The following is a 57671-nucleotide window of genomic DNA, read 5'->3' as shown; positions in this document are numbered from 1 at the left end:
CTGCCTGTCATGCATAACTGGCCGCGTTCATCGCGACGCGACATCTGGAGACATCCATGCCCTTGGCAACGACTCACGCCGCTCATCTATCGCGTTTTCCGTCCGCGTTCGCCGCCGCTGTGCACGACGGCCTGACGCATTCGCCACAGAAAGAATTGCCATCGATGTATCTGTACGACGAAGTCGGCTCCGCTCTCTTTGAAGTCATCACCGCCCTGCCCGAATATGGCGTGACGCGCGCGGAGGAGCGTGTCTTGAGCGCGCATTCAGCGGATATCGTGGCCGAGTTGCCGCGTAACGTAACGGTGGCCGAGTTGGGCAGCGGCAGCGGACGCAAGACGCGGCGCATTCTGGAAGCGTTGTCGAAGAAGCGTCCAAGCGGTGCGACCGAATACTGTCCGATTGAAATTTCGCCTGCCGCGTTGCAATTGTGCAAACGTGAACTCGGCGATATCGAACGCGTATCGATTGTCGGGTACGAGCGCGACTATCTGGCCGGTCTTGCCGAAGTCAGCGCGAACCGGCGCGAGGGCGAAGTATTGCTCGTGCTGTTTCTCGGCAGCACGATCGGCAACTTTTCGCGTCTTGCCGCGACGCGTTTTCTGAAGTCGATACGCGGCATGCTCAAGCCCGGCGACGCCTTGCTGCTTGGAATGGATTTGCTCAAGCCGCTGGATACGTTGATTGCCGCGTACGACGATCCAATCGGCGTGACAGCCGCGTTCAACCTGAATCTTCTCGCGCGAATCAATCGCGAACTGGATGCGGATATTCCGCTGGATGCGTTCCAACATCTGGCGCGATTCAATCCGGATGCAAGAAGTATCGAGATGCATCTGCGCGCGACGCGGCCAGTCACGGCGACGATTCGGGCTGCGAAGCTGACGGTGGAATTCCGTCAGGGCGAGACGATCTGGACAGAGAGCAGCCATAAATACAGCGCGGAAGAAGTCGGACCGCTGGCGTCCGACGCCGGCTTTCGATGCACCCGGCAGTGGACGGATAAGGAATGGGGGTTTGCGGAAAGTTTGCTGGTGGCCGGCTGATTTTTGATCGCGCCTGGGAAGTGAATCGAAGTGGATGGGTCGGGCCGCTGACCCAGGCGCAATCCTAGTGTTGCTCGAACCGTTCAAACCGTTTTTCGATATACCGCTCTTCGCTCGTCAAATCCGTCACGCGCGCGTGCGGCGGACCTCTTCTCAACCATTCGAGCATCAGGTCGACCTGGTTTGCAGGCCCTTGAATCATCGCCTCGACCGAGCCGTCGTCGAGATTGGCTACCCATCCTCTCACGCCGAGGGAATGTGCGCGCCGCAATGTAGCGTGACGAAACCCGACGCCTTGCACCACGCCCCGCACACGCACGTAATACGTTTCTATTCGAGTATCCAGATCCGGACCCGGCATGTTTGCTTCTCCTGACTAGTGCATAAGCTTTCGAGTGAGCCGCGCCGCATTGTTACGCTTGCCGGCACACACTCATCAGGCAGCATTCTAGACAAGACCGGCAAATTGGACATCGCCCATCCTTTTCGTTCAGGGTCATCCCAACCGGAAAGGCTGCGCGGTTTCGCCGGCAGTGCTGCTGGCGCGCCGCGCCACCGCTTCCCGCGGCACGGTGACCTCGAACAATGTGCCGCTTTCAGCGTCGGAGCGTACTTCCACGCGGCCGCCATGCATCTGCGCAATCTCGCGCGTGATATAGAGTCCGAGTCCCAGGCCGCCCGTTTCCTGCTGTGGCCGCCCTGATCGATACGGCGCGAAAATGGTCGGCAAGACATCCACGGGAATCTCGCCCGCGTTCTGCACCGTGATGGTTACTTCGTCGGCGGCCTCGCCGTTGAGGCGGATCTGGATCGGCGAACTCTCGCGGCCGTGCGTCAGCGCATTGCCAATCAGATTCGAAAACACCTGCGACAGCAGATCGCCATCGCCCTGAAGCAGCGTGTCACCATCGCGGAAAATAAAGATCCGGCCGCGGCCCACGCGCGCCTCATATTCCTCGACGATGTTCTTCGCAAGCGTCATCAATTCCACGGCCCGTGGCTGCAACGTGACACGTCCGCCGCGCAGCCGCGCGAGGTTGAGCAACTGGTCGACCATGCGCACCATGCGCATGCCGCTGCTCTTGATCCGCGTGCCGATGTTCGCGACGTTTTCGTCGGGGACGAACCGCGCGAGATATTCCGCCGACGCAATCACCGCCGACAACGGCGTGCGCAAGTCGTGTCCGAGGACGGCCATGAGCATTTCGTTCGCATCGAGAAGCTGCTGCACGGTCGCGAGTTGCGTGGCCAGTTGCTGCTTCTGCTTCTCGATCTGGATGAACACATCCACTTTCGAATTGAGAATGCGCGAGTCGTACGGCTTGTAGAGAAAGTCCACCGCGCCCGCTTCATAACCACGGAACGTGCGCCCGGTGTCCTGCGCGGTCGCGGTCAGGAAGATGATCGGCACGTGCGCGGTGCGCGGGCTGCCGCGCATCAGTTCGGCCAGCTCGAAGCCGTCCATGCCGGGCATGTTGACGTCGAGAATGGCGAGCGCGACCTCATGCTTGAGCAGCAATTCGAGCGCGGCCGGACCCGATCCGGCGGCGAGCACGGAAATATCCGGGCGCGCGAGCGACGCCTCGAGTGCGGTGATGTTGTTCTGCACGTCGTCAACGATCAGAACGTAAATCGGTTGCCTGTTGAGTTCCATTAGCGGAGTTCCATTAGCGTGTCAGCTCCAAGTCAACCTGGTTCACGTCGCAGATCCTTGTCCCATGCCGCGCAAACGCGCGAGCATCGCGTCAATTGTAAGAACGTCGCGGACCCCGCCACCCGCGATGGCGCCGAGCGGCATGGCGTCCGACATCGCGGTTCGCGGTTCCTGCACCCAGCAGCGCCCGCCGGCGCGTTCGATCGCCTCGAGCCCGCGCGCACCGTCGTCGTTGGCGCCGGAAAGCACGATGCCAAGCAGTGCATCGCCAAAACACAGCGCCGCCGATTCGAACAGCACATCCACCGATGGCCGCGAAAACCGCACGGGCGGATCGACGGAAAGCGAGATTGTGCAGTCGGGCTCCACCAGCATGTGATATCCCGGCGGCGCGAGATAAATCGTGCCGCCGGTGATTGCGGCTTTGTCGTCGGGTTCGACGACCGGCAACCGGCAGCGCGATGCAAACAGTTCCGGCAGCAGGCTGGGCGCGTCGCTCCTGACATGAACCACGATCAGCACCGCCGGACGAAAATCAGCGGGAAGCCCCGGCAGCAACTGGCTCAACGCCTCCACGCCGCCCGCGGATGCGCCAATTACGATGGCGTCGACGCCAGCCATCGGACTGAAAAATTCCTCCGATCCTCGCAGTGTCAAAGTCATCGTCAGACCTTCTGGTACAGGCGCTCACGCGCATCGAAATCGGAGAAACTGTCTGCATGTTTCGAAAAGCGGATGCTTTCCTTGCTGCCCAGGCCCAGAAAACCACGTCGCACCAGCGAATCGTTGAAAAGGCCCAGCGCGCGGTCCTGCAGCGCACGATCGAAATAGATCAGCACGTTACGGCATGACACAAGGTGTGCTTCCAGGAACACGCTGTCGGTCGCGAGACTGTGGTCGGCGAAGACCACGCGCGACTTGAGCGTCTGCGAAAATTTCGCCGCGCCGTAAGCCGCGTGATAATAGTCCGACAACGAACGCTTGCCGCCCGCCGCCAGGTAATTCTGGCTGAAACTCGCCAGCCGATCCAGCGGATAGATGCCGCTTTCGGCCTGGCGCAGCGCGCCGGCGTTGATGTCGGTGGCATATAAAACGGTACGGTCCGCGATATTTTCTTCCGCGAACAAAATGGCGAGCGACCAAAGTTCTTCGCCGGTGCTGCAGCCCGCAACCCAGACCTTGATGGACGGATACGTTTGCAGGATGGGCACGACCTGTTCGCGAATCGAGCGGAAATACGCCGGATCGCGAAACATCTCGCTCACCTGCACCGTGAGGTACTGGAACAAGCGCGAGAACAGCGTGGGATCGCGCAGAATGCGCTCCTGCAATTGCGACAGCGTCGGGTATCCGAGGTCGGTCAGCGCCTGTCCAAGGCGGCGGCGCAGCGAACTCACGGAGTAATGGCGGAAATCGTGCTGGTATTTCAGATAGACGGCTTCGAGCAGCAGTTTCAACTCGATGTCGAAAATGGCTTCGTCCGCGTTTCTCGGGTTCCGATGCGGCATGATCGCTCCGTCTACCGTTGCCGCAGCCAGACGCGACACAGCGACACCAGCTTGTCGACATCGATAGGCTTCGAAATGTAATCGTCCGCGCCCGCTTCAAGGCACTTCTGGCGGTCGCTCGCCATGGCTTTCGCGGTCAGCGCGATGATCGGCAGGCGCGCATGTTCCGGGTTCTTGCGGATCTCGATCATCGCGGTGAAACCGTCCATCTCCGGCATCATGATGTCCATCAACACCAGATCGACGTCCGGATGACGCGCCAGCGCCTCCAGCGCCTCACGGCCATTACGCGCGATTTCGAGCCTGGCGCCGAGCGGCTCGATCACGTGCGACAGCGCGAAAATATTGCGGACATCGTCTTCGGCAAGAAGAATGGTGCGGCCTTCGAACACGTCGTCGCGCTGGCGCGCCGCGCGCAGCATGCGCTGCTGTTCGGGCGGCAGCGCGCTTTCAACGCTGTGCAAAAACAGCGTGACTTCATCGACCAGACGTTCCGGCGACTTTGCGCCCTTGATGATGATCGACTTGGAATAGCGGCGCAGGCGCTGTTCTTCGTCGGGCGACAACACGCGCCCCGTGTACACGATCACCGGCGGCGACGCATGTTCCTTCGCCGTCGATACGCGTTCCAGCAGGTCATAGCCCGAGCCGTCGGGCAACGCCAGATCCATCACGATGCAATCGAAGGTGCCGCGATCGATTTGCTCCATGGCTTCCGCGATCGTTCCCGCTTCCACGATCTCCACGGTCGCGCTTTGCAGCAACGCGTGAATGCTCTGGCGCAAGGTGGGATCGTCCTCGACCACCAGCACGCGCCGCATACCTTGCGCCGAGCGCGCTTCGAGCTTGCGGATCGCGCCCGCGAGCGTCTCGCGCGCGCTGGGCTTGAGCGTATAGCCGATAGCGCCGAGATGCAGTGCGACGTCGGCATGGTCCGTCGACGAAACGATGTGGATGGGAATGTGACGCGTCAGCGGATCGTGCTTGAGCCATTCGAGCACGGTCAGGCCCGACTGGTCGGGCAGGCCGACATCGAGCAGGATGCCGTTCGGCTGCAGTTCCCGGGCAAGTTCCACGCCGTGCGTCGCGGTAGTTGCATGCACGAAGTCGAATTCGAGTTCGTGCGCGAGGTCGTGGAGGATATGCGCGAAACGCAAGTCGTCTTCAATCGCGAGAATCACGCGATTCGGGCGCTTGCGATTGGCGCGGTCATCGGCAATGGGCTGCGGCACGTGATGGCTCGCAACAGTCGCGCGCCACGACGCGGGGTCCGGTATGCTCGATGCAGCCTGCGCCACAAGATGTGCGGGCGCATGGCTTTGCACCGGCGCTTCGCGCGCTTCCCGCGCTTCTTGTGCACCTTGCGCTTCTTGCCCTTCAACCAGCGCCCCGGCTTCCACGAGTTCGCCCGCATGACCGGTTGCGTCCAGCTTGGCCGTCACCGTCCCTTCGCGAACGCTCAACGGCAGCGTGACCGAAAAGACGCTGCCCTTGCCAGGCTCGCTCGCAACGCTCACCGAACCGCCAAGCAGCCGCGAGAATTCCCGCGATATCGACAACCCCAGGCCGCTGCCGCCGTACTTGCGGCTGGTCGTGCCATCGGCTTGCTGGAATGCCTGGAAGATCAGGTCCTGCTTGTCGCGGGCAATGCCAATGCCCGTATCGCGCACATCGAAACGCACAGTGTTTTCAGCGTTATCGGCCATTTGCACCGATACCGTCACCTGCCCTTGCTCGGTAAACTTGAACGCATTCGAAAGCAGGTTGCGCAGCACTTGCTGCAGCCGTTGATTGTCCGTGACGAAGTACTCCGGCACGCCCTCGCCGCGCTCCGTCACGAGCTTGAGTCCCTTCGAGTCGGCAACGGGCGCAAAGGACTGACGCAAGGACTGCAGCATTCCGTCGATGGCGACCGGCGCGAATTGCACGTCCATTTGCCCCGCTTCCACCTTCGACAAATCCAGGATGTCGTTGATCAGCGACAGCAAGTCGCTATTCGATGAATGGATGGTCGCGGCGTAGCGCACTTGTTCGTCGGTGAGGTTGCCGTGCTTGTTGTCCTGCAGCAGCTTGGCGAGAATCAGCGAACTGTTGAGCGGCGTGCGCAATTCGTGCGACATGTTCGCGAGGAACTCGGACTTGTACTGGCTCGCGCGTTCCAGCGCCTGCGCGTTCGCCTCCAGCTCCTTTTGCGCCCGCAAGAGTTCCGCCTTCTGCCGCTCGAGACTGTGTGTGTACTCTTCCAGGCGCACGTTGGACTGCTCGAGATCGGCCTGCTGCGTTTCCAGGCGAGCCTGCGTTTCCATCAGCGCGCGGCCGCGCTCCTCGAGTTCCTCATTTGATACCCGCAACTCTTCTTGCTGAACCTGCAATTCCTCGCTCTGCCGCTGCGTCTCTTCGAGCAATTCGACCATGCGCCCCCGATATTGCGCCGAGCGCAACGCCATGCCCATCGCCTCCGATGCGTTTTCGAGCAGTTCGCGGGTATCGGAAAAGGCATTTTCATCGCCGATAAACCCCAGTTCCAGCACTCCGGTCACCTCGCCGTCCGCAATCATGGGCGCAACGACGCAATGGCTCGCCGCCGCCGAGCCGAGCGCCGAACCGACCTTCAGGAATTCCGACGACGCCCCCGCCACTTCGATGATCCGCTTTTCATCGAGCACTTGTCCGGTCAGTCCCTGTCCTCGCGTGATCCGCTGCGGCACATTGCTGTCTGCGGGCAGCGCCCACGCCGCGATGCGTTCCAGCGCGTCGCCCTTGCGCCCGTACAGCACGCCCACGCGCGCACCCACGTAAGGCACGAGCGAACGAAGGATGCCCTCGCCAATGGCAGCGGGGGTGAGATCGCCGCGCATCTGCAATCCGATCTCGACTTCGCCCTGCTTCAGCCACGCGCTGCGTTGCAGGTTCAGCCGGGTTTTGATATAGAGATGTCCCACGCCCGCGAGCACGAACATCACGATCACGCCAATGACCCGGTTGATCTGCAGCACGAATGTGCTTGCGATCGCGTCGCCGGTCGTGAGGTAAAAACCCAGCACGGTCAGCACCGACGCCGCGCCGGCAGTCAGAAACGGCACACTCGGCCGATCGACCCACATGCACAGCGCGACCGGCAGCATGTAGAAGACCCAGATGGCGATCCTGAGCGGCGTGAGCCAGTCGATTGCGAACACGACCATCAGGATCAGGATGATCGCGAAGTAGAGCCATGTGGATCGGTTTCGGCTGTCTATGAACATTGGCGAGTGAATGTTGTTGAAATTTTGTCAGGCGCCGAAAAGGCAGCACCGGACCATAGCACGACCCGCCAGCCCTTGTCACATATGGGTTCAGGGCTGATTGAGACGCTTCGAGAGACGCGCAACTGTTACCTTCGCAAGCCAGAAAGAGGAAAAAATGACTGACCCGATCGAACTTTCGCATGGTTGCAGTGGACGCGTGCTTGTCACTGGTGCATCCGGATTCGTGGGGTCAGCGGTCGCGCGCCTTGCCCGGGAACGCGGCCTGGACGTGCGCGTTGTCATACGCAAGACCAGTTCCCGGCAGAATCTCGAAGGGCTCGACGCCGAAGTCGTGATCGGCGACATGCGCGACGAAGCATCCATGCGTGCCGCCATGAAAGGCGTGCGCTATCTGCTGCACGTGGCCGCCGACTATCGGATCTGGGCACGCGACCCCGGCGAGATCGAGCGCGCGAACCTGGAGGGCACCGAAGCCACCATGCGCGCGGCGCTCGCCGAAGGCGTAGAGCGCGTCGTGTACACCAGCAGCGTCGCGACGCTCAAGGTGAATCCGTCAGGCGATATCGTCGATGAAACCAAGCCCGCACAAGCGCATCAGACCATTGGCGCGTACAAGCGCAGCAAGGTGCTCGCCGAGCGCGCGGTGGAACGCATGGTCGCGAACGACGGCTTACCGGCCGTGATCGTGAATCCGTCCACGCCAATCGGCCCGCGCGACGTCAAGCCGACGCCGACCGGACGGATCATCGTGGAGGCGGCGACGGGCAAGATCCCGGCTTTCGTCGATACCGGCCTGAACCTCGTGCATGTGGACGACGTGGCGAACGGCCATCTTCTCGCGCTTGAACGCGGCGTGATCGGCGAGCGCTACATTCTGGGCGGAGAAAATTTGACCCTGCAGCAAATGCTCGCCGATATAGCCGGACTGGCCGGGCGCAAGCCGCCGACCATCAAGTTGCCGCGCGGCCCGCTCTATCCGCTCGCGGCCGGCGCGGAACTATTTGCCAAGTTCAGCGGCAAGGAGCCGTTTGTCACTATCGACGGATTACGGATGTCCAGGAACAAGATGTATTTCACGTCGGCGAAAGCCGAGCGCGAACTTGGATACCGCGCGCGGCCCTACGGCGAAGGCTTGAGTCACGCACTCGACTGGTTCCGCGAAAACGGTTATCTGACGCGTTGACGGTATTGCATTGGCCCCATTCCTGGTGCGCCAACACGCATTTTGTTACAACACGTGGCGCGACGCGGGGGATGCAGCAGTTAAAATCGCGGGTTCGATGCAAGGCGAGAAAAGGCATACACCGCATGAACCTAACCGACCAGCTCGGCGCGCTGGAATCAAGTCTCGATGAACTGATTCTGGCTGCAGCTTCCGCTTCTGATCCTGTTACTGATTTTGTTCCCGATGATACCGTCGCTGATTCCACTGCCGCATCAGCCTCCGGTGACGGCGCGCATGACGTGCCCGCAGCCGACGAAAAGCCCACGCTGAACGTCTCGCGTCCCGAGCAGAACGTGATCGAGATGACCATCGGCGGGAAGACGGTGGCGCTGAGTCCAGAAGGCGTGTCGCAATTGATCGAGGAATTGTCGAACGCGCGCGCGTCAATGAGCGTCGATCAGCCGAATGGCCTGCCGCCCGGCTGGCGTTACGTCGCGACAAAAAACCCCGTGATGGCCACGCAGCGTTATCCGAACGGCGACCGCCTGCTGGTATTGCGGCACACCGGCCACGGCTGGGTGCCGTTCTCGTTCTCGCCGGATATGGTGATCGAGCTTTACGCAATGCTGACCCAGCGTTGATTCACGCGGGTCCGGATTGTATGCCGGGCCCGCGCGCCGCCGCACATTCACGGCGCCTGCACCCGCGCCTTCCATTGCCCGCCTTTCCCGCTCCAGAAACGCACCGCCGATCCCACTGTCGCGCTGACATAAAACAGCGCGACCAGCGGCAACAGCGGCGCCCATAGAATCGAGCGGCGGTAATAACGCAGCATTGGCGCATAGGCACAGCACATTGCGATCCACGCGAGCCACGCCGGCCAGCCCTTGGCTCCCATGGAAAGTGCGACGACAGGCGGCGCAAGATAGATCACACACATGCCGAGCAGCGTGCCCACCAGCAGTAGCGCCGAGTAGCGCAACTGGGTGAACGCCGTGCGCGCGATCATGTTCCAGACCTCACGCCAGTCGTCGTAGGGGCGCAACGACTCGCTCCTGGCGGCGAGATCAAGACGAATTGGACGCGCCGCGTTCACGCCATTGCGAAACTTGATGCGCGACGCCAGGCTGCAGTCGTCGATAAGCTCGCCGCGGATCGATTCAATGCCGCCAGCCTCCACGAGCGCCGCCCGCCGTACCATCATGCAACCACCCGCCGCACCTGCCGTACGGCTTTGCACGTTGTTCACCCACGCGAACGGATACAGCTTCGCGAAGAAAAACACGAACGCCGGGATCAACGCTTTTTCCCACATGGAATCACAGCGCAGACGCACCATCAGCGACACGAGATCGCGGTCCTCCAGAATCGCGCGCGCCACGAGCTGCGATGCGGCGTTGGGGGGATGCCGGATATCGGCGTCGGTGAGCAAAAGATAGTCGGCGGGCAAACCCAGCTTGTCGATAGCCGCAATCCCCTGCGACTGCGCCCAGACCTTGCCCGACCAGCCCGCCGGCAACGCCGCGGCGGTCAACACCGTCAAGCGGTCTTCGAGATCCGCTTCGCGCGCGGCGGCCTGCGCAGCGTCGGCCGTGCCGTCGGTACTGTGGTCGTCGACCACGATCAGATGAAACGAGCCCGCGTAGTCCTGCGCGAGCAAAGACGCCACCGCGCGGCCGATCACGTCGACCTCGTTGCGCGCCGGCACGACCGCGACCACAGCGGGCCACGCGCCACGACGTGCAATTTCCGCCTGTCCCACCGCGTGAACGGTGCTTTCGCTAAGCGGTTCGACGGCTTGCGCACGCCAGAAACCGCCACGGGCAAACAACAGGACAATCCAGACTAGAAGGGACAACCAGGCAATCAGGAGCATCGTCAGTTCGGTTCTACACGTTTATTACAGGTCTAAACAACGGCGCCGGCGCTTCCACGAAGCGCCTCGGCGGTGCGAACTTTACGCTCAAACGCTTGTTAAGGCTTGGGTGTAAGGCTCGATGCAAGCCTCAATGCAAAGCGGATGTCGAGCGACAAGCATGCATTGTCGCCGCGCTCGGTGTCGATATGCCGTTCGGCCAACGTCGATACACGAGTCAAAGTGAATGCGCGTGTTATTCACCCGAAAGAATGGCAACGCGCGGCCAGGCGCGTGCTCGACGTCATGTTCTGTTGGCTGTGCGCAACGACTGGCAGAAGTGTCCACTCGGTTCTCGCGATTCGAAAAACGCGACGAAAATCAATGACTGGCGGGCAAACGTTAATAGGAAATCCACCGCAAAGGTTTTTAAATAACCCGCGCAACCGGGCCTTCTCCACGTCTTTACACCGGCTGAGCCGCCGTATTCACGGTGCAATTCACGCGATCCGGCTTCGGAACGACATCGCGACATCCGGCGATCCCCATAGCGACCGCCAGTTTACCGGCTTCGCCGCGCACAAAATAATTCGCCCTGCCACGGGAAGTGGAACGACCCCATAACAAGCATGCAAAAAGCGAACGCGATAGAATACACGGTCAAGTTCGGCCCTAAAGTTGAAACGAATGGTCTATTTTTAGGCAATTGTTTCGTCAAGCTTTTCGGAGAAGCTTTAATTTTGCTTACAACAAATCGACCGGATTTGATCGAAGCATTTGCCGGTTCCATTCGAAACCCGCGCCAGTCGGAGTTCGCCCGAATATGCGTATTATCCTTGCTCAACCCCGCGGCTTTTGTGCGGGCGTGGTCCGCGCGATCGAGATTGTCGATCGTGCTCTGGAACGACATGGCGCGCCCGTCTACGTGCGCCATGAGATCGTTCATAATCGGCATGTTGTCGACAATCTTCGTAGCAAGGGCGCGCGTTTTGTCGAGGAACTCGACGAAGTCCCGCATGGCGCGGTCGCCATTTTCAGCGCGCACGGCGTAGCGCAAACGGTGGAAGCGGACGCACAGGCACGCGGCCTGGATGTACTCGACGCGACCTGTCCGCTCGTGACGAAGGTCCACGTGCAAGGCCGGCAATATGTCGCGCAAGGCCGCACGCTGATCCTGATCGGCCATGCAGGGCATCCGGAAGTGGAAGGCACGATCGGCCAGATTCCGGGCACCGTGGTATTGGTGCAGAGCGAGGCGGAAGTCGCCACGCTCTCGCTGCCCGCCGACGAACCCGTCGCCTATGTCACGCAAACCACGCTTTCCGTGGACGATACACGCGGCATTATCGACGCGTTGCACCGGCGCTTCAGCGATATTGTCGGTCCGGATACGCGCGATATTTGCTATGCCACGCAAAACCGTCAGGCCGCCGTGCGCGAACTCAGCACGCAAGTGGACGTGCTGCTCGTGGTCGGCGCCACGAATAGCTCGAACTCGAACCGCCTTTGTGAGATTGGCGCCGAAACGGGCGTGCCCAGTTATCTGGTTGCCGACGGTTCGGAAGTGAAGGCCGAGTGGTTTGCGGGTGCGCAGGCGGTCGGCATCACGGCGGGCGCGTCCGCCCCGGAAGAAATGGTCAAACACGTTATTGATGCACTGCGCGCGCTGGGCCCTGTCGAAGTGACGACAATGTCCGGCCGCGAAGAAAAAGTTGAATTCAAACTCCCCGCGAAGCTGACCAGGCCGCTTGCAGCGGCAACGGCTTCCGCCGGCGCCCTTCGCGAAGATTAAGGAGCACACGCAATTGTCTATTCCGATGCTGCAAAAAGTCCGGGTTGGCGCATATATCGCGCGCCAGCATTTCATGCGCAACAAACGTTATCCGCTCGCGCTGATGCTAGAGCCGCTGTTTCGCTGCAACCTCGCGTGTAATGGCTGCGGCAAGATCGATTATCCGGATCCCATCCTGAATCAGCGCATCTCCATGGAAGACTGCCTCGCGGCCGTCGACGAATGTGGCGCGCCGGTGGTCTCCATTGCTGGCGGCGAGCCGCTCTTGCACAAGGAAATGCCGCAGATCGTGAAGGGCATCATCGCGCGCAAGAAGTTCGTGTACCTGTGCACGAATGCGCTGCTGATGGAAAAGAAGATGGACGACTACGAGCCGAATCCTTATTTCGTCTGGTCGGTCCACCTCGACGGCGACAAACAGGCGCATGACCATTCCGTCTCGCAAGACGGCGTGTACGACAAGGCGGTCGCGGCGATCAAGGAAGCAAAACGCCGTGGTTTTCGCGTGAACATCAACTGCACGTTGTTCAACGACGCCGATCCGGAACGCGTCGCGAATTTCTTCGATACGCTCGGGCCCATGGGCGTTGACGGCATCACGGTGTCGCCTGGCTATGCGTATGAACGCGCGCCGGACCAGCAGCACTTCCTGAATCGCGAGAAAACGAAGACGTTGTTCCGAGACATTTTCAAGCGTGGCGACAACGGCAAGCGCTGGTCGTTCAGCCAGTCGAGCATGTTCCTCGACTTCCTGGCCGGCAACCAGACGTACGAATGCACACCCTGGGGCAACCCGGCGCGCACCGTGTTCGGCTGGCAGCGTCCGTGCTATCTGCTCGGCGAAGGTTATGTAAAGACCTTCAAGGAGCTGATGGAAACGACCGAGTGGGACAAGTACGGTACGGGCAAGTACGAGAAGTGCGCCGATTGCATGGTGCATTGCGGCTTCGAAGCCACTGCCGTGATGGACACTGTTGCGCATCCCTTGAAGGCGGCACGGGTTGCCTTGCGCGGTCCGCGTACCGAAGGCGCTTACGCGAAAGACCTTCCGGTGGACAATCAGCGCCCGGCGGAATACGTATTCTCGAAGCACGTTGAGATCAAGCTGGAAGAAATCGGCCGTGCAAAGACCAACAAGGGCGGCAAGCAGACAACGACGGCTGCGGCCTGAGTTTTTTTGGCACGCGGTGTTTTTGCGGCTGATGTGTTGAGCGGCAACCGAAGCAGCAGGGAAACAAGACGGGTGGATGGCGTTGCGTTGAGCAACGTTTTTCCGCCCGTTTTGTTTTCAAGACGCACTTCTGACGAGCCCGTGTAGCATCGCTTGTTTCACGTAAACCAGCAGGACGCTATGGCCGACTTCAACGTAATGATCAATCTCGGCAAAGCCGATCTGGACGATTATCTGCTTCTGGCAAAGACACTTCGCAAGTCAGGATTCAGCGAGACGAAGGCCGCACAAGTTGCGGCGGATTATCGGTTGCTTCCAGCTTCGTTCCGATATTCAAGCACGACCGAAGATATGACCGCAGTGAGAGAGAAGGCGCTGAAGTCGGCAAAGAACGTTTCGTCGGCAGCGATGGTGCTTGTGTCGGAATGCTGACCGGTGGGCGAAACTTGCTGCGCATAAAGTTTCAAGGGACACAGTGGACCAGGCGTACCCACCGTCCCACTACCCGATCTCACCAGATTGTTTTGACGTGCGCGTACGCTCTGATCCTGAGACCTTTTGTTATCAGAGGTGCCGCTAGATTTCCCGCGGTCGCCACGATCAACCGGTCCGCCGGGTTCTTGTGAAGTTCGCCCGGCAACTTGACCGACTTGATGGAAACATTCACGTCGATTGGCTCAAACCGGACTCCGGGAATCTGCTGCACATGTCCAAGCCATTGCTCGACATCCATGGAAAACGCAAGCGTTTCTCGCTCAACCAGCATCGCGATTTCCCATGCGGAAATTGCAGATACGACGATTTCCTCTCCTGCGTGCTCTCGTTCGATCACCAACTTGGCTTTTTTGCTCAGTGAGGCATCGCTGGTCACCCACCAAACCAGCGTGTGCGTATCCAGGCCAATCACTTAACGGCCTCCCAATCATCCTCACCGACCGGGTCCGTTGGATTCTCATAACGCAAATGCGAGCCACGAAGAATTTCGAGTGGACCTTGAGCATCATCGCGGTAGGGACGCACCTCAAGGGTTGGACGACCGTGGTTCGTCACAATCAGCCGATCTCCCGAGGATTCGACCTGGCGGAAAAGTTCGAGCGCTTTTGCCTTGAACTCCGATTTCGATACGTGCCGATTCGGCATTTTATGCCCCTGGTCATATGTCTATGGTCATCAGAGCGCTGAAGTGGCGATCTGACCAACAAAAAAACGCAGCCGGCTTCCGCCGGCTGCGTTTTTTTTACGTCCACTCGCAAGTTCTTATTCCGCTGTCCGGGCGTTGTGCGCGGTCAGGAACTTGATCAATCCATCCACGCCGCCCTTTTGCAACTGGCCGGCGAACTGCGTCTGATAGACCTGAATCAGCCACGCGCCCATCATGTCGATGTCGTAGATCTTCCAGCCATCCGCAGTCTTCTGCAGCCGATACCGCACCGGATTGTCCCCGCCCGTCGAATAAACATGCGACTGGACGACAGCATCCTTGCCGCCTGCATCAAGCGTGGGGGAATCAAACTTGAACTTCACATCTTCGTCGCGCAATTGCGAGAGCGACGATGTGTATGTGCGCACCAGCAACGTCTGAAATTGATCGTAAAGCTGCTGCTGTTGTTCCGGCGTCGCCGTGCTCCATGCCTTGCCGACGGCAATGCGCGTGGTGCGCTGGAAGTCCGTAGCAGGCACGAAACGGGTCTGGACCAGTTGCGTGATCTTGGCCATGTCGCCGCCGCGCGCTTGCGGATCGGCCTTCATCGCATTGACCGTTCCCTCCACGGCGCCTTTCACCACGGCGTCGGGACTTGTTTGCGCGAACGATGCGCTGGAAAAAAGCGTCGCCGAAAAAGCCAGGGCGACAAAGACAATACGGGCAGGCAAATAGCGTTTCATACGACCGAAAGTTCAAGTAATGGAAGACGGCTGCTAGCCGGCATCGAACGATGCTTGCACGCCGCTCGCGACGATTTCTGCACCTGCTCAGATCCACAGCGCTAAAAAGGGATCGAAGCATGCGTCGTCAGTATATCGACCGGAGTCTTGCACGACAGTTCATTGAGGATCCGGGGTTCGCCCTCGACACTTGCCGCAATCACGTTTCTTCCACATCTCTCCAGACAAAACTGCGCCCTTTTCAACAAGGGCGCTTTGTTCGTCTGGTGCTCGTTAAGTTCATTTTATTTAATTGAAAACTATTGTTACCTGTGTAATGATATCGATTCGCATTTACACAATCAGCAGTCCAGGTGAGATCGATCGCAAACGCGAGGTGACCGCCGGCCGCTGCTTGCACGCTCCGAATCCGTCATAAACGCGTCGCGGGTTTTTCGCGACCTTCCATTCACGGCTCGCGCCCCGAGCGCGGCCATTAACCATCTAGTACCGGGGATGCACATGTTGAGGAAGACACCGCTTGCTGCCGCGATCATGAGTTTCGTGGCTGTACCTGCTGCCGCGCCGCTTTACGCTTATGCGCAAACCGCGCCGACTACCCAGGTTCAAGCACCAGGGCAAGCGCAAACCGAAGCGGTGACACCCGCGGAAAACGCCACACTGCCTGCTGTTCGGGTGACCGGCCAAGCGGACACGTCGAACGATTTCCAGCCCGATAAATCGAGCGTCGGCGCAAAAGTGCCAACCGCTCTGCGCGATATTCCGCAGGCAGCCGTGGTCGTTCCCAAGTCCGTGCTGCAATCGCAGGCTGTCACTTCTTTCTCCGACGCCCTGCGCAACGTGCCCGGCGTGACGATCGGTGCGGCAGAGGGCGGTCAGATCGGCAACAACATCAACTTGCGCGGTTTCTCGGCGCGCACGGACATTTATCTCGATGGCTTTCGCGATCGCGGCCAATACTATCGGGACACGTTCGATCTTGAATCCATCGACGTGCTGTATGGCCCGTCATCGCTTTATTTTGGCCGCGGTTCAACGGGCGGCGTGATCAACCAGGTGAGCAAGCAGGCGGAACTGAAAGCGCACGCGTCCGTGTCCGCGATGGTCGGCACGAGCGACCGGTATCGCGGAAGCTTCGACATCAACCAGCCGCTTTCCAGCACGTCGGCGATACGCCTGAACGCGTTCGGCCAGGACCTCGGCTCGACGCGCGATGTGATGAAAAGCAAGGACTACGGCTTCGCGCCGACGGCGACTTTCGGTATCGGCACGCCAACGGAAGTCACGCTCTCCGCGTTGATCGAGCATAACCGCGACCAGCCCGACTACGGCATTCCGCCAGTGAACGGTGCGCCCGCGCCGGTGAGCAAGAGCCAGTTCTACGGCTTCGAGGGCGACCGCACGATTCAGGACGTGCAGACGGTTTCGGCACGGATCAAGCATCGTTTCAGCGATGACCTCACGCTGCGCAACCAGACGCAGTTCAGCCACTACAGCACCGACGCCATAGCCACAAACGCAGCCGCCGTGCTGACCGGTCCGGCTGGAAATTCACCGGCGCTCGCGAACGGCAATTTCACGTCGCTGCCGCTGTCGTCGCTGTTCGTGAGGCTGCAAGGCAAGGACCGCAACATCAACGATCATTCGATCTACAACACCACCGATATCGACTACAAGTTCAACACCGGATTCCTCAAGCACGAGGTGATTGCGGGCGTCGACCTGAGTCACGAGACCTATAGCAACCAGTCGTTCACCGCGACCACGCCGGGCTTGCCGTCGAACACCATCGCCATCGTGCCGCTGCTCAATCCGCAATACACCACGCGGCCGGCGAACACGCAGGAAGTCGCAACCAATCTGGTGGAATCGAGTGCGAACGGCATTGGCATTTTCGCCAACGACACGGTCTCGATCGGCCAGTACTGGAAGGTCGTGGGCGGCGTGCGCTGGGACCGTTATGAAGCGTCGATCAAGAACACGCTCAACGCGCCTTCGTATGCCACACAGACCAACTTCTTCACGAGCGTGCGCGGCGGGATCATTTTCCAGCCGACCGACTGGCAGTCGTACTACGTGTCGTATGGCACGTCGTTCAACCCGTCGCTGGAAGCGCTGACGCTCACAAACAACCAGCAGAACATTCCGCCGGAATCGAACCGCTCGTATGAGATCGGCACGAAATGGGATTTGCTCAACGGCGGTTTGTCGGTGACGCAATCGCTGTTCAATATCGATAAAACCAATGCCCGCACGCTTCAGACCGACGGCAGCTACACGCTCGACGGCGACGTGCGCGTGCGTGGTTATCAGCTTGGACTCGCCGGGCACATCACGAATAAATGGCAGGTGTTCGGCGGCTATACCTACATGGACGGCGAAGTCGTGAAGGCGCTGGACAACACAAACGGCAAGACGCTCGCCAACACGCCGCGCAACATGATCACGCTGTGGACCACCTACGACCTCACGCCGCAATGGACGTTCGGCGGCGGTCCGGTGTACACGTCGGCACGATACGCGGCCAGCAACGACTTCGTGCAGGTGCCCGCGTACACGCGCTGGGACGCAATGGCGGCCTACCACCAGAAGCACTACGACATCCAGTTGAACGTGCAGAACCTGACCAACAAGCATTATTACGATGCGCTGATTCCGTCGGACGGCGGGCGCGCGGTGCCAGGTTACGGGCGCACGTTCCTGGCAACGCTAAACTATCGGTTCTATTGACTTTACTGGCCGAGCGCAGCGGCGCTGCACATCAATCATGATCCTTTCAATACCCGATGTCCTCAGTCCCGAGGACGCCGCCGCGATGCGCCAGCGGCTCGATGCATCGGACGCCTGGGTGGACGGCCGCGCAACGGCCGGCTACCAGGGCGCGCCGGTCAAGCGCAACCAGCAGATCGCGCAGGAGTCGCCGATTGCGTTCGAACTCGGCGACGCGATTCTTGCGTCGCTCGAACGGCATCCGTTGTTTATCAGCGCAGTGCTGCCGAACAAGGTTTATCCGCCGCTTTTCAACCGCTATGAAGGCGGCATGCACTTCGGCAGTCATGTCGATGGCGCCATTCGCCTCGTGCCGGGACATGGCACGCGCGTGCGCACGGATGTATCGATCACGCTTTTCCTCACGCCGCCGGACGAATACGACGGCGGCGAGCTTGTGATCGAGGACACGTATGGCGTGCAGGAAGTGAAACTGCCGGCGGGAGCCGCGATTGTGTATCCGGCGACGAGCCTGCATCAGGTCCGGCCAGTGACGCGCGGGATGCGCGTGGGGAGCTTCTTCTGGGCGCAAAGCCTGGTTCGCGACGACACGCGTCGCAGCTTGCTGTTCGATATGGACACGGCAATTCAAAGGCTCAACGCCGAAAACGCCGATGATGCCGCGAGGCGCACGCTCGTTGGGTGTTATCACAATTTGTTGAGGCTTTGGAGCGATACCTGAACCCAGTCCGGAGCCTCACGCTCATTCAATCCGCCACTACTTTTTGTCATTAACTGTAGTCGTCGGAAAGACACGCAAATCACCCGCACGGGCCGCTTCCCTGCTGCCCGCTTATTGCGACCGGTATACTCACGCGTCGCCCAAAGCCGCCTGAACGCCGGCTTTCGCACTTTTCCCCCAAAAAACACCGAACAAGCCCTCCGAGGCACTCGTCTTCATGCTCACGCCTCTTATTGCGCGTCTCGTCACCTTGTCCATCCGCCGGCCCGCGTGGATTATCGTTTTATCGCTGCTGGCCGCCATTTTGAGCGGCTATTACGTGCTGCATCACTTCAAGATCAGCACCGACATCAGCCAGCTTATCGAGACAGAACCCGAGTGGGCGGCGCGCAGCCACGCCATTGACAGCGCGTTTCCGCAACGGGGTTCCACGGTGCTGGTGGTGGTCGAAGCGCAGGCGCCGGAATTCGCCGATGCCGCCGCCAGCGAACTCGCGGCGGCGCTCGCCCAGGACACGAAAAAATTCACGGCCGTCTCGCAACCGTCGGGCGGCGAGTTCTTCGAGCACAACGGCCTGCTCTATCTTTCTGCCGATAAAGTCGCCGACACCACCCAGCAACTGGTCAAGGCGCGCCCGCTGATCAACGCGCTGGCGCACGATCCCACGCTGACGGGCCTGGCCGGAACGCTCAATACCAGCCTCAATCTCCCGTTGCAGCTCGGCCAGGTGACGCTCGGGCAAATGTCGAAGCTGCTGGGACAAAGCGCCGGCGTGCTGGATAAAGTCGTCGCGAACCAGCCGGCCGTATTCTCGTGGCGCAATCTCGTCGATACCGCCGCAACCCAGCCCGCGCGCGCGTTCGTGACGGTGCAGCCGGTCGTGGACTACAACGCGCTGGAACCCGGCGCGAGCGGTTCGAACGCGATCCGTGCAACGGCAAACGCGCTGAAAATCCAGGAGAAATACGGCGCGGTCGTGCGTCTTACGGGCGAACAACCTCTCTCCGACGAAGAATTCGCATCGCTCAAAGATGGCGCGGTGCTGAACGGCATCCTGACGTTTATCGTCGTGCTGGTGATTCTCTGGCTCGCGCTGCGCTCGGGCAGGATGATCGTCGCCGTGTTCATCACGTTGTTTGTCGGGCTCGCGGTCACGGCCGCGCTCGGCCTCATCATGGTTCATGCGCTCAACCTGATTTCGGTCGCGTTCATGGTGCTGTTCGTCGGGCTCGGCGTGGATTTCGGGATTCAGTTCGGCGTGCGGTATCGCGAGGAACGCTTCAAGGACGACCGGCTCGACGTCGCGCTCGTCAGCACCGCGCGGCACGTCGGCGTGCCGCTGACGCTCGCCGCCGCCGCCACCGCCGCGAGCTTCTTCTCGTTCCTGCCGACCGCGTACCGTGGCGTGTCGGAACTCGGGCAGATCGCGGGCGTCGGCATGCTGGTCGCGTATTTCACCAACATGACGCTGCTGCCCGCGCTGATCAAGGTGTTCGCGCCGCCGGGCGAAGCAGGTTCGCCGGGCTTTCCGAAGCTCGCGCCGGTCGACGAATACCTTGCACGCAATCGCAAGCCGGTGTTGATCGGCACGTTGATCGTGGTGATTGGCGCGTTGCCGCTTCTGATGCATCTGCGCTTCGACTTCAATCCGCTGAACCTGAAGGACCCGAAAACCGAGTCCATGGCCACGCTGATCTCGCTGAAAGACGCGCCCGAAGCCGCCGTGAACGATGTAAAAGTGCTGGCGCCATCGCTTGCGGAAGCCGACAGGATCGCGGCGAAGCTCGCCCAATTGCCGGAAGTCGAGCGCGCCACCACGCTGTCCTCGCTGATTCCCGCCGACCAGCCGAAAAAACTCGAGTTGATTTCGGCCGCGGCGGCACAGCTTCTGCCGGCGTTGAACCAGCGCGTCGCGCAACCGGCCAGCGACGCGGTTCGCATCGCGACGCTCAAGCGCCTTGCGAACTCCCTCGAACTCGCCGCCGACGAACATCCCGGCGCGGGCGAAAACGAAGCACGCCATCTCGCCGCGACGCTGAAAAAGCTCGCCGCCGCCGATGCCGCCACGCGCGATCGCGCCGAACACGCGATGTCCGATCCGCTGCGCATCGCGCTCGGCCAGATGCGTTCGCTGCTGCAGCCGTCGCTTGTCACGCAGGCTTCGCTGCCCAAATCGATGACCGACGGCTGGCTCGCAGCCGACGGCCACGCGCTCGTGGAGGCATCGCCAAAAGCGCTGGAAGGCAAGAACCGCGACGACGACCAGATGCTCGCCCGCTTCGCCGACGCCGTGCAAAAAGCGGAACCGAACGCAATCGGCGGCCCGATTTCCGTGCTGCATTCGGCCAATACCATCATCAAGGCCTTCGAGCAGGCGGCGGTGCTGTCCCTGATCGCAATCACCATTTTGCTGTGGATCACGTTGCGTCGAGTGGGCGATGTTTTCAGAACTTTGATACCTTTGCTGGTCTCCGCCGTGGTCACGCTGGAGTTGTGCGTCGTGTTCAACATGCCGCTGAACTTCGCGAACATCATTGCGTTGCCGCTGATGCTGGGTATTGGCGTGGCGTTCAAGATCTACTTCGTGATGGCGTGGCGCTCCGGGCAGACCGGATTGCTGCATTCCAGCCTCACGCACGCCGTGATGTTCAGCGCCGCGACCACGGCAACGGCGTTCGGCAGTTTGTGGTTTTCGCATCATCCGGGCACGTCGAGCATGGGCCGGCTGCTGGTTCTGGCGTTGTTCACAACGCTGATTGGCGCAGTGGTATTTCAGCCGGTTCTAATGGGCAAACCCCGGGTGCAGCGCAAGACCGCCGACACTCATTAATTCGTACGATCACCAGCAAGATCCAAGGAAACGACTCATGACGATGGCAATCACGCCACGCGCCACCCGCAACCTGCGCGCCCTTTCGGGCGGTGCGGCGCTCGCTGCCGCATTGATGCTGGCAGGCTGCGCGACCGGTCCCGACCGAAAACCGGGCGATCCGCTCGAGCCGATGAACCGCCAGATTTTCAAGTTCAACGACGCCGCCGACAAATACGTCGCACGCCCCATCGCCACGGGTTACGTGAAGGTCACGCCGAGCCCGCTGCGCACGGCAATCAGCAATTTCTTCTCGAATATCGGGGATATTGGCAACTTCGCGAACAACCTGCTGCAGTTGCGGATCACGGACGCGACCGAGGACCTGATGCGCTTCGCGTTCAACTCAACGTTCGGTATTGGCGGCCTGATCGACTGGGCAACGCCGGCGGGGCTGCCGAAGCACAACCAGGATTTCGGTTTGACGCTTGGGCATTACGGCGTGCCGTCCGGGCCGTATCTTGTGTTGCCGCTGCTCGGACCGAGTTCAGTGCGGGACTCCACAAGCTGGATTGCGAGCTATCCGCTCAATCCGGGCACGTATATGAGCGCGGGCGCGAACGCCGCGCTGTTCGGCGTGCATTTCATGAGCGCGCGTGCCGATTTGCTGGGCGCAACGGACATCCTGTCGCAAGCGGCGCTGGATAAATACGCGTTCGTGCGCGACGCCTACACGCAGCGTCGCCAGTATTTGCTGACGGGCGCAGCTAATGCGGCGCTGCCCGATTACGGTGACGAAAGCGGCGCGACCGCCGTGCCGGCAGCAGGCGCGAGCGCGACGTCGGCCCCTGCGCAGCCGGGCGCGGGCGGCAGCAGCAAGTCGCAAGGCTTGCCGGATTATTCGGACCCGGCAGCGAAGTAGCGCTGCGCGGCTGGACTCGCGATACGGCCAACCTTAACGGTCATGCTGTATCGCGGGCAGGTTTGGACGCCGCGTGGACTACATCACGGCGGCCCAGGGATAGCGCGCGAAGTGGCGCTTTTCGAATGCTTCGATATCGGCGCGTTGCGCGAGCGTCAGGTCGATTGTGTCCATGCCCTCGATCACCATACGCTTATGCCGCGCGCCCAGCGGAAAGCTGAAAACCTTGCCGCTGGTTCCGGATGTCACGGTTTGCGCTTCAAGATCGATCCTGATGATCGATGCCGGATCGCCCACCGAATCACGCAGCAGGATATCCACCGCTTCCCGGTCCAGTTGCACGAGCAGCAGACGATTGTTCATCGCGTTCGAGTAGAAGATTTCGGCGAAACTCGGCGCAATGACGGCATCGAAACCATATTGCTGCAGGCCCCACACCGCGTGCTCGCGACTCGATCCACACCCGAAATTCGAGCCGCCAATCAGGATGCGCGCGGCTTTGTACTGCGCCTGATTCAGCACGCAAGCGTCGAGCGGCTCGCCGTGCTCATCGAAACGAAGATCGTATAGAAGGCCCTGGCTCAAACCCGCTTTATCGATAATCCGAAGAAATTGCTTCGGCATGATCTGATCGGTATCCAGATTTTCGATAGGCAACGGCGCCGCGCTCCCTTCAATGACGCTTAGCTTAGACATGGCGGTTCTCCAGCGTGCGGACATCGGTGATCTTGCCGGTCAATGCGGCTGCGGCGGCCATCGCGGGGCTCATCAAATGCGTGAGGCCGCCCCGCCCCTGACGCCCTTCGAAATTGCGATTCGTGGTCGACGCGCAGCGTTCGCCGGCTTGCAGGAAGTCGTCGTTCATCGCAAGGCACATGGAGCATCCCGGTTCGCGCCATTCGAAACCCGCGTTCTTCAACGTCTGCGCGATACCTTCTGCCTCCGCCTGCCGGCGCACCGATCCCGAACCCGGCACGACCATCGCGCGCACGCCTTGAGCGACCTTCCGGCCACGAACAATCCCGGCCACGATGCGCAAATCCTCGATCCGCCCATTCGTGCACGAGCCAATAAACACGCGGTCGATTGGCGTTCCGGCTATTGGCTGGTTCGATTCGAGGCCGGTATAGTCCAGCGCGCGGCGCAATGCGGCAGCGGCTTCGGGCGTGGCCTGCGACGCGGCGTCGGGAACGAGCGCGTCCACGCGCATTGCCTGATTCGGGCTCGTGCCCCACGTGACGAAGGGCGCGATGTCGCTCGCGTTGAAACGGTGTTCGGCATCGAAAGTTGCGTCCTCGTCCGACTTGAGTTGCGTCCAGTCCGCGAGCGCGGCGCACCACGCGGTGTCGTCGAGCGTCTTCGCGTGGGCGCGGACATAGTCGAACGTGGTCTGATCCGGCGCGATCAGCGCCGCCCGGGCGCCCGCTTCCACGATCATGTTGCACAGGGTCATGCGCGCTTCGGCCGAAAGCGACGTCACGGTCGATCCCGCGAATTCAACGGCGTAGCCGCGCGCGCCCTGAGCGCCGATCTGGCTGATGATCCAGATGATCAAGTCCTTCGATGAAGTACCGTAAGGCAAAGTGCCATCGACCGTAATACGCATGGTTCGCGCCACGTGATACACGAGCGTTTGCGTTGCAAGCACGTGCTCGACCTCGGACGTGCCGATACCAAACCCCAGCGCACCGAGCGCGCCGTAGGTCGTCGTGTGGCTATCGCCGCAAAGAACGGCCATGCCCGGGCGGATCAGGCCCAGTTCGGGCGCGACGATGTGTTCAATGCCCTGCAGCGGATCGTTCGCGGCGAACAGGCGTATGCCGGCTTGATTGCAATTGCGCGCGAGGTTGTTGGCTTGCAGCAGCGACGCGGCGTCGCGAATCACGCGCGGCGATTCGGCGTGCGTCGGAATGATGTGGCTCACAACGGCAAGCTGCTGATTCGGCCGGCGCACGGGACGGTTTTTATCGGCGAGACCGCTGAACGCTTGCGGACTCGTGTATTCGTTCATCAGATGCAGATCGACGTAGAGCAGGACGTTCTGTTCATCAATACGCAAAACCGTATGCGAGTCGACAAGCTTTTTATGGAAGGTCGTGGCGATCGGCATGATCTCAGGCCTCAAGAAACGGCAAGACGCATTCGATCAACGCCTCCGGCGCTTCTTCGGGAATGTAATGGCCGCACGGCAGCGCGTGGCCGGTGACGTTGCGGGAGTATTGCCGCCACTCGGCGATCGGATCGAAGCACTTTTCGATCACGCCTTCCGCGCCCCAGAGCGCCAGGAATTCGCAGGCGTTTTTCTCCCCGTTTGCGAGCGTCTCGCGGTCGTGTTCGAGGTCGATCGTCACGCTTGCGCGGTAATCCTCGCAGATGCCGTGCGCCGTGCCGGGACTCCGCAGGCAACGCAGGTAGTGTGCGTATGCCTCGGGCGCGAATGGCTTCAGGCCCGCGCTGCGTGCGCCGATGGTCTGCTTGAGATAAAGGTCGGCGTCGGCGTTGATCAGCGTTTCTGGAAACGGCGCGGGACGCACGAGAAAGAACCAGTGCCAGTAGGCGCGAGCAAATTCGAACGAGGTTTTTTCGTACATCGCCAATGTTGGCGCAACGTCCAGCGTGACCAGTTTCGTGACCACGCCGGGGTGATCGAGCGCCATGCGCACCGCGACGCGGCCGCCGCGATCGTGGCCCAGAACGGCGAACGAGTCGTGGCCCAGCGCCCGCATCAGGTCCACCTGGTCCCGCGCCATGCGGCGCTTCGAGTAATTGCTGTGATCCGGCAGCCCTTGCGGCTTGCCGCTCTCGCCGTAACCGCGAAGGTCCGCGGCGACCAGCGTGAAATGTTGGGCCAGAGCCGGCGCAACCTTATGCCAGATCGCGTGCGTTTGCGGATGGCCGTGCAGCAGGAGCAGCGCTGGACCGGCGCCACCGGTTATGGCCTTGATCCTGATTCCCTCGACCGTCGCAGATGCATCCTTGAAATCTTCGAACATCGTTGTCTCCAGCAGTTTTATGAAGTTTAATTGATGCGCTGAACGATACAGTTTCTATTCAGGCAATCCAGACTTAACTTCCAGGAATGAATCCGATGGACGGTTTTTCCGATCTCAACCTGTTCACGCTCGTGGCGCGGCATCGCAATCTGGCGGCGGCGGCGCGGGATCTGGGCGTGACGCCGCCATCCATCAGCAAGCGTCTGGCGCAACTGGAGCGGCGGCTGGGCGTGCGGCTTTTGAACCGGACGACGCGGCGCGTCAGCCTGACGCCCGAAGGCGAGCTGTATCTGGCGAACGGCTCGCGCATCCTCGATGAACTCGCCGAACTGGAGCAACTCGTCACGAAAAGCCGTGGAGAACCAGCGGGGTTGTTGCGCGTGAATGCATCGTTTGGATTTGGGCGCAGACGCGTGGCCCCGGCGGTATCGAAGTTCATCGCGCACTATCCGGCGATCAAGATTCAATTGCACTTGTCGGACAGGCCAGTGAACTTGCAGGAAGAAGGATTCGATCTGGGGATTCGTTTCGGCGATGTCCCCGATGCGCGAATCAACGCGCGAATGCTCCTGAAGAATCGGCGGGTGGTGTGTGCATCGCCGGAATACGTGGCGGCGTTCGGCGTGCCCGCGACGCCGAACGATCTGACGCGGCATGCATGTCTGGTGCTTCGGGAGAACGAATCGGCTTACGGGACGTGGCACTTCACGCGCGGGAAAAAAGCGGAGACGATCAAGGTCGACGGTCCGTTAAGCAGTAACGACGGCAGTACGGTGCTCGAATGGGCGCTCGATGGCCGAGGCATTGCCGTGCGCTCGCAATGGGAGACGGAAGCGCTGGTGCGGGATGGAAAACTCGTGGAATTGCTGAAGGACTGGGCGCTGCCTAATGCGGATATTCACGCCGTTTACTTGGAACGGCATCAGTTGTCCGCGAAGCTGAGAACGTTTGTGGAATTCCTGGGTGAAGAGTTGCGGAGAAATTAAGCCTTGGTTTTATTCATTGCGCCGCATTTATTCAAATAAATTAGCGGAACTCCACTTATGAAGTCCCGCTGGAATGCAGTTCGAACGCGCACCATTTATGCAGCCCGCTCGAAAGCGGGCTGAGCATGGGCATTCCATTCGTCGACTTTTGCCGGATCGGGATGCGCATGCCGCCGCGCGTCGATCTCGTTCATGCCATGGGCAAGCGCGAATTTTCGCGCGTCCAGCGCACATGCAAAGTGTCCCAGAATGCCGCTCGCGCGCTGAAGGCCGTCGGACTCCCTGACGATCAGCATAGCGGCGTACGTGCCGTCGTCGTAAGCAGCCAAGGGAATCAGGACAACATTCCTATAAGCGATCTCGCCGTCGCGCATGTCGGACTCCTCTCTCAGTTCACCATTCCACCCGCCCCAAGCGTCGGGACCGGTCCGGATATAAATTTGTGTTTAGGCATTATCGATAAACATAAAAAAACGGGTCATCAGGATTTGCCCTATTTCGAAATTTCTTAATAAGTTTGCATACGATTTGCAGCGCTTTCGCGGTCGTTTCGGTGCAATTTGGTGCATATTCAGGATGCGCTTCGTTAATCGCGGCGCGTTTGCTGTAGTTAAAGACGAATGAGCACCGGATTTATTGCAACGCGAGAAAACATAGCTCGGCTTTCTTTTGCGAGAAAGTACATGCAAGGGGGTTGAATCTCGTGCGGTGCTTTTTTATCTTGGCGTATGCTGGCTTTGACGTTTTGCGAAACTGGAACGGTGGCGTCCGCAACGGACACCTTATTCTGGATAACCGGACACGCAGGCATCAGGGTATCGATATCCGTCGCGATGTCCAAACGACTGATGGGGGACTTTGTGAAAATCGAATCGACCGAATGGTTTCCGTTGAGTGACTACGCACCCGTGCGCGACGGCTGGTATGAAGTGCAGCTTGCCAGCGGCGCAACGGCGTTTGCGAAGTTTGGCGCCGATGAGTGGACGGAGAAACCGCTGCTGGTTTTTACGCACTGGCGCGGGCTCGCGGCTGATCCGGGCGCCGCTGAAGAGACGGAAAACATCAGCGCGGAAGTGGTTGCTGCTGAAGGGGTGAGAGCGGTCTGGGACAAATTCTTCCCGGGATCCGGTAAAGAACAGCATAAGCCGCTGGAACCTCAGGGAAAGGAATGATGGGTCGCCCGCGTTGTTTGAAAGGCCTGCCTGATAACAACAACGCGAGCGTCGGCGACGAAGAAAGGCAATCCACGTTGGCGATTGATCGCATGAAATAAAAAAGGTCACGGCCATCGGTTCCAGAACGCCTCGGAATTACCGCATTCGGTCCGAATGAAATCGGTGAGCAACTTCACTCGGGCGATATCGCGCGTATCGGCATGCGAAACGAGCCAATAGGAACGGCTAAGTGCGATTTCGTCAGGCAATATGCGCACAAGCGCCGGTTCGTTGCGCGCAATAAAACATGGCAGCACGCCAATTCCCGCGCCACCGCTCACAGCCGCCGCCTGGCTGATCACATTCGAGATGCGCACCGTGGGCATCAGCGCCGTCGAGATCTGCGACAGGTAATCGAGCTCCGTGCTCCACATCAGGTCGTCTATATATCCGATCCAGCGGTGCTTGAAAATGTCCTGAAACGTATTGATGGGCGCATGTGAATCGACATATTGCCGCGATGCAAACACACCCAGCGCATAGTCGTTGAGCCGGTGCGCATAAACGCGGCCGCGAGTCGGACGCGTCATGGTCACCGCAATATCGGCTTCACGCTTGGACAGGCTGAACATGCGCGGATTTGCGACCAGTTCGATCTCGAGATCGGGATGCGCCGCCGTGAGTCTGGCGAGCCTTGGCGCCAAAAAATATGTGCCGAAACCTTCCGGCGTTCCCACTCGGACAGTGCCGGTCAAACCGCCGGATGGATCGTCAAGACGCGCGTTGATGCGCATTGCAAGGCTTTCCATGGCCTCGGCGTCGGTCATCAGGCGCTCGCCTTCTGGCGTCAGTAGAAAACCAACTGAACTGCGCTCGAACAACTGCACGCCAATGCTCGCTTCAAGCGATGCAACCCGTCTGCTGAGGGTGGAATGATCCACGCCCATTTGCTGCGCCGCGATAGTCAGGCGTCCTGCGCGGGCGATCGCGAGGAAGGCCTGGAGCGCATCCCAATCGAATTTTCGCATGGGGATTTTTGCACAGCGCGGTTGTGGAATTGCCCATTCTATTGCAAAAAGCATGCTGCTATCTTTGGTTCAAAGGACGTCTTGAATCCCTTTCGAACTACCGTACAGGAGACAGCATGTCGCTTATCGCGAAACTCGAAGCACGCGCTCAAGCAAGCCGCCCGGTTCGCGTCGGATTGATCGGCGCAGGAAAATTCGGCTCGATGTACCTCTCGCAGGCACCGCGCACGCCGGGTATTCATCTGGTTGGCATCGCGGATATTTCGCCCGAACGGGCTCGCAACGCGATGCATCGGGTGGGCTGGGAAGAAGCACGATATTCTGCTTCTTCGTGGTCCGAAGCATTGCGCAGCGGCACCACGTTCATTACCGACGACGCAGACGCGATGATCGCGAGCGACCACGTGGATATCGTGATCGATGCCACCGGCAGCCCCGCCGCGGGCATTCACCATGCGCTGCTGTGCTGCAAATACAAGAAGCACATTGTGATGGTGAACGTGGAAGCCGATGTGCTCGCTGGTCCCTTGCTTGCAAGACGGGCGGCCGAAGCCGGCATCATCTATTCAATGGCTTCCGGCGATCAACCCGCGTTGATCGCGGAACTCGTGGATTGGGCGCGCACCATCGGTTTCGACGTCATCTGCGCCGGCAAAGGCACGAAGTACCTGCCCATCTATCACCAGTCCACGCCCGATACCGTATGGAGCTACTACGGTTTCACCGAAGAGCAGATCGCATCCGGCGACTTCAACGCGCAAATGTTCAACTCGTTTCTCGATGGCACGAAGTCAGCGCTGGAAATGGCGGCGGTATCGAATGCGTGCGACTTGCGTCCGCCTTCTGATGGCCTCGCGTTTCCGGCATGCGGCGTCGACGATCTTCCGAATGTGTTGAAGCCTGCGTCCGATGGCGGCATTCTCCCGCATCGGGGAAGCGTGGAAGTGGTGTCGTCCCTGGAACGCGACGGGCGGCCCGTCTTTCGCGACTTGCGCTGGGGCGTGTACGCGGTCTTCGAAGCGCCTTCGGATTACGTGCGCGACTGCTTCGCGCAATACGGACTGAAGACCGACAGCAGCGGTCGTTTTACGGCCATGTACAAGCCATATCACTTGATTGGGCTGGAGTTGGGGGTATCGATTGCAAGCATCGCCGTGCGTGGCGAAGCAACGGGCGCGACGACCGGCTTTCATGGCGATGTCGCGGCCACCGCGAAGCGCGACCTGCGGGCGGGTGAACGTCTTGATGGCGAAGGCGGCCACACCGTCTACGGCAAGCTGATGCCCGCAGTGGACTCGCTGATGCAGGGCGCGTTGCCCATTGGCCTCGCGCACAACATGGTGCTGCAACGACCCGTTGCCGCCGGCCAACCGGTTTGCTGGACCGACGTAGCCTTCGACGCCACCCGGGAAGCGGTGAAAGTACGCCTCGAAATGGAAGCGCTGTTCAGGAAGGAACTTGGCGAGGAGGTAGCGGCGGCCAAGCTTGCATCGTAAGTATCCCTGATCATGCGGGACATATCCCGCACCGATCGTTCTCTATAACGCCCGCCAAAGGGCGACGGAGGAGACATGAGCCATATCAGCGACACCATTTTGGTCACGCCCTCGGCGCGCACCGACGTATACCGCAAGATAAGCTGGCGCATCATGCCGTTTATCGTGCTGTGCTATTTGTGCGGGTATCTGGACCGCGTGAATGTTGGCTTCGCGAAACTGCAGATGCTCAACGACCTGCACATGAGCGACGCCGTATACGGCCTTGGCGCGGGCATTTTCTTTATCGGCTATTTCATCTTCGAAGTACCGAGCAACCTGATCTTGCACAAGGTCGGCGCACGGCTATGGATTGCCCGGATCATGATCACCTGGGCCATCATTTCGGCGGCAACGTTGTTCGTCAAGACACCCGTGCAGTTCTATACCGCGCGCTTTTTCCTGGGCGTGGCCGAAGCCGGATTCTCGCCGGGCATCATGCTGTATCTGACGTACTGGTTTCCCGCGCGCAAACGCGGCTTTGCGCTCGGCGTGTACTACATTGCGATACCGCTTTCGGGTGTCGTGGGCGGTCCCATGTCCGGCTGGATTCTCACGAAATTCGCGCATTCCACGGTCATGGCGGGATGGCAATGGCTGTTTCTTATCGAAGCGTTGCCGGCGCTTCTGTGCGGCATCGCCGTGCTCGCTTTGATGGTCGATAAACCCCACCAGGCGAAGTGGCTCACCGATACCGAAAAGAACCTCGTCACCAGCGAGATTGGCCGCGAGGACGCTGAAAAGACGACGCATCACAACCTGCGCGCCATTCTCTCCGACAAACATATCTGGAAGCTTTGCGCGGTGTATTTTTGCCAGATCATCGGGCTGTATGGAATCAGTTTCTGGTTGCCGTCGATCATCAAGGATTCAGGGCTTGCCGATGTCTCGGTCATTGGATGGCTCTCGGCAATTCCTTATCTTGTCGCCATTCCTGCGATTGTGCTCACAGGCATGAGTTCGGACCGGTTTCGTTCGCGGCGGATGCATTTTTCGGTGCTTGCCGTGATCGGCGCGATTGGCTTCGCGGCGAGCGGGTACGTGGGGCATCACCCCGCGCTTGCCGTGATCTGGCTGAGCGTGGCGGCGGCGGGGATCTTGTCGGCGTTGTCGCTGTTCTGGAGCATTCCGTCGTCGTTTCTTGCGGGGACATCCGTTGCGGTGGGCATTGCGGGGATCAATTGCGTGGGAAATCTGGCGGGGTTTGTATCGCCTTATGTGGTGGGATGGCTCAACGTCGCCACGCACGATAACCGCATGGGCCTTTACTTCGTCGCCGTGTGCCTGGTGTTGGGAGCGGTGCTGGTCAGGACGATATCGGGGAAACTGGCGGACAGGTGAGTTTGATCTCGGCGTGACCGGCTTTTTTCACGAGCCGGTCCATTGTCCGTGGTTCACCACGGCACGACCCGTCCCAGATAGTCCAGGTAATGCAAGCCGGAGCGTCCTTCGTAAGCCTCCATCGTATTCACCAGATTCGGGATGCTTTCCTCGATAGTCAGACGCGCGCCCGAACCGCCCATGTCCGTCCTGACCCATCCGGGGGCCATCAACAGGAGCGTTTTAGCGTCGTCCTGATGACGCGCTGCAAAGCTGCGCATGAACATGTTGAGCGCCGCCTTGCTGCCTCGATATACCTCGTAGTTGCCATTGGTATTGTTCGTCAGGCTGCCTTGCCCGGACGACATGACGGCAATTGTTCCATTCGGCTGCACGAGGCCCTGAAATGCTTCGATGACCCTCATCGGACTCAATGAGTTCGTGACCATGATGCGCACGAATTCCTCGGTCGAGACATCGGCAATGGTTTCGCGGTCGTCGTTCTTCACGCCGGCGTTCACGAAAAGCATGTCCAGTCGCCGGTCTTCGAGACGAGCGCGTAATGCGGCGACCTGATCGGGAATCGTGATGTCCACTGATTCGACTTCAAGCGCGCCGCGGGCGGTTTCAGAGAGCCGGCGCAGTTTTTCTGTTGAGTCTGCGCGGCCGGTGGCGATCACTCGCCAGCCGCGTTCGAGAAATTCCTCGACCATGGCGAATCCGAGACCGCGCGATGCGCCAACGAGAAGGACGGTTTTCTGCGTGGATGTGTCTTGCATCAGTAGCTCCGTATGTGTCGATACAACCAATATATCGACGCCCGATACATGGCGGAAGGCGCAGCATTTGCATTGATAACCTGCATCAAACGCCATGCTAGGATCGGGGCATGGCAGAACCCGATCTGAATTTGCTCGTTGCGCTAGACGTACTGCTCGCCGACGGAAGCGTGGCCGGTGCTGCGCGCCGATTGGGTTTGAGTGCATCGGCAATGAGCCGAACGTTGGCGCGTCTGCGGGAGACGACCGGCGACCCGTTATTGGTTCGTGCAGGGCGCGGCATGGTGTTGACGCCTCACGCAGAAGCACTGCGCCAACGCACTCGGAATGCGGTTCACGAGGCGCGTGCGGTACTTCGTCCATCATCCGCGGAGCCCGACTTTTCGACATTGCAGCGAACCTTCACCATTCGCGCCAACGATGGTTTTGTCGAGGCCTTCGGTGCGTCACTGATTGCCGTGGTTAGCGCGGTTGCGCCTCTGGTGCGCTTGTGTTTTGCATCCAAGCCCGAGAAGACGGCGGCTTTCTTGCGGGACGGGTCGGCCGATCTGGAAATTGGCGTGCTGGGCGACATGGGGCCGGAAGTACGCGTGCAGGCGTTGTTCCGGGATCGCTTTGTGGGTGCTGTCAGGAAGGGCCATCCGTTAGCAGCGAAGGGTGAGGTGACGGCGAAACGGTACACCGCGTTCGGCCATGTCGTTGCTTCACGCCACGGCCGCGGGAATGGACCGGTCGATGAAGCGCTGGCGACCTTAGGCCTTAAACGGACGATTGTCGCTGTGGTTCCGAGTTTTCCCGCCGCGCTCGCTATTGCGCGGACTTCGGATTTGATTGCACTCGTGCCTGCTTCTCTGGTTCGCAGTGAGGCCGCGTCCGCCAGCATTGATGCGTTCGAGCTTCCCGTGAAAACGGAGCAGATTACGGTGTCGCAGATGTGGCATCCGCGTTTGGAGGTCGATCCTGTGCATCGATGGCTTCGGCAAATGACACTGAGCGTGTGCCGGAAATCGACCTGACCGATGCCTTCGCAGGAGCGAGCATGCGCACGGCGCATCTAGAACACCCCCGCCCTTCCCATCGCGTGCCGCGCCTGCACCAACGATCCCTTCGCCGCCCGCGCATCTCCCGCGATTTTCAACAGTGCGCCAAGCTGCGAAGGCTCTCTCAGCAACTCCCGCAGAATCGGCAGAATCGTCGTGGTTCCATCGTCGCGCAATCCGGCTGTCGCCGCTTTCGGCAAACTCCTCCACGCCGGATCCACGATCGCCCTGCACACGGCGAACGGCAGCCCTCTCGCCTTGGCAATCGCCCCGGCAACGTGCGATTCCATATCCACCGCCAGCGCCCCCGTCGATCGATAAAGCGAGCTTTTTTCCTGCTCCCCCGCCAATGGCGCCGCAACGCCAGCCATCTTCCCGCGCACCGCCTTTGCTCCGACCGGCGTTCCGGAAAAAGCCGAAAACATTCGCGCCGACCATTCCAAATCCGTATCGATAACCCCAAGCGGTCCCGACACGGCACTCGCAATGATCACTGTTCCCGGCTCCAGATCGGGCGCGAGGCCGCCCGCCGTTCCAAAGCTGACGATGCCGGAACACCCCCGCGCCAAGGCTTCGCTCAAAGCACGCTCCAGCAAATCCGCCCGGGCCGCAAAGACCGCCTCAACACCGGGCCCGCGCGCAATGCGCGCTTCGAACGCCATTCCCGTGACCGCGATGACGGGCAAGCTCACATCCCCGCCGTCACGCGCGTGGTGCCATCGCGCAGCATGTTCCTGTAGCGTGCCAGCGCCCAGAGCGGAAAAAACTTTCTATACCCGTGATATCGGAGATAGAAAACGCGCGGGAAGCCGGTCGCGGTGAACCGGGTTTCATCCCAAAGCCCGTGCTCGCGCTGGGTCGAATGCAAATACTGAATTCCCTTCGCCACCGCCGGATGTCCGACCAGCCCCGCCGCCATCAACCCGAGCAACGCCCAGGATGTCTGCGACGCCGTGCTCGGTGCCGCCTCATATCCGCGATAGTCCAGCTTGTAGCTCTCGCCGCCTTCGCCCCATCCGCCATCGGCGTTTTGAATGCTGACAAGCCACTGCGCGGCGCGCTGCACGCGTGAATCCGTCAGCGGCAATCCCGCCGCGTTCAGCGCGCACAACGCCGTCCACGTCCCATAGATATAGTTCAGCCCCCAGCGCCCGTACCAGCTTCCATCGCGTTCCTGATCGCGCAGGATGTAGTCCAGCGAGCGCTTTGCCGGCTCGCTCGTCGCGGGCAATTCGCCAAGCTGCGCGAGCATCGACAAACATCGTCCCGACACATCCACCGTCGGCGGATCGAGCAGCGCGCCGTGATCCGAGAACGGAATGTTGTTGAGGTAATACTGCGTGTTTTCGGGCTCGAACGCGCCCCATCCGCCGTCGCTGCTTTGCATGCCGACGACCCATTCCCGCCCGCGAGAAATCGCCTCGCCATACAACGCGGTGCCGTTTTCGCGATCGGCGCGTTCCATCGCCATGGCGACAACGGCGGTATCGTCCACATCCGGATAATGCGGATTCGCAAACTGGAACGCCCAGCCGCCCGGCCGGATGTTTGGTCGGCGCGAGATCCAGTCGCCGCGCACATCGAGAATCTGCAGCGGCACGAGCCAGTCAAGACCACGCGATACCGCCGCGCGCGCGCGGGGTGTATCGGCTTCGAGCAACGCGTGCGCGGCCAGCGACGTATCCCAGACAGGCGACAAGCACGGCTGGCAATACGCCTCGCCATCGGGCACTTCGTCAATGATCAACAGCTTCTCGATCGACTTGCGCGCGATCGCCCGGTTCGGATGATCCTCCGCGTAGCCGAGCATGTCGTACATCATCACGGAATTGGCCATGGCGGGAAAAATCGCGCCGAGACCATCCTCGCCGTTCAGGCGTTCGTCGACAAACCGCACGGCCGCCTCGATTGCACGCTGGCGCGTATGGCGCGGAAACAGCGGATCGGCGGCGCGCAGCACGGCGTCGACTGCCCGAAACAACACGAACCAGCCCTGATGCTGATGCGGCGCGCGCGCGGCCATGCCGGCGTTGACAGGGGCGTCGAAGAAAAGCTCGTCAATGCGCACGCCCTTCGGATTGCGCGCCTTCGGCCGTTTGGCGTTGAGCACCAGCAAGGGCACGATAACGGTGCGCGCCCAGTAAGACACCTTCGACAAATGAAACGGAAACCATTCGGGCAGAAGCATGATTTCTACGGGCATCATGGGCACCGCGCGCCATGAGATCACGCCGAACAGCGCGAGCAGAATGCGCGTGAAAACGTTCGATTTTTCCGCGCCGCCAGCCGCAATGACCGCGCGGCGCGCGCGCTGCATATGTTCCGCTTCGGGCGAATCGCCGATCATCTTCAGCGCGAAATACGCCTTGACGGTGGCGCTCACGTCCATGGCGCCATCGGTGAACAAAGGCCAGCCGCCGTCTTCGCGCTGGATGCGGCGCAAGTAGCGGCCAATCTTCGCTTCGAGTGCGGGCTTGGGCGTCTCGCCGAGGTAATGCACGAGCAGCACATACTCGGCGGGAATGGTAGCGTCGGCTTCGAGTTCGTAGAGCCAGTAGCCTTCGGGATGCTGATCGGCGAGCAGCGCGTCGGCCGCGCGGGATACCGATGCCTCCAGGGCCGCCGCGCTGATGGGCGCGGTCGAGGCGTTGGAAGGCTGGACAATGTCGTTCATCTGAATTCCATCGGGGGATTCATGAGGAGGTCCGCGGCCTTCTGGCCTGAGCGGATCGAACCTTCTATGGTTGCAGGCAGGCCGGTGGCCGTCCAGTCGCCCGCCAGCATGAGATTGGGCCAGCGGGTGCGGGTCGCCGGCCGGAGATTCGCCTGGCTTGGCAGCGCGGCGAACGTCGCGCGTTTTTCGGTCACGATCTGCCAGGCAGGCATGCGCTCGACGGGTAACCGCGCGGCTTTCGCCACCTCCTGCCACAGCGTTTGTGCAAGCGTTTCGCGCGGGATATCGATAAAACGATCCGCATTATGAATGGTCACGGACAAGCGGTCGTCGTAGGCCAGGAGCCAGTCGGCCGTGCCATTGAGCAAACCGGTCACAGGCTCGAATGCGAGCGGCGGTCCAACCGCGAAATGCGCATTGATGATCGCGCGAAACGCTGTTGGCGCGATCAGCCCCGGCACGAGTTCCCGCGCGGCGTAAGGAGGCACGGCAAGCACCACGCCGTCGGCCGCGCCAATCTCCACGCGGGTTTCATCAAAATCAAGCGAGCGCACGCGGGTTTTCGAATCAGTGCCGGCAAAACCGATTGCCGTAAGACGCGATCCCAGCCGGATTTCCGCGCCACCATATTGCAGAAGCCGCAGCGCAGGTTCAATAAACGCGTGCCCCAAGCCATTGCGCGCGGTCAGCGGCCGGCACGCCTGGCCGCCCGGCAACACGGTTTCCTTCATCACATTGGCGGCCAGCACGGCGCTCCCTTCGCGGGGATCGACGTTGAGCAACGCGAGCAGAAACGGATCGAGCATGGCGTCCCAGAGACGGCCGCTCGCGCGCATGGTCTGCTCGACGGTTCGCCCCGGATTGGCGAGCAGCAAGCGCAATAGCGAGAGATAGTCCGCGGGCAGCGTGCCGGGAACGCGCGTCGCCGTGTCGAAGATCCAGGCGGGAAAGCGTCCGGGCGATATCTTCAGGGTCCAGCGCGAACCGCTGCGCAAATCCATGAAGGGGTAATCGGCTTGAGTCGGGCCGATAAGTTCGTCGGCGGCGCCAATGGCCTTGGCAAATCCCAGCGCGGCGTGGTTGCCGGACAGGATCAGGTGATTGCCGTTGTCGATCGTGGCGTTGAGCTTGATGTCGAAATACGAACGGCATCGGCCGCCCGCATGCGGCGCGGCTTCGTGCAGAACGACCCGCGCGCCGCGGCGTTGCAACTGGACTGCGGCGGCAAGCCCGGATAAGCCAGCGCCAATGACATGAACTGTCCGCGACATCAGAACACGTTGCGCGCCACGATCCACAACAGCCGTGACCGTGGCGTACGGACGTGATTGCGCGGGAGATCGAAGCCACGCTTCAGGTTCGCCTCGAGTACGCAGCGGTACGCGCCCGACATGATGCGCGGCGCCTTCACCTGTGCTCGCGGCGTGTTGGCCATGATGGCGTCGGATTGCGCGTAATGGCTGCGGGCCCGCTCGGCGAGGGTCAGGCACACGCGCGGGAGGCGCGCGTCGCCGACTATGGACGCAATGTCGGTGGTGGAAATGCCCTCGCGCGACAACAGTTCGCGCGGCAGATACACCCGGCCGATAGCCGCGTCTTCATCGATATCGCGAAGAATATTCGTCAACTGCAGCGCGCGGCCAAGGTGATGCGCGAGACGCCGGCCGGCATCTTCCTGCATCCCGAATATCCTCACCGACAAACGCCCCACCGCGCTCGCCACGCGATCGCAATAGAGGTCGAGCGTGGCTTCGTCGGGCGCGACGATATCTTCGGAATCCATTGCCATGCCGTCGATCACGGCAATGAAGTCATCGCGCGAAAGATGGAATGCGTGGATGTGCTGCGTCAGCGCGGCGAGCGACTTGCGCGGCTTGCCGGCGTAGCAGTCGTCTATGTCGGCGCGCCATTGCTCGAGCGCGGCGGCGCGTTCGTGACGCGGCATGGTGCCGTCGTCGGCTATGTCGTCCACCGCGCGGCAAAACGCGTAGACCTGGTACATCGCGTCGCGCTGCGCAGCCGGCAGGATGCGCATGGCAAGATAAAACGAACTGCCCGAGGACGCCTTGGCGGCGTCGGGCACTGGTTCATCGGCGATAAGATTGGAAACGGCCAAGACGGACTCCGCTGTGGCGCCCCCAAGGGCAGTAATGTTGGATCGGGCGCCGTGCGCGAGCGGGCAAGCCGTGGTAACGGCGAAGCACAACTCGTGCGAAACAGCGCAAACCGGCTTCCTGCGGCGCCGAAACGCTCATGGAACGCGCATGGAACGGACCATAAGCCACGTCCAAACGCCGCTGGAAGCGGCGAAAAGTATATCAATGTTTGTGACCTGTTGCCCTTGAGCCACCTTGGCGATCCGGAAACTCGCCTCAACCTTCGTACGAAACGTCCGCCGTCAGCATATATCCCTCGTTGCGGACCGTGCGGATCAGCGCGGCGTCGCGCGCCGTGTCCTTCAAATGTTGCCGCAGGCGGCTGATGCAGACATCGATAGCCCGATCCAGCGGCGTAAGGTTCTTGCCGAATACTTCATCGAGCAGATATTCGCGCGAAAGCGGCCGGTTCGGATGGTCGAGCAGCGTGCGCAAGGTCCGGTAATCGGAGCCGCCGAGCGTGATGATCACGCCCTCGGGCGAAAGCATTTGTTTCATGCGCGTATCGAGATGCCATCCGGCAAAACTGATGCTCGCGATGGCGTCCGCCGACCGCGCGTTCGGCATGCTGCGCGCGCGCCGCAGGATCACCTTGATCTTGGCGACGAGTTCGCGCGGATCGAACGGTTTGGGAAGGTAGTCGTCGGCGCCCATTTCGAGGCCAAGCACGCGGTCGAGCAAACCGCCGCGGGCGCTCAGCATGACAATGGGAACCGTATTGTTGCGGCGCAGTTCGCGCGTGAGGTCGAGGCCGTCTTCGCCGTCGAGCATCAGGTCGAGCACGACCAGATCGACGCGCGACGAGTTGATGATCTGCTTCATCTGCGCGCCGCCTTTCGCGGCCTGCACGCCGTATCCCATGCTGCTCAGGTAGTCGAGCAAAAGCTGACGGATGTTCGGATCGTCATCGACAACGAGTATCTGGTCCATGTATCTGCCGGATGGCTGCCTTCAAAGCTGGCGAGCGTAGCCCAGCCGCCGGCTGAATGGCTGAGCCAACACATTCCATTACAAAACAGCGCCGCTTCGATATATCCGCATTACATCGGCCCGATAAAGTCTGCGTTGCAAATCGCAATCATTCTTATTCAACAGGCTTTCAGGCAAGGTATCACATGTCGATGTTCCGGATTTTCACGCCGCGACGCTTGAGGTTCGCGGCTTTGGCCTTGGCAACGTGCATGGCGGGCGCGTTGTCTTTCAACGCGGCCCGCGCGGAAAATGCGCCGGGCCTGGCCACGCTCGACGCGGCCCAGACCGTCACCGATGTCGCTGGCCGCACGGTCAGGGTCCCGCAGAATCCGAGGCGGATCCTGCTGGGCGAAAGCCGTCTGCTGATGGCGGTGGCCTTGCTCGAAGGCGATCATCCGCTCGCGAATATCGTCGGCTGGCAGGGCGACCTGAAAAACCGCGATCCGCAAACTTTCGACGTCTACGCAAAGAAATTCCCGCAAATCAACGATATCCCGCTGATCGGCAAGGCGACGGAAAGCAGCGTCAGCGATGAAAAAGCGCTGAGCCTCAAACCCGATCTCGCGATCTTCACGTTTGGCGGCGAAGGCCCCGGCCAGTACAACGCGCTGGTCAAGCAGCTCGAAGCCACGGGCACGGTGGTGGTGTTCGTCGACTTCCGCATTCATCCGATGCAAAACACGCTGGCAAGCATGAAATTGCTGGGTGAAGTCCTGCATCGGAACGAACAGGCCGATGCCTATATCAAGTTCTACCAGGAGCACGTCGCGCGCGTTCAAAGCGTGGTCGCCTCGGTGCCTGACGCGCAGCGCCCGAAGGTTTTCATCGACATGCTCGCGGGTTCGTGGGGTGTCTGCTGCCATACGGCGGGTAATGGCAGCTTTGGCGAATTCATCAAGGTTGCGGGCGGCCGCAATATTGCGGCGGATCTGCTGCCCGGCGTGCTGGGCGATATCAGCATGGAACAGTTGATCGTCGCGAAGCCCGACATTTACGTGGCCGACGGCACATGGACGCGTCCGGGCGTGACCGCGTTGCGGGTCGGCGCGCTGACGTCCGAGCAGGACGCGGAACAAAGCTTGTCTGCGCTCGTGGCGCGTCCGGGCTACGACGCCATCAAGGCCATTCACGATGGCCGCGTCTTCGGCATCTGGCATAACTACTATGACTCGCCCTACAACATCATCGCCATTGAAGCGTTCGCGAAGTGGTTCTATCCGGCGCAGTTCAAGGATTTGAGCGTGAAGGCGACGCATGACGAGATGTATCGGCGATTCCTGGCGGTGCCCTCCGACGGCACCTATTGGGTCGATCATCCCGCACCTGCGAAAGGCTGATCCGCATGGCGACCGCTCTTCTCATTGCGAATGACAATGTGCGTTCGTATCAGCGCCTGACGCGCCGCCGTATTGGCGGGTTGATGCTGGTGTGCATGCTGATCGCAGCCGCGCTCCTGTTCGATTGCAGGACCGGACCGTCCGGCCTGACCGTGCCGGCGATCCTGCATGCGGTGTTTTATCCGCGCGCGGTGGCGCCGGATATCGCCGTGATCGTCTGGCAAATCCGCCTGCCCTACGCCGTGATGGCGCTCCTGGTGGGCGCGGCGCTCGGGCTGTCGGGCGCGGAAGTGCAGACCATCCTCAACAATCCGCTTGCGAGTCCTTATACGCTGGGGGTATCGGCGGCGGCGGCGTTTGGCGCGTCGCTTGCCATCGTGGCGAACATCACGATTCCCGGCGTTACCCAGACCTGGGTGATCTCGGCCAATGCGTTCGCGTTCGCGCTGCTTTCGGCACTGCTGCTCGATACCGTCGCGCGCTGGCGCGGCATGAGCACGGCGGGCGTGGTGCTGATGGGCATCTCGCTCGTGTTCTCGTTTCACGCGCTGGTTGCGCTGATGCAGTTCATCGCGTCCGCCGATGCCCTGCAAGGCCTGGTCTTCTGGACGCTCGGTTCGCTCGCACGCTCCGACTGGACGAAGATCGGCGTACTGGCCGCGGCGCTTGCCGTCGCGTTGCCGATGTCCTTTGCAAACGCGTCGCGGCTTACCGCGCTGCGCCTGGGCGAGGATCGTGCGGCAAGCTTTGGTATCGATGTCCGGCGCCTGCGCCTCGGCACGCTCTTGCGCGTAGCCGTGCTGACGGCGCTTGCGGTGTCGTTCGTCGGGACGATTGGCTTTGTCGGCCTGATCGCGCCGCACGTGGCGCGGGCGTTGTTTGGCGAGGATCACCGCTTTTATCTGCCCGGCAGCGCGCTGACCGGCGCTTTGATGATGTCGCTAGCGTCGATTGCGTCCAAGCTGATCATTCCCGGCGTGCTGATTCCGGTGGGTATCGTGACGGCGCTTGTCGGGATTCCGCTGTTCCTCGGCATTGTGATTTCGTCGCATGGAGAACTCGGATGAGCGGGCTTTCCATCGATAACCTCTCGCTCAACTACGGCCGCCGCCGCATTCTCGACTCGCTCGCCGCCGGGCCGCTTCCACGTGGCGAAATCACCGCGTTGCTCGGACCGAACGGCAGCGGCAAGTCGACCTTGCTGCGCGCGCTGTCCGGCCTCACGCGCGCCCAGTCGGGCAAGCTCGAGCTCGACGGCGAAACGCTCGCGCTCAGTGCGTCGGGCGCGCGCTCGCATAGCGTCGTGTATCTGCCGCAGGCGTTGCCGGCCGGCGTGCGGCTGCAGGTGCTGGAATCCGTGCTGGTCGCATATCGCGCGACGCGTAGTCAGGGTTATGGCACGCCGCGAAACACGGCGGACGATCTCGCCCACGTGCATGGCGTGTTGCAGCGTCTTGGCATTGAATCGCTTGCAACGCGCTCGCTCGATGAACTCTCGGGCGGCCAGCGGCAACTCGTTGGAATCGCGCAGGCGCTGGTTCGCGATCCACAGGTGCTGCTGCTCGATGAGCCGCTTTCCGCGCTCGACCTGAATCACCAGTTCCACGTAATGCGTACGCTGCGCTCGGAGACGCGCCATAGAAACATGGTCACGGTCGTGGTCCTCCACGACATCAACACGGCGCTGCGTTCCTGTGACAAAGCCATGCTCCTGCACGGCGGCCGCATCCACGGTTTTGGCACGCCCGCGGAGGTCGTGACGCCTGATCGGCTTGACCAGGTGTTTGGGGTGATAGCGCGTATCGAGCCGTGTTCGCAAGGCCAACTGCAAGTTTCGATCGACGGTCTCGCCGATCGCTCGCGCGTCGCCAGCCGGTAACAGCAGCACAAGCACGGCAAGCCAGCGCTTCAACCAGCCGTTTATCCGCGCGTTTTTTCGATGCCTTCTCGAGGCATCGCGTCGACGCGCGCGAACGGCTTATCAAAAGCCAGGGGAAAATGAAAAAGACTTTAGCAATAGCCGCATGCGCGGCGGGGTACGCGTGCGCGGCGCATGCACAGAGCAGCGTCGCGTTGTATGGCGTGATCAACGCCGGCTTTTCCTACGCCAGCAATCAACACGGGAATTCGGGCGTGTCGGCGACGAGCGGCGATCTGCAAGGCAGCCACTGGGGGTTTATCGGCGCTGAAGATCTCGGCGGCGGCGCGAAAGCCATATTCCGGCTTGAAAACGGCTTTAACCTGATGAACGGCACGGCGACGCAGAACGGCCGCGAGTTTGGCTATCAGGCCTACGTGGGACTTGACGACCAGCGCCTTGGGCGCGTGACGCTGGGACGGCAGTACGACTCCGTGGTGGAGTTCCTCGCGCCGCTGCATAAACCCGTGAGTAATAACCTCGCCGCACATCCCTACGACAACGACAACCTGAACCATGGATTTCGCGTCAACAATTCGGTGAAATACAGCAACGAATGGTTCGGCGGTTTACGCGTCAGCGGCTTATACGGCTTCTCCAACGACGCAGGCGAATTCGCCAACAACCGCGCCTGGAGCGCGGGGACGTCGTACGCAACGGGCAATCTCAAGATCGCGGCGGCGTACCTGCAGGTGAACAACACGGCGGGCAGCAATACCGACGGCGCCGTGACGCTCTCGGACCGAACCTTCATTGCAGCGCTTCAGCGGACCTTTGGCGCGGGCGCCACCTATCAGGCAGGGACCGCCAGAATTGATTTCCTCTGGACGCGTTCCCAATTCGATGGCTTGAAGACAATCAACGGAATCGGCAGTCTGGGAATTACGCAGACCAACGCCAACGCCCGTTTCGATAACTTCGAGATCAACACGATGTATCGCTTTACACCGGCCTGGACGTTGACTGGCGCATACACCTACACGGCAGGCAAACTCGATAATCGTCAGGGTAATTTCTATCCCAAATGGAACGAGGTTTCGCTGTTGCTCGACTATGCGTGTTCAAAGCGAACCGACGTGTATGCAGAAGCGCTTTATCAGCATTTGGCAAGCAATGGCTCGGGCCTGACCGCCGATATCAATCGCCAATCGCCCGCTTCCGGCGACGCACAAACCGTTCTGGCGCTGGGGCTCCGGCATCGGTTTTAAAAGGCGCTTGCTCCGTTGCGAACAGAAAGAAAAAATCCGATCGATTATTTCGCACCCCGCTCTGCGATTTAATCGATCGATATCCTCGTCCTTGTTCCGCACCAGATTTTGAATTTCAGCTGGAACTCATCATTCAATTCGACCGTCTCATTCCCTGTCCTGCGAACCTGTTCGACTAAAATAAAATCGTCTTTATCGATCACGACAAGCAAATCATCGCATGTTGTCGTCAGATTGAAGGCATGATTTATGCGCGAGTATCCAGCGCAGCCATATTCCGACCAGACCGAAAACAAATCCATGACGCCGCATCGCGAGGAAACGGGCGCTGACCACTGGCAAGACGAGCCGCCGTTCCCGGTGGTGCCCGAGCGCAACTTTGCCGCTCAGCGCGCCACGTTACGCGTATTGCTGATCGCCGCGATTGTCCTGCCCTGTCTTTACGTGACGGCCATGTCATGGAGCGACCTGAAGGCGCGCGAAGCCGATGCCGCCGAAATCGCCGAACGCAACGCGCACGTCGCGGAAGAACATGCGCTGAAAGTTTTCGACATGAACCAGACGCTCAACGCGCGGGTCATCGATCTGATCGACGGACTGGACGACGCGACACTGCGCAGCAACGAAGCTTCCATTCACCAAAAACTCAAGTCGATGGGCGGCGGTTATCCGCAAGTGGCGGCGGTCAGCATCATTGGCGCGGACGGACGGTTGATCGCGACCAGCCGCGTGTTCCCGACACCAGACGTTTCAATAGAAACGCGCGAGGATTTCATTGCCGTGCGCGATCATCCGGCCATCGAGAATGTCTCGAGCGTCATGCAGGGCAAGGTCGTGGGCGAAAGCGTGTTCAATACCGCCGTGCCGCGCAAGACGCCGGACGGCAAATTTGCGGGGATTGTGTCCATCGCGCTGCGCCCGAGCTATTTCGCGGGGTTTTATCGGGAACTGCTGGGCGACAACACCAGCGTGTCGCTTGGCCTGACTCGGGCCGACGGCGCCGTGCTGGCCTGGTATCCGGTGCGTCCGCCAAACCGCATGGCGCTCGCCGCCAGTTCGCCATTGCGCGAAGCGTATTCGTCGGCGCGCCATGCGGGTGTCGTGCGCATGCGTTCCGGGCTCGATAACCAGTTGAAAGTGGTCGCGTTCCGGCGCGTCGGAAATTACCCGGTGTATGTGTCGAGCGGCTATCCGGTCGCGACCATCTGGGCGGCCTGGTATCAACACGTCAGCGTGCTGATGCTGTCGCTGTTCGCGCCCTGCGTGGTCCTTTGGGGCGTGATCTGGCTTTCGCTGCGGCGTCTCGCCAACGAAGAAGATGCGTGGGAACGCTGGCAGGCGGAAGCGTCGATGCGACGTTCCATTGAATCGGCCTACCGGCAGGCGCGCAAGATGGAAGCGCTGGGCAATCTGGTCGGCAGCGTCGCGCACGATTTCAACAATCTGCTGATGATCCTTTCCACCAATGTGCAGATTGCCCGCCGGCGCGGTGCGGTGGGACTCGACCGCGAATTGTCCGCCATGGAACGCGCGCTCAAAAGCGGCCAGTCGCTCACGCGCCAGTTGCTCGGCGTTGCGCGCAAGCAGCCGCTGCGCAATGAAACCATCGCAATCGGCAAATGGCTGCCGGCGTGCCGCGAATTGCTGAAGGCGTCGCTTGGGGCCAAGGTTGCGCTGAATCTGGAAACGGATACGGATGTCTGGCCAATTCGCGTCGATGCCGCCGAGCTTGAACTCGCGCTCATCAATGTTGCTGTAAATGCCCGCGATGCCATGCCCAACGGCGGCACGTTCTCGGTTCGTGCGGACAACGTCCAGTTTCGTCATGAGGATGGCTTTCCGCTTGTCGGCGAATTCGTCCAGTTGACGCTCGAGGACACCGGAGACGGCATGGGTCCCGAAATCCTTGGCCGCGCATTCGAACCGCTGTTCACCACCAAGTCGAAGGGCATGGGAACCGGGCTTGGACTGCCGCAGGTGTTCGCCTTCTGCGAGCGCGCGGGCGGCGTGGCGACCATAGACAGCGCCGTGGGCGCGGGCACGTCGGTACGGCTTTATTTGCCCCGAGCGGGCGCATCGGCGGAGCAGACAGCCGACGTGCCGCACGACGCCACCACGGCCAGCGACTCGAAAGGCTTGCGTGTACTGCTGGTGGAAGACAACGAGGAAGTGGCCGCGGGCACGGAAGCGTTGTTATCGATGATGAATCATAAGGTCACGCATATCTTCAACGCGGACGGCGCAATCGCAATGCTCGACGCCGCCCGCGGCAATCCCGCGACGGTCGACTCACCGCCATTCGATGTCGTCCTCTCCGATATCCATATGCCCGGCAAGCTGAACGGCATCGATCTGGCGGAGATCCTGCAAACGCGCACGCCGCGCGTGCCGGTGATCCTTGTCACCGGCTACGCGGAAGAACTCGACCGGGCGCGGCATGTGGATGCGCGCGTGTTGTCGAAACCATTCGATATCGGCCTGCTCGATACGCTTCTTCAGACCATCCGGGAAGACCTAAGCGCACGCGCCGACCGGGAACACGGCGAAGCGCCGCACTGAGTTTTCTCACGGTTTGTAAAAACGTCGGCGATTTCCGGGGGGATCAGCGGGAACCGGCACGCCGGGGTGGCTCGCCTGCGCCAGTCGCACGACCCGGCACGGGAGTTGCGATCCTCAGCGAGACTTGCGGCGAATGCGTATGAACGCGTCGCAACTTACTCCAAGGCCACCCAGGGAGGCAGCCATGCGACACACAGTTATCGGTATCTTCGACACCTACGATCAGGCCGAAGTCGCGCGCAGTGCGCTCGTGGCTTCGGGTTTTGCCCGTGGCGACATCGAACTCCAGGCCGCGCCGGAACCTTCGTCACCGGCGGACCCGGCGCTTGAACCTGCCGGCGCTGTACAACCGCCGGAAACAGGCGGCGTGCTGGCGAATATAGAACGGTTCTTCTCGATGCTGTTCGGTGGCCGCGATCAGCCGCCCGAGGTCGCGCATTATTCGGAAGCGGTGCGGCGTGGCGGGATACTGGTGGCTGTGAATACGCCGTCGGAAGAACGCGCCAACGCGGCCCGGCAAACGCTCGCTGAGCAAGGTGCAATCGATATCGATGAACGCGCTGCAAGCTGGGGCGCCCTGAATAATCCGGGCACGATCAACACCACCGCCGACGACCGCGATCATTCGCTGCTCGATGAGCTTGGGCTGGGCTCGGGAAGCGCCGTGCCGGGACGCGGACCGGTCAATCCGGCCGCCGATCCGCTTGCCACGGCGCGTAATGACTCGCGTGCGCGTGCTTATCCTCGCGCGGATCAAGGCGACCCTGCCGCGCTGGAACCGGTCGACCCGCTTGACCCGATCAGCCCCGTTGCACGCGATCCGTTCGCGGGCGGCAGCGATTCGACCTATCGTGCGACCGGTGGCGATCCAATGACCAGCGGTTCCGTGTGGCCGGCAAAAGATGAAACCACGCAAGGCTGGCGCCCCGTCACCCCAGTTGACCCGCTCGATGAAACCGAGGCATCGGCGCAACGCAGTGAAGCGGGCACGCCCGTGGCTGGATCGCTGAGCCAGTCTGCAACCGATCCGCTCAGGCCCGATCTGCCGCTGTCCCGAAACTCCATGCCCGATGAATATATGGAGTATGAAGACGATTTCCGCACCGACTACGAATCACGCTACGCAGCTACGGGCGCGCGCTACGAAGAATACGAAGATGCCTACCGGTATGGCGCCACACTTGGCAACGACGAGCGTTATCGTGGCCGGACCTGGGACGATTCGATGGAAACCGAGTTGCAACGCGACTGGCAAGGCCGCAATCCGCATGGCGAAGACACGTGGGAGCGTTTCAAGCTCGCGGTGCGTCACGGCTGGGATCGCGTGACGGGGCATCACCATACGTAACTCAGGGCGATTTGATTGATCCACCAACTCGCTTAAAAAGTAGCAGCCCGCTCTGGCGGGCTGCTACTTTTTTGCTGTGCCTTTATGCCGCTGAGATCCGTTTGACCCACGCTACGTATTTATCGACGAAAGCCTGCAGGAACTTGCGGGTATCCTCGTTCACGATCTTGCCGCTTGCATCGATACGGCTCTCATCGTGCTTGATGAACATTTCCGGCTGACCCATCAGCGGCACATCGAGATACGCCAGCACATTACGCAGATGCGCCTGCGCGAGCGCCGTGCCGATCGCGCCCACGGATGTCCCGATCAACGCACCCGGCTTGTTCGCCCACGCGCTTTGTCCCCACGGCCGCGAACCCCAGTCGAGCGCATTTTTCAGCACGCCGGGAATTGAACGGTTGTACTCGGGCGTGACGAACAGCAACCCGTCCGCCTCCGATATCTTTTGCTTGAGCGTTCGCGCCGCCTCTGGAAAATCGGCATCGTAGTCCTGGCTATAAAGCGGCAGGCTGGCGATATCGAGAAACTCGAACGAGAAATCCTGCGGCGCGAGCGAGATCAATGCGTGCGCCAGCTGCTTGTTGAACGAATCACGCCGGATGCTGCCAACGACAACCGCGATCTTGTAGGCCATAGATATTCCCTCTGACTGAGTTGAACAGGTGATGGGGCACCACGAATATCATAGGCGCGCAAGTAGCGGGCAGCTATTGCGACTGCGATGTTGAACAACGCGAAGCACGCAGCAGGAGCGCGATTAGCGGGCGCTTTGGCCTCGCATTGAGCAATTCAAGCGGAACCCGCCTGACGTGCCGCTTTCACGCTCTTTTTGAGATGATTTCCACAAAGTTGTCCACAGAAATTGTGGACAACTTTGAAGATGTTTAATAATTCGCACTAAACCGCCACGAGTTTGGCGGAAGAAGGCTAGGAGCGCTGCGGCGAAACCGTTGGAACTCAATGGCCGAAAAATACATTGCACTGCGACGCCGGGCCTTGACACGTGGCCGGTTGCGAATTTGAAGTTTCAACGGCGTTCACCGCACTGGCGGCGGCAAGAAGAACGACAGCAGCAAAGACGGAAAAAACGCGTTTCATGGCAATACCTCGGTTGACTGATGAAGTCCGGCTGACTTGCTGCTGGATCGCAGAACCGAGCATACGGACGAAGCCGCCGCAGAAAAACGCCAGGTACCGGAAATATCCTTTACAAAATGCGCAAGGGTGTACGTCAAGACACGCACGCCGTTGGCAAACAAAATTCACATTCATGCGCCTGCGGCAACAATATGTTTTCTTAATCGACATTGGTCTTCGATAGTCATGTGAATAGACTGATTCATATCGATGGCGCAAGGCGCGCCTTCTTGAAAATCAGAGGCTCACATGAAACGCGTGCTTATTGGCAGTTTGCTTGTCGCTGTACTGGCTTCATCGGCCAGCGCCTTCGCTCAATCTTCGAACACTGCGCCGAAAACGCGAGCTGAGGTCAAGGCCGAGCTCATTGCGGCGCGAAACAGGGGCGAACTCGATGCGATTCATTCGGAAAGCTATCCGGAGTTGCTGCCTTACCAAGCAGCAAGGTCGCCAGACGCTGGACGTGCAGTCGGGACGTCCGTCACCGAGGCGAACAGCGCGCGTATCAGTACGCAATAGTCAAGACCACGGCCTTCGCGTCATAACAGCTTTTCTCACACCTCGCTCCGATGAGGTTTGCCCGGTACTCAAGCACCGGGCTTTTTTATGCGCGTCAGTGTGTGATGGCGGCAAGGCATAACGTGACGGTCACGAGCGAAATCAGCGTGGAGAACAGAATGGTGCTCGACGTCACACCCGCTTCCCGCCGATAAAACTCCGCCAGCATGAACGGCCCCGTTCCGGTTGGCAGCGCGCTAAGCATGACCGCGGTCTTTGCCCATAAGAGCGGCAGCGCGAACACGTGAAACGCCAGCCACCAAGTGAGCAGCGGCTGCGCGATCAACTTGGCGATGACCAGCATAGAAGTCTTTCCGGCCGCGCCGCCTTTCGACTTTTCGCCAAGAAACAAGCCAAGTGCGACCAGCGCGCATGGACTTGCCGCCGCACCCAATAACTTGAGGAATGTATCCGCGCCGCCCGGGATGGCGAGGCCCGCGCCGCTGCATAGCCATCCGGCGAACGGCGCGAACAGCAACGGGTTGGTTACGAGCGATCTGACCACCTTGCCTAACGTCGCGGCAAAGTGCTTCTCGGTCTGCAAGCCAAGTTCAATCAACACGATAGCCACGGCAAACAACACGCATACCGTGAGGATCAATGCGATCACCGCAGGCGCGAGGCTCGCGTGGCCAAACGCAAGCGCACACAAAGGCAAGCCGATAAATCCGGCGTTCGGATAAGCAGCGTTGAGCGCGTCGAGGCTGGCATCGGCGAGATGGCTCGATCTCTTCAAGCTCGCCAGCAAGGTCAGCAAGAAGATCGCGGCAGCCGCGATTCCGAACGCAGCGATAAACGCAGGCTGGTCCAGCGAACGCCAGGGCGTGGTGGCCATGATGTCGAAGAGCAGCGCGGGCAACGCAAGATACACGACAAAGCGATTCAGTTCCGACGAGGCATTCGGCCCTAACCGATTCGTCTTGCGGCAGGCATAGCCCGCGAAGATGAGTGCGAACACAGGAAGGATGATGGTGAGAAGCGGCTTGAACAGCGACGAGACCAGCAACGGCATGAGTAAGAGCGCGACTTGATTGGGCAAGGCGCAAAGCATAGCGGCAGATGCAAGTCACCGCTGGGCGAGTTTCCAAAGGTGAGCGATTTCGGGAGCCGCGCGAGGTGAGCTTCGCACCGATGCAAAAGCTCACGCCAAAGCCGATTGCAAGTATCGCTAACTAGATGCGCGATCGCGCCGAAGTTCATCGAATAGGTTATGTATCGGCTTGAAATCCTTTACCCATAAGGCTTTCAAGCTTATGGGCTTGCTGGCGGCAAGCCCGTGACCTTGCTCCTGTGCGCCGCGCGCGCGTTGCGTTCAGCACGACACGTAAGGCAAGCCGGTGAGGCTTTACATCTTCAGGTGAGGGAATACGGGACCCCATTGCGCAGTCTTTAGAAGACACTTGAAGAGCGATGCGTCCGATCCGGTCCAGCTCGAAGTCCGGGCATTAAAGTGTTCGGGATCAATAGCTTGCGACCTGTTGTTAAAACAGTTGATACACATCGACACCTTTGCTAACAGGCTTCTCGGATACCCTTCATCCATCAGTTCAAACGCTAGAGGTGAGCTTATGCGGGACCTTGTCTTATCGAACAAATAACGGAACAAAGCTTGCTCACAGCTCAACGCCACTGCATACACACAATGAGGACACAGATGAAATTCAAACGATCCGTCGCCATCGGCGCTGCGGCTTTGCTGGTGATCGGCGGACTGGGCGCGCTGGCCGCTTGCGCGATGGCGGGGAGCAGCAAGAGCGGCAACGAGCAGGTGCCCGAGCCCGCCAAGGATGTTGATCTCGATCGATATCTCGGGCAATGGTACGAATTCGCGCGCTATGAAAACCGCTTCGAACGCGGCTGCGAAGCAGTTACCGCAAACTATGCAAAGCGGGAAGACGGATTGATATCGGTGATCAACTCCTGCCGTCATGGGGGCGTGAACGGGACGCCGAAGTCATCGGAAGGCAAGGCCAAGGTCGTCGCGGACTCGCATAACGCCAAGCTCAAAGTCTCGTTTTTCGGGCCGTTCTATGTGGGCGATTACTGGGTGCTCGATCACGCGGATGACTATACGTGGTCCATCGTCGGTGAACCGAGCGGACGTTATCTATGGATTCTTACGCGTGAAGCGAAGCCGTCGGCGGCGATACGAACGGCGTTGATCGACCGTGCGCGCAAGCTCGGCTACGACGTGACGCTCTTGCGCGAGACGCTGCATTGAACATCAGTCATCGATAGCGCGTCGTGGAGATGGCGCTCGAGTACGAAAACCGATAGCCAGTTCGATGCTTCGAGCCGAGAAGTATTTATTGATTGAATCAGCTGCGCAATTGAATTCAGGTTGATTGGACCTGAACTAGTCAGCGAATTTATCCACAGACGCAGGTTCATTTCGCCCGACACGCAATAAGCAATCCGTTCTGGCCGTTTTCGCTGCTTTGATCGAGAACGTCGTAGCTGCCCGCACACATGGCGCGCGCGTTTTCCTGGCAGTTGCTCCATCCGCCGCTGCTCGGGCACTGGATCATGGAAGTCGGACGTCCGTCGGATGAAAAAAGCGGCGGCGCGCTGCTGCATGCGGACAACGCGGAAAGCACCGCCAAAAGCGGCACTAGCGCCGCGGAACGCGCGGCAAAAACGCTGAAAAGCTTCATCCGATACCCCCTTTTGTCGCTGTTTTTCTGATGCCGCAAGTATGCCATGCGGCGCTTTCAGCTTGCCTTTGGAGGTCGCGGTTTATCTTGCCGTATCGACCTCGGCTTCGGGCCAGAGGCGCGGAAAGAGATAGCGGAACAGCTTGAGCGGCAAGGCCAGCTCGATCGGCCCTTTCGGCGTTTTTGAACTGACAATGCCGAGCTTGAATAGATCGGCCAGTGCGCGATCCGCAGTTCGGCTCGCGAGTCCCATCATGGCCTTGAAGCGGGTTCTGTCGATAGACGCGACGCTGCCTAGATAAGCAAGCGGCTGCGCAGCTTCGACGCGCAGAAAGCGGGTATCGGCCTTGGTTGCTTCAGCGGCCAGCATCTGGGCGAGTCTTGCTTCGAACGCCTGCATTTGCAACATGCCGTCCATGAAACCGATCTGGTCCAGATAGAGGTTCATGCAAAAGTCTATAAATTCAACCAGCCCGCTTTCGCTCAGCACGCCCCTGCCGTCATAGTCGCCTTTGCGACGCTGATCGGCTGCGATCAGATATTGGTAGTAAGCCGCTTGTTCGCGTGCGAAGCCGCGCATGGGCGACCAGAGGCCTTGTGTCAGCCCTAACGCCGACAAACCGATATGCGTATGCAATCGCGCGGTACGGCCGTTGCCGTCTAGAAAAGGGTGAATCCACGCAAGCCGGTGATGCGCCGCCGTCAACGCGATGACGGCCGTTTCCCCGGCCCGGGCGTAGCGATACCCGCTTGTCCACTCTTCCATGAACCGAGGCACTGTTGCCGGATCCGGAGGAATATGCGCGCCAACCTTGACGCCTTTGTCGCGCCAGGCGCCCGGCGTGATTTTTTCCTCTTTGCCGTCATCGCCTGTCTGGAGCAGGTCTTGCGCCGACAATTGATTGTGCAGATGCCGATGAATCGACTGGACGACCGAGCCCTCGAAGAACGATGCGGAATCGAATGCAGGAAAGGTGTCCTCGCCCCAGCGCTCGGTGCCAATATGCGCAACCGCGATGCGCTGTTTATGCGCCTCCCCCGGCTTGGCGGAAAAATCCTCGTGCAGCGCCCGCTCGATCAGGAGCGGCTCCGTATGCTGTCCCTCGATCTTGTTTGTATAGTAGGAATTCATGGGCCGCAGCGCTTCGCGCAAAAGCGCCCGCAAATGCGGCATGCCATGCGCAGCCAGATCCTTCGCCTGTCCAATGACATCGGCCGCCAACGGACGCAATGCATCCATCTTCAGCGCGGAAGGCAGCATTGGATGCATCTGATGGACCGCGTAATACGGATATTTCGAATCGGCAGGTGTCATGGCCTTGTTGGCGAATATCATGGCGAATCTTTGGGACAGTAAATTTTCCTGAAAACCATTATATTACAAATAGATAGCTGTACCGTGGCGAATCTCTTGGCGAATCATTCGAGTGTGAAAATCAACGCTAGACCGCGATTCCCAGCGCCACGATTTTTTTATACATCGTTGCCCGCCCAATGCCGATTCGCTGCGCCGCTTCGGCAACCCGGCCGCCGCTTGCATGCAAGGCATCGGTAAGAAACTGCTTTTCAAACGACGCCATGGCCTGTGCATACGGCACGGTCTCCTCCTCCGTGGACGCCCGTGGCGGTTCAGGCTCTGGCGTCACCGTTTCCTCGCCCATAAACGAACCCAATGCGCGGGCATCGATATGCTCGCTGTCCGACAACATCACCGCGCGCTCCAGCGCATTGCGCAATTCGCGCACGTTTCCCGGCCACGAATAGGCGCACAGCAGGCGCAATGCATCGTCGTGAAGGACGAACTGGCCGGCGTGGCGCGGACGGGCATCGGCGGAAAGCTCTTCGAGCATGGCGTACACAAGCGCCTCGATATCCCCCACGCGCTGACGCAGCGGCGGCGCATGGATCGCCAGCACATTCAGCCGATAAAACAAGTCCGCCCGAAACCGGCCGCTCGCCACGAGAGCGGGCAAATCCGCCGATGTGGCCGCAATGATCCGCACATCGGTGCGCACGATCCGGTTCGATCCGAGCGGCTCGAACTCCTTCTCCTGCAACACGCGCAGCAATTTGCCCTGAAGGGCGAGCGGCATGTCGCCGATTTCATCGAGGAACAAGGTGCCCCCGTCGGCGAGTTCGAACTTGCCCACGCGCCCTTTGCGATCCGCGCCGGTATAAGCGCCCGCCGACGCACCGAAAAACTCGACTTCGAGCAAGGTATCGGGGATGGCCGCGACGTTCACCGAGACAAGCGGACGCGCCGAGCGCGCCGACGCGCCGTGGATTGCGTGTGCGAGCAGTTCCTTGCCCGTACCCGTCTCGCCCGACAGCAATACCGGCGAATCGACTTGCGCCGCCCGCCGCGCCTGGCGTTTTACATCCAGGCTCGCCGTGCTCGTACCGACAAAACTCGCGAATGTGTATTTAGCACGCCGCGCCTGGGCAAGCGATTGCCGCGTGGCGATAAGCTCTTGCTGCACGCGCGAGTAATGCGAAAACAAGGGCGTGAGCGCCTTCATTTCATCGAAGAGCGCAAAGCCAATCGCGCCGACCGTTTTGCCGAAATCGTCCTTCAGCGGTAGCCGGGTGACGACCAGCGGTTCGCGGTCGGTTTCCAGCAGGTCGAGCAGGATCGGCTTGCCGGTGGTCACGACCTCGCGCATCAGGCTGTTTGGAATTACGGCTTCGCAATCGCGGCCGATGGCGTCTTCGGGGTCCCCAAAGCCAAAACGCGCCGCATAGCGCTTGTTGATCCAGACCACGCGCGCGTCTTTATCGACGATAAACGTGCCTTCACTGAAATTTTCGAAAGTCTTGAAAAGCGAATCCATCGCGCGGCGCAAAACGTCGCTGTAATCGACGGGGACATGCGTCCAGTCGTTGAGCATCGGTGTCTCCGAGAGGTTTCTCGATATCGAGACAGAATATCTCTAAACGTGGAAACACGGCAAGGCATTAAACTACCGGCCGTTCGGCTGAAATTCAACGCAATTTTTAGCGCCCTTTCCAAACGATTTCGTCTCGATGCATGGACAAACGCGGCATGTACATCGTCATATGCGCTGTTTAACCTCGAAGAGCCAGTCTGCGCCGGCATTGGCACGAATGCTGCATTAGGGGCGCACCGCTTCCGGAACGGCATTCGCCCAGGATGCGCACGAAGCAACCCACAACAAGTATCGGAGACTTAATGTCGTTCATCATCGTTCTCGCCGCGCTGGCGTTTCTCATGCTGGCCGCTTATCGCGGCTACAGCGTGATCCTGGTGGCCCCGCTCGCCGCCCTCGCCGCCGTCCTGCTTACTGAACCTGCCGCCGTCGCGCCCGTGTTTTCGGGCATCTTCATGGAAAAGATGGTCGGCTTCGTCAAGCTGTACTTCCCTGTATTTCTGCTTGGCGCGGTATTCGGCAAGGTTGTCGAACTGTCGGGATTCTCGGAATCCATCGTGGCCGCCGCCATCCGGTATATCGGCAAGACGCGCGTCAATGCGGTGATCGTGGCGGTGTGCGCGTTGCTCACGTATGGCGGCGTATCGCTGTTCGTGGTCGTGTTCGCGGTCTATCCGTTCGCGGCCGAAATGTACCGGCAAAGCAATATCCCCAAGCGCCTGATGCCCGGCGCGATCGCGCTCGGCGCTTTCTCGTTCACGATGGATTCCCTGCCCGGCACGCCGCAGATCCAGAACATCATTCCCACGACGTTCTTCAAGACCACGGGCTGGGCCGCGCCCATTCTCGGGACGATCGGCTCGCTCTTTATTATCGTGGTCGGGCTGGCGTTTCTGGAATGGCGCCGCCGCTCGGTGATGGCGACCGGCGAAGGCTACGGCACGTCGCTCGTCAATGAACCGGAGCGCGTGGAAAACGCGCAATTGCCCAATCCGCTGCTCGCGGTTGCGCCGCTCGTGCTGGTTGGCGTCGCGAACTTCGCGTTGACCAAGCTGATTCCCGTCTGGTACGGCGCAAGTTATTCGGTCGCACCCGACGTACTGCCGGGTGTGCATGCGGCGGTCGTGACGCCGATCAAATCGGTGGTGGCCATCTGGGCCGTTGAAGGCGCGCTGCTGCTAGGCATCCTGCTCGTCGTGCTGACGGCGTTCGGGCGCGTGCGTGAACGCTTTGCCGTGGGTACGAAGGCGGCGGTCGGCGGTGCGTTGCTCGCCGCGATGAACACCGCGTCCGAGTATGGTTTCGGTGGCGTGATCGCGGCGTTGCCGGGGTTTATCGTGGTGAGCGACGCGCTCAAGAGCATTCCGAATCCGCTGGTCAACGCGGCGGTTTCCGTGAGTTCGCTTGCAGGGATTACCGGGTCGGCGTCGGGCGGAATGAGCATTGCGCTCGCCGCCATGTCGGATACGTTCATCAAGGGTGCGGAAGCGGCGCATATTCCGCTCGACGTGCTGCACCGCGTGGTCGCCATGGCGAGTGGCGGCATGGACACGTTGCCACACAACGGCGCGGTGATCACGCTGCTCGCCGTGACGGGATTGACGCATCGCGAGTCGTATCGCGATATTTTTGCCGTGACGATCATCAAGACGCTCGCCGTGTTCTTCGTGATCGCGGTGTATTACACGACCGGCCTGGTTTAACCGGCGGCAAAACATCTGGCAAACTTGGCAACAGCGCCTTCGGCTGTTGCCATCCACCCTCCTCTTCCACAGGACTCGCCCATGACTTCATCTTCAGCAACCCTGCTTGCCGGCAAGACCGCGCTCGTCACCGGATCGACGAGCGGCATCGGCCTCGGGATCGCCAATGCGCTTGCGCAAGCCGGCGCGAATATCGTGCTGAACGGTTTCGGCGATGCAAGCGTGATCGAGAGCGCGAAAACGCAGATCGAGAAGCACGGCGTGAAGGCCGTGCATCACGGCGCGGACATGTCGAAGGCGAACGAGATAGAAGCCATGATCGCGTTTGCCATCGAGCAGTTCGGCGCCGTGGATGTACTGGTCAACAATGCGGGCATTCAGCATGTAGCGACCATCGATACCTTTCCGGTCGAGAAATGGGACGCCATCATTGCGATCAATCTGACCTCGGCGTTCCACACCATGCGCGTTGCATTGCCGACAATGCGCGATAAGGGCTGGGGCCGCGTGATCAATATTGCGTCGGCGCATGGACTGGTCGGGTCGGCCGGGAAATCGGCTTATGTGGCCGCGAAGCACGGCATTGTCGGCTTGACGAAGGTGGCCGCGCTGGAAAATGCACGCACTGGCGTAACGGTGAACGCCATTTGCCCCGGCTTCGTGCTGACGCCCCTGGTGCAAAAGCAGATCGACGATATCGCCGCGAAAGAAAATCTGTCGTCCGACGCCGCGCGCTCGAAGCTGCTTGGCGAGAAACAGCCGTCGGAACAGTTCGTAACGCAGGAACAGATTGGCAAGCTGGCGGTGTTTCTCTGCTCGGAAGCCGCCGATGAAATGCGCGGTTCGGCGCTTCAGATCGACGGCGGATGGACTTCGCAGTGATTGGCGGCCGGGCAGCGGATGAGCGGCCGGTCCCGAGTAGCGCGTGCCGCCCGCCACATCCGTTGGTAATATCGGGGTTCCCAGAACGGAGACTCCGATGACTGCTGAACACAACCGAACAGAAGAAGCGCAGGCGATGGAGCGCATCGTGAACGCCACGCGGCAGGTACAGGCGGCGTTCACGGCATTGCAGAGCCAGTTTCCGCCCAACGGCGACGGACGGCCCACGCAGATCGCATTGCAGACTTTCGACGCCGCGCTGCAGGAACTCGAAGAGGCTCAGGGCGCGTTCGACACCATGCTCAACGATCTTTTCGACGGCAACCGCTAGGCC

At 60.5% G+C, this 57671-nt stretch carries 52 protein-coding genes; 26 read left to right on the top strand and 26 right to left on the bottom strand.

Annotated elements, in window-relative coordinates; genetic code table 11:
• Window positions 1–56: 56 nt before the first annotated feature.
• The gene (gene egtD, locus AWB64_RS07090; protein WP_060817956.1) at window positions 57–1046 is read left to right on the top strand and encodes an L-histidine N(alpha)-methyltransferase; all 990 of its coding nucleotides are present in this window, start codon (window positions 57–59) and stop codon (window positions 1044–1046) included.
• Window positions 1047–1110: 64 nt separating this feature from the next.
• Here egtD and AWB64_RS07085 read toward each other — a convergent pair whose 3' ends face one another.
• The 5 genes from AWB64_RS07085 to AWB64_RS07065 all read right to left on the bottom strand — a co-directional run bounded on the left by AWB64_RS07085 (window position 1111) and on the right by AWB64_RS07065 (window position 7453).
• A complete protein-coding gene (locus AWB64_RS07085; RefSeq protein ID WP_060817954.1) occupies window positions 1111–1407 on the bottom strand; it encodes an acylphosphatase in 297 nt (98 codons plus the stop codon).
• A gap of 135 nt (window positions 1408–1542) precedes the next feature.
• Window positions 1543–2700, bottom strand: coding sequence for a hybrid sensor histidine kinase/response regulator (locus AWB64_RS07080; RefSeq protein WP_060817953.1), 1158 nt, complete (start codon window positions 2698–2700; stop codon window positions 1543–1545).
• 42 nt (window positions 2701–2742) lie between these two features.
• On the bottom strand, window positions 2743–3363 hold the full coding sequence (locus AWB64_RS07075) for a chemotaxis protein CheB (protein WP_244163970.1): 621 nt from the start codon (window positions 3361–3363) through the stop codon (window positions 2743–2745).
• A gap of 2 nt (window positions 3364–3365) precedes the next feature.
• Complete coding sequence (locus AWB64_RS07070) at window positions 3366–4208, bottom strand: CheR family methyltransferase (RefSeq protein ID WP_060817949.1); 843 nt, start codon at window positions 4206–4208, stop codon at window positions 3366–3368.
• A gap of 11 nt (window positions 4209–4219) precedes the next feature.
• A complete protein-coding gene (locus tag AWB64_RS07065; RefSeq protein WP_082850390.1) occupies window positions 4220–7453 on the bottom strand; it encodes a response regulator in 3234 nt (1077 codons plus the stop codon).
• A 157-nt stretch (window positions 7454–7610) separates the two neighbouring features.
• On the opposite strand from AWB64_RS07065, the gene hpnA reads away from it, so the two are divergent.
• Together hpnA and AWB64_RS07055 are read left to right on the top strand one after the other, a co-directional pair.
• The gene (gene hpnA / locus AWB64_RS07060; RefSeq protein ID WP_060817947.1) at window positions 7611–8639 is read left to right on the top strand and encodes a hopanoid-associated sugar epimerase; all 1029 of its coding nucleotides are present in this window, start codon (window positions 7611–7613) and stop codon (window positions 8637–8639) included.
• A gap of 125 nt (window positions 8640–8764) precedes the next feature.
• Window positions 8765–9262, top strand: a complete 498-nt coding sequence (locus tag AWB64_RS07055; RefSeq protein WP_060817945.1) for a hypothetical protein — start codon at window positions 8765–8767, stop codon at window positions 9260–9262.
• Between the two features lie 47 nt (window positions 9263–9309).
• On the opposite strand, the gene AWB64_RS07050 is transcribed toward AWB64_RS07055, so the two are convergent.
• Complete coding sequence (locus AWB64_RS07050) at window positions 9310–10497, bottom strand: glycosyltransferase (RefSeq protein WP_060817944.1); 1188 nt, start codon at window positions 10495–10497, stop codon at window positions 9310–9312.
• An 802-nt stretch (window positions 10498–11299) separates the two neighbouring features.
• On the opposite strand from AWB64_RS07050, the gene ispH reads away from it, so the two are divergent.
• The 3 genes from ispH (at window position 11300) to AWB64_RS07035 (ending at window position 13871) form a co-directional block, all read left to right on the top strand.
• Window positions 11300–12268, top strand: a complete 969-nt coding sequence (gene ispH, locus AWB64_RS07045) for a 4-hydroxy-3-methylbut-2-enyl diphosphate reductase (RefSeq protein WP_060817943.1) — start codon at window positions 11300–11302, stop codon at window positions 12266–12268.
• A gap of 13 nt (window positions 12269–12281) precedes the next feature.
• Window positions 12282–13439 carry an adenosyl-hopene transferase HpnH gene (hpnH, locus tag AWB64_RS07040; protein ID WP_060817942.1) on the top strand — a complete coding sequence of 386 codons (1158 nt, stop codon included), beginning with the start codon at window positions 12282–12284 and terminating at the stop codon, window positions 13437–13439.
• A gap of 180 nt (window positions 13440–13619) precedes the next feature.
• A complete protein-coding gene (locus AWB64_RS07035; protein WP_060817940.1) occupies window positions 13620–13871 on the top strand; it encodes a hypothetical protein in 252 nt (83 codons plus the stop codon).
• 79 nt (window positions 13872–13950) lie between these two features.
• Here AWB64_RS07035 and AWB64_RS07030 read toward each other — a convergent pair whose 3' ends face one another.
• The 3 genes from AWB64_RS07030 to AWB64_RS07020 all read right to left on the bottom strand — a co-directional run bounded on the left by AWB64_RS07030 (window position 13951) and on the right by AWB64_RS07020 (window position 15323).
• Window positions 13951–14346 carry a type II toxin-antitoxin system VapC family toxin gene (locus tag AWB64_RS07030; RefSeq protein ID WP_060817938.1) on the bottom strand — a complete coding sequence of 132 codons (396 nt, stop codon included), beginning with the start codon at window positions 14344–14346 and terminating at the stop codon, window positions 13951–13953.
• On the bottom strand, window positions 14343–14579 hold the full coding sequence (locus AWB64_RS07025) for a type II toxin-antitoxin system Phd/YefM family antitoxin (protein ID WP_060817936.1): 237 nt from the start codon (window positions 14577–14579) through the stop codon (window positions 14343–14345). Before AWB64_RS07025 ends, AWB64_RS07030 begins: the two co-directional genes overlap by 4 nt.
• Window positions 14580–14696: 117 nt before the next feature.
• The gene (locus tag AWB64_RS07020; RefSeq protein ID WP_060817935.1) at window positions 14697–15323 is read right to left on the bottom strand and encodes an MlaC/ttg2D family ABC transporter substrate-binding protein; all 627 of its coding nucleotides are present in this window, start codon (window positions 15321–15323) and stop codon (window positions 14697–14699) included.
• 501 nt (window positions 15324–15824) lie between these two features.
• Here AWB64_RS07020 and AWB64_RS07015 point away from each other — a divergent pair.
• From AWB64_RS07015 to AWB64_RS07000, 4 genes are all read left to right on the top strand, one after another.
• Window positions 15825–18053 (top strand): TonB-dependent receptor, encoded by a 2229-nt coding sequence (locus AWB64_RS07015; protein WP_060818393.1) that lies wholly within the window; start codon window positions 15825–15827, stop codon window positions 18051–18053.
• Between the two features lie 37 nt (window positions 18054–18090).
• A complete protein-coding gene (locus AWB64_RS07010) occupies window positions 18091–18774 on the top strand; it encodes a Fe2+-dependent dioxygenase (RefSeq protein WP_060817933.1) in 684 nt (227 codons plus the stop codon).
• A gap of 217 nt (window positions 18775–18991) precedes the next feature.
• Complete coding sequence (gene hpnN / locus AWB64_RS07005) at window positions 18992–21604, top strand: hopanoid transporter HpnN (RefSeq protein WP_060817931.1); 2613 nt, start codon at window positions 18992–18994, stop codon at window positions 21602–21604.
• 43 nt (window positions 21605–21647) lie between these two features.
• Window positions 21648–22505, top strand: a complete 858-nt coding sequence (locus tag AWB64_RS07000) for an MlaA family lipoprotein (RefSeq protein ID WP_082850408.1) — start codon at window positions 21648–21650, stop codon at window positions 22503–22505.
• A gap of 78 nt (window positions 22506–22583) precedes the next feature.
• Here the strand turns inward: AWB64_RS07000 and leuD are convergent, their stop codons facing one another.
• From leuD to AWB64_RS06985, 3 genes are read right to left on the bottom strand one after another with little or no spacing between them, the layout of a single operon-like run.
• Entirely contained in the window at window positions 22584–23201 is a 618-nt protein-coding gene (leuD, locus tag AWB64_RS06995) for a 3-isopropylmalate dehydratase small subunit (RefSeq protein ID WP_060817928.1), read from the bottom strand.
• Window positions 23194–24615 (bottom strand): 3-isopropylmalate dehydratase large subunit, encoded by a 1422-nt coding sequence (gene leuC, locus AWB64_RS06990; protein ID WP_060817926.1) that lies wholly within the window; start codon window positions 24613–24615, stop codon window positions 23194–23196. The genes leuD and leuC overlap by 8 nt, the downstream gene beginning before the upstream one ends.
• 4 nt (window positions 24616–24619) lie before the next feature.
• Entirely contained in the window at window positions 24620–25498 is an 879-nt protein-coding gene (locus tag AWB64_RS06985; RefSeq protein ID WP_060817924.1) for an alpha/beta fold hydrolase, read from the bottom strand.
• A 95-nt stretch (window positions 25499–25593) separates the two neighbouring features.
• Here AWB64_RS06985 and AWB64_RS06980 point away from each other — a divergent pair, with 95 nt between their 5' ends.
• Entirely contained in the window at window positions 25594–26484 is an 891-nt protein-coding gene (locus AWB64_RS06980) for a LysR family transcriptional regulator (protein ID WP_060817923.1), read from the top strand.
• 95 nt (window positions 26485–26579) lie between these two features.
• Here AWB64_RS06980 and AWB64_RS06975 read toward each other — a convergent pair whose 3' ends face one another.
• Entirely contained in the window at window positions 26580–26858 is a 279-nt protein-coding gene (locus AWB64_RS06975; protein ID WP_060817921.1) for a hypothetical protein, read from the bottom strand.
• Between the two features lie 459 nt (window positions 26859–27317).
• Between AWB64_RS06975 and AWB64_RS06970 the strand changes: the two genes are divergently transcribed.
• Complete coding sequence (locus AWB64_RS06970; RefSeq protein ID WP_060818392.1) at window positions 27318–27656, top strand: hypothetical protein; 339 nt, start codon at window positions 27318–27320, stop codon at window positions 27654–27656.
• Between the two features lie 107 nt (window positions 27657–27763).
• On the opposite strand, the gene AWB64_RS06965 is transcribed toward AWB64_RS06970, so the two are convergent.
• The gene (locus AWB64_RS06965) at window positions 27764–28666 is read right to left on the bottom strand and encodes a LysR family transcriptional regulator (RefSeq protein ID WP_060817920.1); all 903 of its coding nucleotides are present in this window, start codon (window positions 28664–28666) and stop codon (window positions 27764–27766) included.
• 116 nt (window positions 28667–28782) lie between these two features.
• Here AWB64_RS06965 and AWB64_RS06960 point away from each other — a divergent pair, with 116 nt between their 5' ends.
• A complete protein-coding gene (locus AWB64_RS06960; protein ID WP_060817918.1) occupies window positions 28783–30162 on the top strand; it encodes an NAD(P)H-dependent oxidoreductase in 1380 nt (459 codons plus the stop codon).
• Between the two features lie 75 nt (window positions 30163–30237).
• Window positions 30238–31542: an MFS transporter gene (locus tag AWB64_RS06955; RefSeq protein ID WP_060817916.1), complete on the top strand. Its 1305-nt coding sequence runs from the start codon at window positions 30238–30240 to the stop codon at window positions 31540–31542.
• A gap of 53 nt (window positions 31543–31595) precedes the next feature.
• Here AWB64_RS06955 and AWB64_RS06950 read toward each other — a convergent pair whose 3' ends face one another.
• A complete protein-coding gene (locus AWB64_RS06950; protein WP_060817914.1) occupies window positions 31596–32300 on the bottom strand; it encodes an SDR family NAD(P)-dependent oxidoreductase in 705 nt (234 codons plus the stop codon).
• A gap of 110 nt (window positions 32301–32410) precedes the next feature.
• On the opposite strand from AWB64_RS06950, the gene AWB64_RS06945 reads away from it, so the two are divergent.
• Window positions 32411–33316, top strand: coding sequence for a LysR family transcriptional regulator (locus tag AWB64_RS06945; RefSeq protein WP_060817912.1), 906 nt, complete (start codon window positions 32411–32413; stop codon window positions 33314–33316).
• A 38-nt stretch (window positions 33317–33354) separates the two neighbouring features.
• On the opposite strand, the gene AWB64_RS06940 is transcribed toward AWB64_RS06945, so the two are convergent.
• From AWB64_RS06940 to AWB64_RS06920, 5 genes are all read right to left on the bottom strand, one after another.
• Window positions 33355–34002, bottom strand: coding sequence for a phosphorylase (locus AWB64_RS06940; RefSeq protein ID WP_060818391.1), 648 nt, complete (start codon window positions 34000–34002; stop codon window positions 33355–33357).
• A 26-nt stretch (window positions 34003–34028) separates the two neighbouring features.
• On the bottom strand, window positions 34029–36014 hold the full coding sequence (shc, locus tag AWB64_RS06935) for a squalene--hopene cyclase (RefSeq protein WP_060817910.1): 1986 nt from the start codon (window positions 36012–36014) through the stop codon (window positions 34029–34031).
• The gene (hpnE, locus tag AWB64_RS06930; RefSeq protein ID WP_060817909.1) at window positions 36011–37285 is read right to left on the bottom strand and encodes a hydroxysqualene dehydroxylase HpnE; all 1275 of its coding nucleotides are present in this window, start codon (window positions 37283–37285) and stop codon (window positions 36011–36013) included. The genes shc and hpnE overlap by 4 nt, the downstream gene beginning before the upstream one ends.
• On the bottom strand, window positions 37285–38130 hold the full coding sequence (gene hpnD, locus AWB64_RS06925) for a presqualene diphosphate synthase HpnD (RefSeq protein ID WP_060817907.1): 846 nt from the start codon (window positions 38128–38130) through the stop codon (window positions 37285–37287). Before hpnD ends, hpnE begins: the two co-directional genes overlap by 1 nt.
• A 256-nt stretch (window positions 38131–38386) precedes the next feature.
• Window positions 38387–39100: a response regulator gene (locus AWB64_RS06920; protein ID WP_060817905.1), complete on the bottom strand. Its 714-nt coding sequence runs from the start codon at window positions 39098–39100 to the stop codon at window positions 38387–38389.
• 185 nt (window positions 39101–39285) lie between these two features.
• Between AWB64_RS06920 and AWB64_RS06915 the strand changes: the two genes are divergently transcribed.
• From AWB64_RS06915 to AWB64_RS06890, 6 genes are all read left to right on the top strand, one after another.
• The gene (locus AWB64_RS06915) at window positions 39286–40479 is read left to right on the top strand and encodes an ABC transporter substrate-binding protein (protein WP_060817904.1); all 1194 of its coding nucleotides are present in this window, start codon (window positions 39286–39288) and stop codon (window positions 40477–40479) included.
• Window positions 40480–40484: 5 nt separating this feature from the next.
• Complete coding sequence (locus AWB64_RS06910) at window positions 40485–41546, top strand: FecCD family ABC transporter permease (RefSeq protein WP_060817902.1); 1062 nt, start codon at window positions 40485–40487, stop codon at window positions 41544–41546.
• Window positions 41543–42358, top strand: a complete 816-nt coding sequence (locus AWB64_RS06905) for an ABC transporter ATP-binding protein (RefSeq protein ID WP_060817900.1) — start codon at window positions 41543–41545, stop codon at window positions 42356–42358. The genes AWB64_RS06910 and AWB64_RS06905 overlap by 4 nt, the downstream gene beginning before the upstream one ends.
• 119 nt (window positions 42359–42477) lie before the next feature.
• Window positions 42478–43605 carry a porin gene (locus tag AWB64_RS06900; protein ID WP_060817898.1) on the top strand — a complete coding sequence of 376 codons (1128 nt, stop codon included), beginning with the start codon at window positions 42478–42480 and terminating at the stop codon, window positions 43603–43605.
• Between the two features lie 249 nt (window positions 43606–43854).
• Complete coding sequence (locus AWB64_RS06895) at window positions 43855–46164, top strand: hybrid sensor histidine kinase/response regulator family protein (protein ID WP_374728605.1); 2310 nt, start codon at window positions 43855–43857, stop codon at window positions 46162–46164.
• A gap of 184 nt (window positions 46165–46348) precedes the next feature.
• Window positions 46349–47512 carry a hypothetical protein gene (locus AWB64_RS06890; protein ID WP_060817896.1) on the top strand — a complete coding sequence of 388 codons (1164 nt, stop codon included), beginning with the start codon at window positions 46349–46351 and terminating at the stop codon, window positions 47510–47512.
• An 82-nt stretch (window positions 47513–47594) separates the two neighbouring features.
• On the opposite strand, the gene AWB64_RS06885 is transcribed toward AWB64_RS06890, so the two are convergent.
• A complete protein-coding gene (locus AWB64_RS06885; RefSeq protein ID WP_060817895.1) occupies window positions 47595–48149 on the bottom strand; it encodes an NADPH-dependent FMN reductase in 555 nt (184 codons plus the stop codon).
• A 323-nt stretch (window positions 48150–48472) separates the two neighbouring features.
• The gene (locus AWB64_RS31510) at window positions 48473–48823 is read right to left on the bottom strand and encodes a hypothetical protein (protein ID WP_157766596.1); all 351 of its coding nucleotides are present in this window, start codon (window positions 48821–48823) and stop codon (window positions 48473–48475) included.
• Window positions 48824–48901: 78 nt separating this feature from the next.
• On the opposite strand from AWB64_RS31510, the gene AWB64_RS06880 reads away from it, so the two are divergent.
• Window positions 48902–49171 (top strand): DUF4148 domain-containing protein, encoded by a 270-nt coding sequence (locus AWB64_RS06880; RefSeq protein WP_060817893.1) that lies wholly within the window; start codon window positions 48902–48904, stop codon window positions 49169–49171.
• 94 nt (window positions 49172–49265) lie between these two features.
• Here the strand turns inward: AWB64_RS06880 and AWB64_RS06875 are convergent, their stop codons facing one another.
• On the bottom strand, window positions 49266–50222 hold the full coding sequence (locus tag AWB64_RS06875; RefSeq protein ID WP_060818389.1) for an AEC family transporter: 957 nt from the start codon (window positions 50220–50222) through the stop codon (window positions 49266–49268).
• Window positions 50223–50864: 642 nt separating this feature from the next.
• Between AWB64_RS06875 and AWB64_RS06870 the strand changes: the two genes are divergently transcribed.
• Entirely contained in the window at window positions 50865–51431 is a 567-nt protein-coding gene (locus AWB64_RS06870; RefSeq protein WP_060817892.1) for a lipocalin family protein, read from the top strand.
• Between the two features lie 166 nt (window positions 51432–51597).
• On the opposite strand, the gene AWB64_RS31875 is transcribed toward AWB64_RS06870, so the two are convergent.
• From AWB64_RS31875 to AWB64_RS06855, 3 genes are all read right to left on the bottom strand, one after another.
• On the bottom strand, window positions 51598–51864 hold the full coding sequence (locus AWB64_RS31875) for a hypothetical protein (protein ID WP_060818388.1): 267 nt from the start codon (window positions 51862–51864) through the stop codon (window positions 51598–51600).
• Window positions 51865–51946: 82 nt separating this feature from the next.
• Complete coding sequence (locus tag AWB64_RS06860) at window positions 51947–53200, bottom strand: Fic family protein (RefSeq protein WP_060817891.1); 1254 nt, start codon at window positions 53198–53200, stop codon at window positions 51947–51949.
• A gap of 106 nt (window positions 53201–53306) precedes the next feature.
• A complete protein-coding gene (locus AWB64_RS06855) occupies window positions 53307–54752 on the bottom strand; it encodes a sigma-54 interaction domain-containing protein (protein WP_060817890.1) in 1446 nt (481 codons plus the stop codon).
• Between the two features lie 302 nt (window positions 54753–55054).
• On the opposite strand from AWB64_RS06855, the gene AWB64_RS06850 reads away from it, so the two are divergent.
• From AWB64_RS06850 to AWB64_RS06840, 3 genes are all read left to right on the top strand, one after another.
• Entirely contained in the window at window positions 55055–56455 is a 1401-nt protein-coding gene (locus tag AWB64_RS06850) for a GntP family permease (RefSeq protein WP_060817889.1), read from the top strand.
• A gap of 81 nt (window positions 56456–56536) precedes the next feature.
• Entirely contained in the window at window positions 56537–57337 is an 801-nt protein-coding gene (locus AWB64_RS06845; RefSeq protein ID WP_060817888.1) for a 3-hydroxybutyrate dehydrogenase, read from the top strand.
• Window positions 57338–57434: 97 nt separating this feature from the next.
• On the top strand, window positions 57435–57668 hold the full coding sequence (locus tag AWB64_RS06840; protein ID WP_060817887.1) for a hypothetical protein: 234 nt from the start codon (window positions 57435–57437) through the stop codon (window positions 57666–57668).
• Window positions 57669–57671 lie beyond the last annotated feature (3 nt).

Source organism: Caballeronia sordidicola (assembly GCF_001544455.2).
In the GTDB taxonomy this organism is placed as follows: Bacteria; Pseudomonadota; Gammaproteobacteria; order Burkholderiales; family Burkholderiaceae; genus Caballeronia; species Caballeronia sordidicola.
This window is presented reverse-complemented; position numbering and strand designations above follow the sequence as displayed.

Bases quoted from the DNA above. Each gene is read 5' to 3' on its own strand.
- egtD (WP_060817956.1), top strand. From the start codon at position 57: ATGCCCTTGGCAACGACTCACGCCGCTCATCTATCGCGTTTTCCGTCC.
- AWB64_RS07085 (WP_060817954.1), bottom strand. From the start codon at position 1,407: ATGCCGGGTCCGGATCTGGATACTCGAATAGAAACGTATTACGTGCGT.
- AWB64_RS07080 (WP_060817953.1), bottom strand. From the start codon at position 2,700: ATGGAACTCAACAGGCAACCGATTTACGTTCTGATCGTTGACGACGTG.
- AWB64_RS07075 (WP_244163970.1), bottom strand. From the start codon at position 3,363: ATGACTTTGACACTGCGAGGATCGGAGGAATTTTTCAGTCCGATGGCT.
- AWB64_RS07070 (WP_060817949.1), bottom strand. From the start codon at position 4,208: ATGCCGCATCGGAACCCGAGAAACGCGGACGAAGCCATTTTCGACATC.
- AWB64_RS07065 (WP_082850390.1), bottom strand. From the start codon at position 7,453: ATGTTCATAGACAGCCGAAACCGATCCACATGGCTCTACTTCGCGATC.
- hpnA (WP_060817947.1), top strand. From the start codon at position 7,611: ATGACTGACCCGATCGAACTTTCGCATGGTTGCAGTGGACGCGTGCTT.
- AWB64_RS07055 (WP_060817945.1), top strand. From the start codon at position 8,765: ATGAACCTAACCGACCAGCTCGGCGCGCTGGAATCAAGTCTCGATGAA.
- AWB64_RS07050 (WP_060817944.1), bottom strand. From the start codon at position 10,497: ATGCTCCTGATTGCCTGGTTGTCCCTTCTAGTCTGGATTGTCCTGTTG.
- ispH (WP_060817943.1), top strand. From the start codon at position 11,300: ATGCGTATTATCCTTGCTCAACCCCGCGGCTTTTGTGCGGGCGTGGTC.
- AWB64_RS07035 (WP_060817940.1), top strand. From the start codon at position 13,620: ATGGCCGACTTCAACGTAATGATCAATCTCGGCAAAGCCGATCTGGAC.
- AWB64_RS07025 (WP_060817936.1), bottom strand. From the start codon at position 14,579: ATGCCGAATCGGCACGTATCGAAATCGGAGTTCAAGGCAAAAGCGCTC.
- AWB64_RS07020 (WP_060817935.1), bottom strand. From the start codon at position 15,323: ATGAAACGCTATTTGCCTGCCCGTATTGTCTTTGTCGCCCTGGCTTTT.
- AWB64_RS07015 (WP_060818393.1), top strand. From the start codon at position 15,825: ATGTTGAGGAAGACACCGCTTGCTGCCGCGATCATGAGTTTCGTGGCT.
- AWB64_RS07010 (WP_060817933.1), top strand. From the start codon at position 18,091: ATGATCCTTTCAATACCCGATGTCCTCAGTCCCGAGGACGCCGCCGCG.
- hpnN (WP_060817931.1), top strand. From the start codon at position 18,992: ATGCTCACGCCTCTTATTGCGCGTCTCGTCACCTTGTCCATCCGCCGG.
- AWB64_RS07000 (WP_082850408.1), top strand. From the start codon at position 21,648: ATGGCAATCACGCCACGCGCCACCCGCAACCTGCGCGCCCTTTCGGGC.
- leuD (WP_060817928.1), bottom strand. From the start codon at position 23,201: ATGTCTAAGCTAAGCGTCATTGAAGGGAGCGCGGCGCCGTTGCCTATC.
- leuC (WP_060817926.1), bottom strand. From the start codon at position 24,615: ATGCCGATCGCCACGACCTTCCATAAAAAGCTTGTCGACTCGCATACG.
- AWB64_RS06985 (WP_060817924.1), bottom strand. From the start codon at position 25,498: ATGTTCGAAGATTTCAAGGATGCATCTGCGACGGTCGAGGGAATCAGG.
- AWB64_RS06980 (WP_060817923.1), top strand. From the start codon at position 25,594: ATGGACGGTTTTTCCGATCTCAACCTGTTCACGCTCGTGGCGCGGCAT.
- AWB64_RS06975 (WP_060817921.1), bottom strand. From the start codon at position 26,858: ATGCGCGACGGCGAGATCGCTTATAGGAATGTTGTCCTGATTCCCTTG.
- AWB64_RS06970 (WP_060818392.1), top strand. From the start codon at position 27,318: ATGTCCAAACGACTGATGGGGGACTTTGTGAAAATCGAATCGACCGAA.
- AWB64_RS06965 (WP_060817920.1), bottom strand. From the start codon at position 28,666: ATGCGAAAATTCGATTGGGATGCGCTCCAGGCCTTCCTCGCGATCGCC.
- AWB64_RS06960 (WP_060817918.1), top strand. From the start codon at position 28,783: ATGTCGCTTATCGCGAAACTCGAAGCACGCGCTCAAGCAAGCCGCCCG.
- AWB64_RS06955 (WP_060817916.1), top strand. From the start codon at position 30,238: ATGAGCCATATCAGCGACACCATTTTGGTCACGCCCTCGGCGCGCACC.
- AWB64_RS06950 (WP_060817914.1), bottom strand. From the start codon at position 32,300: ATGCAAGACACATCCACGCAGAAAACCGTCCTTCTCGTTGGCGCATCG.
- AWB64_RS06945 (WP_060817912.1), top strand. From the start codon at position 32,411: ATGGCAGAACCCGATCTGAATTTGCTCGTTGCGCTAGACGTACTGCTC.
- AWB64_RS06940 (WP_060818391.1), bottom strand. From the start codon at position 34,002: ATGGCGTTCGAAGCGCGCATTGCGCGCGGGCCCGGTGTTGAGGCGGTC.
- shc (WP_060817910.1), bottom strand. From the start codon at position 36,014: ATGAACGACATTGTCCAGCCTTCCAACGCCTCGACCGCGCCCATCAGC.
- hpnE (WP_060817909.1), bottom strand. From the start codon at position 37,285: ATGTCGCGGACAGTTCATGTCATTGGCGCTGGCTTATCCGGGCTTGCC.
- AWB64_RS06920 (WP_060817905.1), bottom strand. From the start codon at position 39,100: ATGGACCAGATACTCGTTGTCGATGACGATCCGAACATCCGTCAGCTT.
- AWB64_RS06915 (WP_060817904.1), top strand. From the start codon at position 39,286: ATGTCGATGTTCCGGATTTTCACGCCGCGACGCTTGAGGTTCGCGGCT.
- AWB64_RS06910 (WP_060817902.1), top strand. From the start codon at position 40,485: ATGGCGACCGCTCTTCTCATTGCGAATGACAATGTGCGTTCGTATCAG.
- AWB64_RS06905 (WP_060817900.1), top strand. From the start codon at position 41,543: ATGAGCGGGCTTTCCATCGATAACCTCTCGCTCAACTACGGCCGCCGC.
- AWB64_RS06900 (WP_060817898.1), top strand. From the start codon at position 42,478: ATGAAAAAGACTTTAGCAATAGCCGCATGCGCGGCGGGGTACGCGTGC.
- AWB64_RS06895 (WP_374728605.1), top strand. From the start codon at position 43,855: ATGCGCGAGTATCCAGCGCAGCCATATTCCGACCAGACCGAAAACAAA.
- AWB64_RS06890 (WP_060817896.1), top strand. From the start codon at position 46,349: ATGCGACACACAGTTATCGGTATCTTCGACACCTACGATCAGGCCGAA.
- AWB64_RS06885 (WP_060817895.1), bottom strand. From the start codon at position 48,149: ATGGCCTACAAGATCGCGGTTGTCGTTGGCAGCATCCGGCGTGATTCG.
- AWB64_RS31510 (WP_157766596.1), bottom strand. From the start codon at position 48,823: ATGTCGATTAAGAAAACATATTGTTGCCGCAGGCGCATGAATGTGAAT.
- AWB64_RS06880 (WP_060817893.1), top strand. From the start codon at position 48,902: ATGAAACGCGTGCTTATTGGCAGTTTGCTTGTCGCTGTACTGGCTTCA.
- AWB64_RS06875 (WP_060818389.1), bottom strand. From the start codon at position 50,222: ATGCCGTTGCTGGTCTCGTCGCTGTTCAAGCCGCTTCTCACCATCATC.
- AWB64_RS06870 (WP_060817892.1), top strand. From the start codon at position 50,865: ATGAAATTCAAACGATCCGTCGCCATCGGCGCTGCGGCTTTGCTGGTG.
- AWB64_RS31875 (WP_060818388.1), bottom strand. From the start codon at position 51,864: ATGAAGCTTTTCAGCGTTTTTGCCGCGCGTTCCGCGGCGCTAGTGCCG.
- AWB64_RS06860 (WP_060817891.1), bottom strand. From the start codon at position 53,200: ATGATATTCGCCAACAAGGCCATGACACCTGCCGATTCGAAATATCCG.
- AWB64_RS06855 (WP_060817890.1), bottom strand. From the start codon at position 54,752: ATGCTCAACGACTGGACGCATGTCCCCGTCGATTACAGCGACGTTTTG.
- AWB64_RS06850 (WP_060817889.1), top strand. From the start codon at position 55,055: ATGTCGTTCATCATCGTTCTCGCCGCGCTGGCGTTTCTCATGCTGGCC.
- AWB64_RS06845 (WP_060817888.1), top strand. From the start codon at position 56,537: ATGACTTCATCTTCAGCAACCCTGCTTGCCGGCAAGACCGCGCTCGTC.
- AWB64_RS06840 (WP_060817887.1), top strand. From the start codon at position 57,435: ATGACTGCTGAACACAACCGAACAGAAGAAGCGCAGGCGATGGAGCGC.